This is a genomic window from Salinisphaera sp. G21_0 (genome assembly GCF_017744115.1).
GTDB lineage: Bacteria > Pseudomonadota > Gammaproteobacteria > Pseudomonadales > Endozoicomonadaceae > Endozoicomonas.
In genome coordinates this window covers 1-57,671 of the sequence record NZ_JAGHQW010000018.1, presented here as the reverse complement: position 1 = coordinate 57,671, position 57,671 = coordinate 1, and the positions used below count along the sequence as shown (strand labels likewise).

Below are 57,671 nucleotides of genomic sequence, written 5' to 3'. Positions count from 1 at the left end.
TCATGCAGAGACAGTACGGTATTCTGTGCAGCGAGAATACTGTCGGCTTCTACCTTCATTTCAGACCATGAAGAATCCAGGGCTTCAATCTGTTGGGCGGTAGCGCTATCGGACGTGTCAATAAAGGGGATAACAGAAAGGCTGCCACGGTTCAACTCATCAATATACTGGCCAAACATCGCTGTTGCTTCTTTCAGCAGGGGAAAGGCTTCTTCTTTACCGGAGGCCGCTTCGGAGGCGTTTTTGGCAATCTGTTGGGAAAGAACCCGAAGCTCACTGGCATTGGTTTCATGGGTGTGTAGCAGCTGGGACTGCTGGTTGTTGTAGATAAATGCACCTGTCATCACTGACAGGGACAGCACCAGCATGGTGATCGAAGCGATCGTGGCTCTGTTTGCCTTGCTTCCCTGTCCCATATTCGCTTGATTGCCTTTCATGGTTTATTCCCCGATTTCTGATGTGAAATCAAAATCCTGTTTATTCACTGGCGGCCTTTAGAAAACGCTCGTTGGTCACGAGTCCCTCAACACTGAATACGACATAGTGTTGATCTTTGACATAGGAGCCCTGGGTAAATGGATGAATATTTTTCGGAACGGATTCCGGTATCTCATCTGCGTGGCTGCTGGCGGTAAACTGCTGCATACCTTTTACTTCATCAACGATAAGGCCAACGGAAATGTCTTTCTTCTCGATAACAAGTATCCGGTTGTTGTGATTGGGTTGACTGGAAACATAACTGGCCTGGTTACTTTTCAGAAAGTCACCCAGGCTGACGACGGGTATCAGACGTCCCCGGACATTCGCTAATCCCCTGACCCATCGTTGCACACCGGGCAATGGCGTTGTCTGGGGAACGGGAAGAATCTCAGATATTGAACCAACCTGAACCATATAATACTGACCATCCAGCAAAAAGCTGACACCCTGCCAATAGCTCAGATCAGTTTGCTCTACCGGGATTTGAGCACTGTACAGGGAAGCACTTTGCTCAAGTGTCTCCAGATAGTCGAACGGATGACTGGAGTTGCTCATAGTACTCCTTTCCTTCATTGTTCCCTTGACAATTGACCGTGACGAATGCGGGATAGCCCTCTTGTCCGAAAGGGTTTTTCGGAGTAGCCAGGCCTGATTCAGGCCGCAGCATCACTCAGGACTTCGTTCAGCGTTTCCAGCAGCAGGGTTTCCTTAATGGGCTTGGTCAGATAGTTTCTGGCTCCCTGCCGCATGCCCCAGACGCGATCCGTTTCCTGGTCTTTGGTGGTGACAATAATGACCGGAATGTGTCCAGTGCTGCCATCTTTAGAGAGCTGCCGGGTGGCTTGAAAGCCGTTCAGGCCGGGCATGACGATATCCATTAATACCGCATCAGGCTGCTCTTCCCGGCAGAGGGCGACACCATCGGCACCATTGTCAGCCGTCATTACGGTATGACCATGTTTCTCGAGCATTGCGCTTAGCTGGTACAGTTCGGTTGGTGAGTCGTCAACAATTAATACCTTAGCCATAAATCCCCCGGGTGTTTTGGCCTGAATAAGGGCCGCACCAAACTTGGTTACTTGCTTTTATTTATTTTCTGAACCCCTTCCGGGTCTCATTGGCAGAGACGTCGTCAGGGGCTTTCCATTCACGTACGTTTAAACGGCCAGAGCATAGTCAGGGCAGTGTTCCCGAATCGTTGTGAACAGTTCATCACGACTGAATGGCTTGGTCAGATAGTAATCTGAACCGGCAATTCGTCCTCTGGCACGATCGAAGAGACCGTCCTTACTGGAGAGCATGATGACGGGAATCTGTTTAAAAGCGTTGTTATTTTTAATCAGCGCACAGGTTTGATAGCCGTCAAGACGAGGCATCATGATATCGACAAAGATGATGTCCGGTTCGGACTCGGCGATTTTTGCCAATGCGTCAAAGCCATCGGTGGCGGTAACCACCTGGCAGCCCGCCTTTGTCAGAAGTGTTTCAGCTGTACGACGAATCGTCTTGCTGTCATCGATGATCATGACCTTGAGGTCTGTTCCGCTACCTTGCATGTTTTACCCCTGAAAATCCGCAGAAGAAGCGACAATGGTTCGCTGCCATTCCTTTCTTGTTGGTCCGTTCCCAATGGCTTAATTCTGTTTTAACCGGATATCTGGACCGTTTATTATCCTTTTTTATCATAAGTTGGTCATTGCTGACCAGAAACGTAATGGTTCCTGGTCACGATTTTTCCAACCCACTGTAAAGTCCCGACTGTTCATGGCGATGTATCTAGATAATAAATCTCCGTACGAAAGAGACAGGGACCTCCATGAACCGTTTTCAATTTCTGCTGATCAGCGTGTTTTCAGGCCTGCTTGGATGGAATGCTGACGTCTCAGCTGAATCTCTGGAAGAAGCTTTGGGTCAGGCTCTGCGTTCAAACCCTGAGGCAAAAGTTGCTCTTAGTCGTCTAAAGGCTGAGAGAAAAAATATCGATGCAGTCGCTGCCGATTTCTGGCCAACGATTGATCTTGCGGCCGGTATCGGCAGACAGCAAAAGGATACCAGTCCAGATACCGATGGGGACAAGCTCACCCGCAAGGAAGCCTCATTTTCTCTGAAGCAGAACCTTTTTGCGGGTTTTAATACCTGGTACAACGTGAAGGGCGCCCGTAAAGGCGCTGAGGCTGAGCATTGGCGGCTCTACTCTACTCTGGAAGATCTGGCGCTGCAGGTTATCAATGTTTATCTCAAAGTGCTTGAGCGTCGTGATCTGGTTGAACTGGCAGAAGAAAACCTGGGCATTCATCACGAAATTTTTGATCAGATTGAGCGTCGTGCCCGTCAGGGGGTTGCCCGAAGCTCTGATTTGATCCAGGTAGAGGGGCGGCGGGCAAGAGCAAATGCCAATCTCATCAGTGCCAGAAATAATCTGATGGATGCTGAAAGTGAGTACCGTGCGTTGGTTGGGCATAGTCCCGGTGATTTGGAGTTCCCTGGTTTTGCACATCTTGATTTGCCAGAAGATTTGCACAGTGCCATTAAAAATAGCAAGCAGGATCACCCCAGTGTCAAAGCTGCTGAAATGGATGTTGAATCCTCGGAATACGCTTATTCTTCCCGAAAAAGCAGTTATCTGCCATCACTGGATGCTGAGTTAGACCAAAGCTGGAGGCGCAATGCCGATGGCCAACTGGGTGATTATGGTGATACGGTCGCCATGGTCCGTCTTCGCTACAACTTGTTCCGCGGCGGCGGTGATCAGGCTCGCTTGCTGGAGAGTGCCCATCAGGCAGAAGAGCGGCGCTCCGAGAAAGCCAGAGTCATGAGAGATGTCGAAGAAAGAATGCGTGTCAGCTGGGCGGCTCTGCAGTTTATTGGCGCACAACGAGAGTATTTATTGCTTCATGAAGATGCCAGCCGGGATACGGTTGCGGCATACCGGGAGCAATTTAATATTGGTAAGCGGACACTGCTGGACTTACTGGACAGCGAGAATGAATTGTTTCAGTCCAGCAATAGCTTAACCTCCGCCATCTATCAGGAAACCTATGCCCGTTACCGTGTTCTGGCGGCGGTGGGCAGGCTACTGGAAAATGTGGAATTTTCTATCCCGAAAAGCTGGCATCTGGATGGTTAGAAAACGTCGTATTTTTAAATCGGTCAGCCTCCCGGAGGAGCGTCATCCCGAGTGTCAGCACCTGTAGCTGTCAGGCTGGATTAGTTAATACTTCATCTGCAGCCGGAGAGGTTGTGGTATGGGGGAATGTAGACACTGTTTTATGAACACCTGACTTTTCTGATATGTCCTTTCTCTGGTCAAGCTGGCATCCTTCGATTATACCCAAACAACGATTTAGAAAGAGAAGCTATAAACAGGGCGAAGTGTTTTTGTCTGGATCGTAATATAATACGCCGCTTCCAATTTTATGTGTCTTTGTAAATCAGTGGCTTGCCTGTATTTGGTCGGTAGCTGTCATGCTGTCGTCAGTTTTCTGATAAGCCCGGAACGGAATGTTGCTCATGAGCAGAACTGATAACGCAGTACAACGCTTTATCTTTGAAAATACCGATATTCGCGGTGAAATCGTTTCCCTTAACCACAGTTATGTTGATGCCCTGGCTGCCCATAATTATCCCGAGGTGGTCAGACGCCTGCTGGGGGAGTTGGTGGCCTCTGCTCTTTTGTTGAGCACAACACTGAAGTTCGAGGGGCTGCTTACCCTTCAGGCCAGGGGGGACGGGCCATTAACTTTGCTTATGGTGGAATGTACCGACCAGCGGACGTTCAGAGCGGTTGCGCAATTCAGGGATGATCTTTCTGAGGGAACGCTTCAGGAGCTTCTGGGCAAGGCAAGTCTGTTGATTACCGTGGACCCGGTCAAAGGCAAGCGTTACCAGGGCATTGTTCCCCTGGAAAAGGAAACGCTGTCAGCCAGTCTTGAAGACTATTTTTCGCAATCTGTGCAGTTGCAGACCCGCCTGTGGCTGGCCTGTGATGGCCAGACCTGTGGCGGTTTTCTGTTGCAGGCTCTGCCTGCCAGTGTCGAACTTTCCGAGGACGTTCGCGCTGAATCCTGGAAGCGTATGACGGCTCTTGCTGAAACTACTCAAGATGCTGAGCTGCTGGAGCTGGATCATGAAACACTGCTGGTTAGACTGTTTCATGAAGAAACTGTCCGTATTTTTGACAAGGAGCCGGTTCGTTTCGTCTGCACCTGTTCCCAGGAAAGAAGTGCAAAAATCATCAGCACTCTGGATCGCAAAGAAATTGAGTCAATTATTGAAGAAGAAGGTCAGGTGGCGATGGACTGCCAGTTCTGCAATCACCAATATGTTTTTGGTAAAGCTGACATCGATGCAATCTTTAACGAAAAACCACAACTTCACTGAAGTTTTCTGATTTCTCTCCTTCCGATCCGGTCAGGAATTCCATTGAATTTCTGACCAATCAGACGAAAATGCGACAGTGATCGTCTGTGTTCTCTTCCGGTAACTGATGATAAATTTGACCCGGGGCAATACTTTTAAGCCGACAAAGGTTTAACGTTTTTACCAGACTCAATTAACAAGAGGCGTTATGAGGGGTCTATAACCTGTAATTCCAGAGTTATATTTCAATAATAGATCCAATACCCTATCATAGCACGCCACAAGAATTACCATAATCTAACAACACAAAACGTTAAGTTGAGCGTATTGCCGCAGGAGAACTTTGCATGGCCCATGTAAACGTAAAGGAAGCTCTGGCTGCTGTCGGAATCAAGGATGTCCTTGATGTGGTCTACAACCCCTCCTATGAAACGCTGTTTGAGGAGGAGACCCGTCCGGAGCTGGAAGGCTATGAACAAGGGGTAGTTACTGAAATGGGGGCAGTGTCGGTGGATACCGGTATCTTCACCGGCCGTTCTCCGAAGGACAAATACATCGTCAAAGACGATACAACCCGGGATACCATCTGGTGGTCAGACCAGGGTAAAAATGATAACAAGGCAATCACTGAAGAAGTCTGGGCAGATCTTAAATCACTGGTAACCAATCAACTGTCCGGCAAGCGTCTGTTCATTATTGACGGTTTCTGTGGCGCTAATCCTGAAACACGCCTGAGTGTGCGCTTTGTGACCGAAGTGGCATGGCAGGCTCACTTCGTCAAGAACATGTTTATCCGGCCCGGCGAAGATGAGTTGAAGGACTTTGAACCGGACTTTATTGTCATGAACGGTGCCAAATGCACCAACCCGAAATGGCAGGAGCACGGTCTCAACTCGGAAAACTTTGTGGCATTCAACCTGACGGAGCGGATTCAGGTGATTGGTGGTACCTGGTATGGCGGTGAAATGAAGAAAGGTATGTTCTCCATTATGAACTACCTTCTGCCGCTCAGGGGCATAGCGTCCATGCACTGTTCTGCCAATGTGGGTGAGCAGGGTGATACTGCCATTTTCTTTGGCCTGTCCGGAACCGGGAAAACCACACTCTCTGCCGATCCCAAGCGTGCCTTGATTGGTGATGATGAGCACGGTTGGGATGATGACGGCGTGTTCAACTTTGAAGGCGGCTGTTATGCCAAGACCATTAACCTGAGAGAAGAAAATGAGCCTGAGATTTTCCACGCCATTCGTCGTGATGCGTTGCTGGAAAACGTAAGCGTTGATGCCCGGGGTAACATTGACTTTGATGATGGCTCGAAAACCGAGAATACCCGGGTTTCTTATCCGCTGTATCATATCGATAACATTGTTAAGCCGGTTTCCAAGGCTGGTCACGCCAAAAAAGTGATCTTCCTGACTGCCGATGCTTTTGGTGTTTTACCGCCGGTCTCCCGTCTGACCCCTGAGCAGACCAAGTACCACTTCCTCTCCGGTTTTACCGCGAAACTGGCGGGCACTGAGCGTGGTATCACGGAACCAACACCGACGTTCTCCTCTTGCTTCGGTGCTGCGTTCCTGTCACTACACCCAACCAGGTATGCCGAAGAGCTGGTTAAGAAGATGGAAGCCCATGGTGCTACCGCTTACCTGGTAAATACAGGATGGAATGGTTCTGGTAAACGCATCTCCATCAAGGCAACCCGGGCGATCATTGACGCCATTCTGGATGGCTCTATCGATAAGGCCGAAACCAAAACGTTGCCTTTCTTCGGATTGCATGTACCGCAAAGTGTTGCTGGCGTTGATGGCAATATTCTGAACCCTCAGGACACCTATGAGGACCCGGCAGAATGGGAGCGTAAGGCACACGACCTGGCGGATCGCTTTATCACCAACTTTGTTAAGTTTACCGATAACGAAGAAGGTAAGGCGCTGTTGGCTGCCGGTCCGTCACTGGGCTGATTCGTTTCCAGGGTGTAATCAGAAAACAGTAGTTCTGTGGTAAGGACGGGGCTGGGAGTCTATTCTCGGATAGCCTTCTAGCCCCCCTGTCTTGGCCGATAGGCCCAGTGATACTTCCACCTTCAGGGCTGTTTAAGATTGTTTCTCTATGGCAGGAATCTTCCAGATCAGCGCAGTAGATCCTTTTGGTATGGCGCACGTTAGATCATTGGCGCAGTGAATTATTAAATAATCACTATCGGGGCTAAATTTGGCCCGTCTAACGCGATGATCCAGGGTTATCAGTTCTTCATCTATCCATTTACCATCATCACCCCTGCCCCAGAGTTGCACAAAACCCGGCTTGTGATGATCCTTCTGAATGTCTTTGCTGCCATAGGTCAGAAAGCGGTTATCTGCCCCATTAAATTCGGCACCTCTGAGGCCATAGCCATCAGGGATGGTTACAGCATGTTTGGTCCACTTGCCATCGTCATCGCGCCAAAGGATGTAGGATTCAGTGTTTGTGATAAAGCTAAGGGCACAGGCCATACGCCCTGAGAGTGAAAACCGGCTGTCATCGACTCTGCGTTTAAGTTGAACCTCCAGCTGTTCCTGCCATTGGCCCTGGCTGTCGAGGCTCTGGATTTTCACTGTGTTATCATTAAGACTGCTGGTCAGTACACTGTCCTCCTGATCGTTGAAGGCAGCGTTGTTAATGGCTCCTTGATGACGTATCCATGCCTTGTTAATCAGATTACCTTCCCCGTCATCACCCCAAATGCAAACGTCGCTCGTTTGATTGCCATAGCTCAGGAGAAAATTCTCGGAGGGGCTGAAGATGGCTGTGTCACTGCCGATGTGCCTGAAGAACTGATCTTTATCCAAAGTGTCATCATTACTGTTGCAATTACAGAGTTTAAAGGCACCACGACCGAGATAGGCCAGTAATTTACGCCCGGAGGGGCTGAAGGCGGCATAATTGCAATCCGAAATCGTTTTTTTTCCTACCCAGTCACCGTTGTTGTCATAACCAAAAATTTTAACGTTTTTATCTATATCTCTGATCAGTGCATGCCGCTCATCATTACTCAGGTGGGCATCTTCAATTTCCCCGTTGCTATGCATGACCTCTTTCTCCACAAGACAATTGCTCTCATCACTACAGTCCCAGATGGTTGCTGATCTGTCTTTGCAGGTCAGTAAATAATTGTTCGTGATCTTGAAAGGCGATTTCTTTTCCAGGGATCGGAAAGAGTAACTGATCTCTTCTGGCTGGTGTAGCGGGGTCCACCGGCCGTTGCTATCCAGACGCAATATGTTGGTTTTGAGATTCCTTGGGTCGAAGGACACAATCTTATCCTGCAACGGGCTGAAATTTGCTGTCAACGGCGGATAGCCTTTTTCAAGGGGTGTGTGCGCAAGCGCCACCACCTCCTCCCAACAGCCATCATTATTCAGCGTACTTACTTTGACATTGCCATCGTCGCAGAGGCTCAGAAGCTTATCTTCTGCTCGGTTGAGCTGACAGAAAATTTTTTGGGAACCCCCGATACTCCCATTCTGCGACCAGTTGCCATTTGCATCTTGTCGCCAGGTTCTCAGGATATGATCTCTTAAGGTGTCGCAACCACTGATTAAGAGGTTCTTACTCGTTCGGCTTAAACTGGCATCCAGAATAAAACAACCGAAATTGGCCTTAAGTTTGAATTCAAGGCAGTTTGACCGACATTGAAAAATTTCACTCTTCGCGAAGTCAATAGAGCCTGGTTCAATAGGACTATCGCACGGTATCATCTCAATATCAGGTTGTTCATGGGGTTGTGATGCATCGGCCTGCCTGGTGTATGGCGTTTCATGATTTGTGGAAAAATTCAGTCCGACAATTTTCGGCTTACGATCACTGATATCTGTGGTGGCCATCCATCCGGGTGGTAAATCCAGTTTCAACCGTTTGAACGGTTGAGTCTGATCCGGTGCAGAGACTTCTAAAATACTGTTGTTAAATTTAGCCACTAACCCGGCTATTGGCTCCAGACCATTATTTAAGGCCTGTTGGTGTTTTTCCAGATTCCTTTTGGCTGCATTGCCCGACGAACCGCTGAAGTAACTCTGTGCTGATGGTTCCATAATAACTCCAGTCATACTGCCGCAAAGTGAATTTACAGGACCGTTGATCAGTAGCATCCTATGGGTATTTGACTCGTTCTGTTGCTGCTTTTCTGAGCAATCAGTACCTGAGCAGTAGATCAGTAGATCGGGTAAAAGTTCCTGCCACAGGGATTTTTCCAGTTTAGTGATTCTTCCCCGGATCGGGCATTTTCCGGTACTGTGAAGGTTTGTTTTATACAAACGGTTCAGTTTCGCTATAATGCCCGGTTTTCTCTGGTCATTAGCGTGTCTTATGGCTTGAGTTTTCAGGCCGGAATAGGCATTAATTACCGGCTGGATGCAGAAATGTTGCTGTTTCTGAGCATTATCTGGAAACTGTCCTATTGTTTTGATTCCCATGATGAGTGTGTTTTATGCAGAGTATCTCCCAGCGTATAGCTGAAGAGTTGGGTGCCAGACCTGAACAGGTCGCCAGTGCTGTACAGCTGCTTGATGATGGATCCACGGTTCCTTTCATTGCCCGTTATCGAAAAGAGGTCACCGGAGGTCTGGACGATACTCAGCTGAGAACGCTGGAAGATCGTCTCCGCTACCTGCGAGAGCTGGAAGAGCGCCGTGAAGCCATTCTGAAGAGCATTACCGAACAGGATAAGCTGACGCCTGAACTGGAAAAAGATATCCGCTCTGCAGATACCAAAACCCGCCTGGAAGACCTTTACCTTCCCTATAAGCCCAAACGTCGTACCAAGGCTCAGATTGCCCGTGAGGCGGGTCTGGAGCCTCTGGCCGATCTGCTGTTCGATACGCCGGAAAAAGAGCCTGACGTGGAAGCAGCGGCTTTTGTTGACGCAGATAAGGGAGTTGAGGATACCAAGGCGGCTCTGGAAGGTGCCCGCTATATCCTGATGGAGCGTTTCAGCGAGGATGCCGAGCTGCTGGGTCAGTTGCGTGAGCTGCTCTGGAATGAAGGCATCCTGAGCAGTCGTGGCGTTGAGGGTAAAGAAGAGGAAGGTGCCAAGTTCAGGGATTACTTTGAACACGATGAGCCACTGAAAAGTGCACCGTCCCATCGGGCGCTGGCCATTTTCCGTGGACGAAATGAAGGGGTATTGCAGGCTAACATCCGCCTCGCCAATGAGCCGGAAGACCGTCGTGAAACCCATCCCTGTGAAAAGCTGGTGGCTGACTTCTGGAAGCTTGAGCATAAAGGCCGGGCAGCGGATGACTGGTTGAAGGATGTGGTGCGCTGGACCTGGCGGGTTAAGCTGCTGTCTCAGTTGGAAACCGAGTTAATGACTCGCATCCGCGAAAACTCTGAAGATGAAGCCATCAAGGTGTTTGCCAAGAATCTGAAAGACTTGCTGCTGGCGGCACCTGCTGGCCTCAGGCCAACCCTGGGTCTGGATCCGGGCTTGAGAACCGGTGTGAAGGTAGCCGTGGTGGATGGTACGGGTAAATTGGTCGAGCATACGACGATTTATCCCCATGCTCCCCAGAAGAAATGGAAGGAAGCTCTTGGTACTCTGGCCACCCTCTGTCTGACTCATCAGGTTGAGCTGGTCAGTATCGGTAACGGCACGGCATCGCGAGAAACGGACCGCCTGGCTGCTGAACTGATGCGCAGCTATCCAAAACTGGGCCTGACCAAAATTGTGGTCAGCGAAGCCGGTGCGTCCGTGTACTCTGCATCTGAACTGGCTGCCCGTGAATTCCCGGATCTGGATGTTTCTATCCGTGGTGCCGTATCCATCGCCCGTCGTTTACAGGACCCTCTGGCCGAACTGGTGAAGATTGAGCCGAAATCCATCGGGGTGGGCCAGTATCAGCATGATGTCAGCCAGATCAATCTGTCCCGCTCTCTGGAAGCGGTGGTTGAGGACTGTGTAAACGCGGTAGGTGTTGATCTTAATACCGCCTCCAGCGCCCTGCTGGCACGCGTATCGGGCCTTAACCGTACCCTGGCCGACAACATCGTTGCCTATCGCAATGAAAATGGTGCCTTCAGAAGTCGTAAGGACCTGCAGAAGGTGGCCCGTTTTGGTGCTAAAACCTTCGAGCAGGCCGCAGGCTTCCTGAGAGTAATGAATGGTGATAACCCTCTGGACAGTTCTGCCGTGCACCCTGAGGCGTATCCGGTGGTAGAGAAGATTGCCAACCAGTCAAGCCGGGATGTGCGAGCCCTGATCGGGGACTCGGCTTTCTTAAAGGGCCTGAATGCGGCGGACTTTACCGATGAAACCTTTGGTCTGCCCACCGTTACCGACATCATCAGTGAGCTGGATAAGCCCGGTCGTGACCCGCGCCCGGATTTCAAAGCCGCCGAATTCAAGGATGGCATTGAAGATATCCGCGATCTGAAGCTGAATATGGAACTGGAAGGCGTGGTCACCAACGTGACAAACTTTGGTGCGTTTGTGGATGTTGGCGTCCATCAGGATGGTCTGGTGCATATCTCCGCGTTGTCTGAAAACTTCGTTAAAGATCCCCGCGAAGTGGTAAAAGCCGGCGATATCGTTAAGGTCAAAGTCATGGAAGTGGACGTTGCACGCAAGCGTATCGGACTTTCCATGCGGATGTCGGATAAGGCCGAAGAGCGTGCTGAAGCTCGCCAGCAACCACGGCAAGCCAGAACCGAAAAGCCTGCTGCTCGCAGCAAGCCACAGAAAGCCGGTCAGTCCGGAAATCGTGGTAAAAAGCAGGATTCAGGTGGTACTTTTGCCGACTTGTTTGCCAATGCAAAACAACTTCGCAAGTAAACAGACTCGGAGAAAAAGCCGGTTTTGACAGTTCCCGTAAAGACACTGTTAACGGCGATGTTTGCCTGCCAACGAAAAAGCCAGACAAGCCTTTGTCTGGCTTTTTTTAGGGGATTTAGACAATTCAGGCTGGTATTATATGGACGACAGGACGAGGCTGTCGCACAAGCACAGGCTCCTGGACCAAAACGTAATATTCCAGGAATGATTACCCTTCGCAGTTTCGGAAAATGCTGTCGATCTGTCTTTTGCGGCAACCTCAGGAGGTGGTCAGCTGCTAAGCTGATTGCTATTTTATCAGGCTCATTCAGGTTGTCTTGCCCAGTTTGAAGCTGAGTACTAATGAGAGTTCGTTCATGGTGTCGTGGTCGCGGGTATCCGTGTTGCCAATAAGAATCATCTCTTTGAACGAATGTTATAGATAATTATTATTGGATCTGTACCTTGGCTACTGAGTATCAGGATCGTCTGGAGCTTTTCCAGTCCCGTGCTAACCATTCAGTTCTTCATGGCATCTGCCATGGTATTGAGCGTGAAAGTCTCAGGGTTACCTCAGATGCCCGTCTTTCCCGGAAAAGTCATCCTGAGAAACTGGGGCGCGCATTAACCCACCCTTATATCACCACTGACTATTCTGAAGCACTGCTTGAATTCATAACGCCGGTGCACAGCCGTATTAGCGATACGCTCTCCTTTCTTGAGCAACTGCACCAGTATACCTGCCAGAATATGGCAACAGAGTTCCTTTGGGCCGGCAGTATGCCGCCGCTGCTGGAAGGGGATGACAGTATTCCTATCGCGCAGTATGGGAGTTCCAATATCGGGGTAATGAAAAGTGTTTATCGTGAAGGGCTCTGGCATCGCTATGGCAAGCCAATGCAAACCATTGCCGGTATTCACTATAACTTCTCTATGCCAGAAGAGTTCTGGGCGCTGTTACAGCAGTCCTCCGGACAAGAGGAAATCAGCGCTCAGGACTTCAGGTCAGCGGGTTATTTTTCCCTGATCCGGAATTTTCTGCGTTACTCGTGGCTGCTGATGTACCTGTTTGGGGCCTCTCCGGCCGTTAGCCGAAGTTTTTTTGCCGATGGCGGCGTTCAGTCAGGCCTTCAGGTGCTGGATAAGGACTCTCTTTTTCTTCCTTATGCGACGTCGTTACGTATGAGTGATATGGGGTACAGCAATCACGCCCAGTCTTCCCTGAATATTTGCTACAACACACTGGAAGAATACGTAGATAGCCTCTCCAGTGCCATTCGTACGCCATACCCTCCCTATGAAGCCATCGGTCTGAAACAAGACGGTAAATACCTGCAACTGAATACCAACCTGTTGCAGATAGAGAATGAATATTACAGCACCATTCGCCCAAAGCGTATTGCCCGTTCCGGTGAAAAACCAGTGACCGCCCTGCGCAACGAAGGCGTTGAATATGTTGAGGTACGTTGCCTTGATATCAACCCCTTTGAACCAATGGGACTGAGTGAGCAGGATGCCCATTTTCTGGATGTTTTCCTGGTCTACTGTTCGTTGCAGAACAGCAATCCTATTCATGCCGATGAGTGTGATGAGGTCAGCAGTAATTTCAAAACAGCGGTGACGGAAGGCCGCCGCCCGGGTGTCGAGTTGAGACAGCAAGGGCAACCTGTCCTGCTCCAGAGCTGGGGGTTTCAGCTGCTGGATGAAATGTCTCCCATTGCTGAGATTCTTGACCAGGCCAATGAATCATCAACGTTTGTTGAGAGCCTGTGTGCGCAAAGAGAAAAGCTGAAAGATGCCGCTTTAACCCCTTCTGCGCAGGTGCTTAATACCCTTGAAACCGGAGATTCCGGTTATCTTGAGTTGATGATGTCTTTATCGGAAAAGCACTCCAAACGCTTCTCTGAGCATGATCTGAGCGATGAACGTATAGCCTACTTTGAACAGCTTGCCCAGCGCTCTATTGCTGATCAGCTGGCAACAGAAAACAATGATAGCCGTGACTTTGATACATTCCTGCAGGAATATAAGGCGGCAGAATAGTTCCTGAACCATTGCCTTTAGTCAGTCGCCGGTAGAAAGGACTCTCTGGCGAGAATGTCTGAGAATAGAGCTCGGCAGTGAGGGTGGCAGAAATTAATAGAAAGTACCTGATTCCATCATTAAATCAGACTTTGGTAAAGTTGCTTTTATCGGGATGAAATCAGGATGCTGCCAGCAGTATCTGAACTAGTATCAGAATCGGGTAATTAAAATAATTTTTTTTAATTAAATGATTTTTTTTTAGTTGAAAAAGTTGTTGGACTATCATGAAAACTCCCTGAAACCATTGGATTCATAACGTTCCTGCAAAACTTGCAATTTAAATTGTGTTGTGTTTTGAAAAATAAACGCTTGCCGCAAAAAATTCACTGTCATAACCTAGCATCTGAGCTGCCTGACAAAGGCGCTTACGAGGTCCCCATTCACGCAGAAGAGATCTAATTGTTAAAGAGGAACTGTCTATCATGCTGGAGGGTTGCCAAACGGCTAAAGAACGTTGGGGAGGTGTATCAGAAATTATTGATCGCTGGCTCAACGAGCGTCAGGAGCTGATCGTCCTTTACTGCTCCATCAATGGAATGGATCAATTTGATGATGACAAGCGTCCGGTAGTCAGTAAATTAAAGGAACTGTGCCAGATTCTGGTGGATTATGCGTCAGCTGGTCACTTTGAGGTTTACGAACAGTTGATTCAGGAAGCCCGGGAATTTAATGATGGGGGCGTTGAACTGGCTCATACGGTGCTGCCAAAGCTTGAAGAGAATACCTCAAGATGTTTGAAATTTAATGACAGTTGTGAATCAATCAGCTCTTTGCAGAAACTTCAGGGCGCTGTATCGGAATTAGGTGAAACGCTGGCAGAGCGGTTCAGTCTTGAAGATAAAATGATAGAAACTCTGCATGAATCCCACCGGGAAAGGCTCACGGGATCATGATGTTCAGGTCAGGTGAGGACAAACTGTATTCAGACCATACAGTCGTTTTGTCCTCATTTCATTTTTAACTGCTTTTGTTCACATCCCTGAGTTCTACCTTGAAAATAATTGCTTCATTAGGTCCGATGATTCCGGGAATACCACTGGAGCCGTAGGCCAGAGTCGAGGGAATAAAAAACTCCCAGGTGGAACCTTCAGGCATTTTCTGTATTCCTTCTGTCCAGCCCGCGATAACCCGGTTTAACTGGAAAGTGGCGGGTTGGTTTCGAGTGTATGAGCTTTCGAAAAGGGTTCCGTCTATCCGGCGGCCTTCATAGTGAACGGTTACATGATCAGTAAGGGATGGCTTGATGCCAGTACCTTTTGTCAGTACCCGGTACTGCAAACCGCTCTCCAGCACAACAATGCCTGGTTTTTTGCTGTTTTCTGTCATAAAAAGCTGGCTTTTTTCCAGGCTCTCCTGCGCTGCTGCCTGGTACTGAAGCTGTTCAAGGTTTCTCTTTTGCACCTGCGCTAAATCTATAAAATAGGTGACTTCATCCTGTGACAGCTGTAAAACCTGGTTGCCAAGATTATCCTCTACCCCCTGGATAACGGCGTTAACATTGATCCCATCAAATTGTTTCAGTTGCTCTGCCATGGATACTCCGAGGCTATAGCTTAATTTGTCATTGTCTGTTTCCAGAGCGGCAAATGAACACAGTGAGTAAGAGAACAGGGTAACGCTGGCAAGCGTTTTGAAGATCATATTTACACTCTTTCTGATAGATTTGTATCCTGCGTTTTGGCACAGTCTTTCCAGTACAGGTAACTCTGAGCCCTATCATTTAGTAAATTGGTTTTTTTGGCAACCCCGGACGAGGGTTGTGTAATGAAAAAGTGCCTTATTTAAAGTGTTTTTCGAGATAATGAATATGAAAAATAAACGTCCTCTTCTATCTATCTGTTGTAGGAGAATGTGATTTAATTAGCAAAAAAACAGAGAGAAAGCTAAAAAAAAATTTGCAGATGACGAATAAGCACTCTATGTTGGAATTAAAACTGGATATAAATTATTCAGTTTTTATTACGATGTACTAACTACTAGTAGATTGGTTAAATTAAAAAGAGGGACGACCCAATGCCTGCAACAAGGAAGACTGCAGCTAAAAAAAGCACTGTCAAGAAGGCTGCTGCTAAAAAAGCTCCTGCTAAAAAAACCACTGCCAGCAAGACTGTTAAAAAGGTCGACATGGTGAAAAAGTGGGAAAAAGAAATCGACGCACTGAAGAAAAAGCTGGAAAAAGCCAAAGAAGCCTTGAAAAAGGCCAAGGCCAGTGCCAAGAAAGCCACTGCTAAAAAAAGCACTGCTAAAAAAGCCACTGCCAAGAAAAAGGTAGCGGTAAAGAAGAAAACTACTGAGAAGAAAGCCACCGTCAAAAAGGCGGCAGCCAAGAAAAAGACAGTAGCCAAGAAAAAAGTGGCTGTTAAGAAGAAACCAGCGGCCAAGAAGAAAGTAGTAGCTAAGAAGAAACCTGCCACTAAAAAGAAAGTAGCTGCCAAGAAAAAGCCAGCAGCCAAAAAGGCAGTTGTGGCTAAGAAGAAGCCTGTAGCTAAAAAGAAAGTAGTAGCCAAGAAAAAGCCAGCAGCCAAAAAAGTAGCTGCCAAGCGAAAGGCTCCAGTCAGAAAAGTAGCTGCAAAAAAGTCCCCTGCTAAGAAGAAGTAATATAACTGATAACTCTAAGCCTTAAAGGGGGAATTATATTCCCCCTTATTATTTTTGTATCTTCACTCTTTTCTCCTCTCTAGATATTCGATTCCTCTGAGTTTACTGTCCATATTGAAAGGCAGTTGTCTTTTAATCTTCTCAAACCCGATACCTCAGTGAAAGCAGTGATCAGGAAAGAACGCAAAAACTGCGGCTGGGACAAGGGCTGCATGATGAAAGTACCCGGGTTGATAGGTTTTGGATCTTTGCTCTGATTTGAAATGAGTCTGAACGATAGCTATTACGGTAACAGCATTCATACACGCTATTTTCTTGAATTAAGTATCGGGAACTAAAAGCTGCAAATACAGTCTGAACAGAATAAAACAAAAGGGTCTGAACATGATTGATGGGATCAACCCTTTCAAGGTCCAAACAAACAGCCCGGAAGCAGAAAAATGTTCTGTCTGCCTGATGGCCTTCGGCAGAGATGTGGCTACTCTTATCACTAGTGTATGTAGACACACCTTTCACTCTGATTGCCTTAAAAATTCCCTCATTGCACAAAAACAATTCGCAAATAGGACTACCTGTCCACTGTGCAGAACTGATTTGTCGAGTTTGGCAAAAGCATTAGTCAGTTCGGCTACCCCGGGTCAAGGGGGGCATGGGCAAGGCAGGCCTGACTCCTTACCCCAGCGGGATATCAACCAGAATGCTCTTGTTTATGCAGATCGCCAAAGGGAGCACCAAAGGGAACGCGCAAGGGAGCGCTACCAACATGACCCTGCTTATGCACAGTACCAGAGGAGTCGACAAAGTACATATCAAACGGCGCGTTACCAAAGAGATTCTGTTTACGCCGAGCGTCAAAGGGCACGCAAAAGGGAGCGGCAAAGGGCACGTTATCGGAATGATCCCGCTTACGCAGAGCGCCAAAGGGAACGTCAACGGGAATATAGGCAGCGCCAAAGGGAGCGTTACCAGAATGACCCTGTTTACGCAGAGCGCCAAAGGGAACGTCAAAGGGAGTACAGGCAGCGCCAAAGGGAGCGTTACCATAATGATCCTGCTTACGCAGAGCACATGAGGGAGTATCAAAGGGAACGTCAAAGGGCGCGCAGGGAGACAAACCAGAGAGTCAATCAATTGCAATCGGTTGAAACGGTAAATCCTATAGCAACAAGGGTGCTGAACACGAATCAAACGAACGAAAGCACTAATTAATCCTTTCCTACCGGTCATCGACTCTTGGGAGTTACTATAGATAAATTGAACAAGGTGTTTAAGATTCGGCTTTTGTTCAAAGAATTTTTTGCCTTCTCTGAGCTGGCGGTTTATACCGTCACCCAGTCTTTGCTGCTTCGATGATATCCTCTTGCAGGTAGCAGTATGTTTTTTCCGGCGTCACGATAGGCCTCTCCTTTATTATTGGTCTGATCGGTCGTCCACAATTAGACCATGTCAATGATCACATTGAATTCCATCAGCCTTTTAAGGTCTGGCAAGCTCCTTCTGGAGAATGCATCAACAATCATCCATTCCGGTCAGCACGTTGGCCTTGTGGGTGCTAATGGGTGCGGCAAATCAAGCCTGCTTGCGTTGCTTACCGGAGATTTGCAACCTGATAAAGGTGAACTCGCGTTTGATAAGGGCCGTGGACTGGCACATATGGCTCAGGAAATTGATGTCCTGGACCGTAATGCCGTGGGCTATGTATTGGATGGTGATATTGAGCTGCGCCGGATAGAGCAGGCGATTGCTGAGGCAGAAGCCGCAGGAAAGCACGAAAAACTGGCCGATCTCCATGAGCAACTGCTGAGTGCCGATGGTTATACAGCCCGTTCCCGGGCAGAACAGTTGTTGCATGGACTGGGCTTTAATCACCAGGTACTGAAAAAAAATGTCCGCGACTTTTCCGGTGGATGGCGGATGCGCCTGAATCTGGCCAAGACCTTGATGTGTCCATCAGACATTATGTTACTGGATGAACCCACCAACCATTTGGATCTTGATGCCATTGTCTGGCTGGAAAACTTTCTCAAACGATACCCGGGAACATTGCTGGTTATTTCCCATGACCGGGATTTCCTCGATGCCATTACGGATCACACACTCCATATAGAACATCAGACACTGTTCCAGTACCGTGGCAACTATTCAGCTTTTGAGCACCTGCGCGCACAGCGACTGCAACAGCAACAGGCTGCCTTTGAGAAGCAGCAGAAACTGCGGGCTCATATGGAAAAATTTGTTGAACGTTTCAGGGCCAAGGCGACCAAGGCCAAGCAGGCTCAAAGTCGCCTGAAGGCGCTGGCAAGGCTGGAAGATATTTCAGCGGCCCATGTGGATTCACCTTTCTCTTTTGCCTTTCCGGAAGCCGATAAGATGTCTGCGCCGTTACTGGTACTGGATACGGCTGAACTTGGTTATGGTGATAAGCCGTTATTAAAACTCAGCATCAATATTCAGCCTGGCAGCCGTATCGGGCTGCTTGGGGCGAATGGTGCTGGTAAGTCAACCCTGATCAGAACACTTGCCGGGGAATTGCCACTGATTTCGGGCAAGGTCCATCTGGGAGAGCACTTAAGCATTGGCTACTTCGCACAGCACCAGTTGGAGAGTCTGGATTTCAATGCCAGCCCTCTGCTTCATCTGCAAAGGCTCTCGCCGGAGGCCAAAGAGCAGACGTTGAGAAACTTTCTTGGCGGGTTTGGTTTTCATGGGGATAAGGCCCTGGAGTCGATTCAGGGGTTTTCCGGTGGTGAGAAAGCGAGGCTGGCCCTGGCAATCATTGGCTGGCAGAAGCCAAACCTGTTGCTGCTTGATGAGCCAACCAACCATCTTGATCTCGATATGCGTCTGGCCCTGACCATGGCCTTACAGTCATTTGAGGGGGCAGTGATTCTGGTTTCCCACGACCGTAACCTGATTCGCAGCACCACCGATGAGCTTTATCTGGTTCATGATGGCCGGATGGAAGAGTATTCAGGTGATCTTGATGACTACAGCCAATGGCTGGTTCATCTTCGCTCTAAGGAACGTAATGAATCCCGCAGCGCCAGAAGCGAAGAGAGTGGCGGGGAACTGGTCGGCTCTTCACAACAAAACGCACAACAGAAGAAAGACATACGACGCCATGAGGCTGAAAGGCGAAAAGCACTAAGGCCGTTGAAGCAAAAAGCGGAGCAACTGGAAAGTCAGCTGGAGGACCTGCAATCGTCCCTTGAACAGGTTGAAGAACGGCTCTCTGACCCTTTGATATACGAAGAAACCGCCAAAGAAAAACTGAAAGAGCTACTAAGCCGACAAACCGCACTTAAACAGCAGGCCCTGGAAACAGAAGAAGCATGGATGGAAGCCCTGGAAGCCATCGAAAACGCCGAAACCAACGGATAAAATTGTGGGGCATGAATGCCCCATAATTTTACGCGACAGCTTCCTGCTCGCTGGCTTCTTCCTCTGTTACGATATCCAGCTTACCCAAAAGAGCGCTCACACGGTCACCCCATGCGCTGAGTTCCTGCTTTAGCTGGATATTTTCTTCTTCAAGGCGGGTATTAGCAGACCTGAGGTCTTCTACTTCCATTCTTGACAGTTCCAGTTTGTCAATCAGGTTCTGGAGTCTTGATTCAAGCTGGCCTAGGGATTCAATAGACATAACGACATTTGCACCGAGAGGTCTGTGAAAAGTATTTAATAGTTTGCACTATTGCGGAAAGTTACGATAGCACGTTTTTATCGGTTTTGATCACAAGAGTTTACCGCTATTAAGAATACTTCAGTAAAGCCTGACTATACTAGGTTTAATTCAAGATAATCGTTGAATTTACCGGTAGTTGAATTTATCGGTATCAGAACCATGCATTTTAAAGCAGAGCAATCTGTTGCCTTGTGGGCCCATTCCGAATGAAGTTTCATTGCAGGATAGTCCTTCATAGGAAGACAAGTACCCAGAAGCCTGTCGCTTCGGGAGTTCCAAATGAGCAAGACTTCTCAGCCCTGTGCCAGAATTATTTCAGCCTTGAATGTTGAAGATGAGGCGATTCGGGCCTTCTATATTTCCCTGATCAACAACCAAAGTGTTGATGAATACATTAATGAACGACACCTGCACTTTTGCTCACGACAGGTTGAAGGTTACTTTTTGAGCCATGTCCTGGCGTTGACCGAACTGGCTTTGGAGTTGCCTGTCGTCAGGACCTGATGGCCCACCGTTCACCTGGCAATGGTCAGACATCAATCCCGGATAAGCTGACAAAAAAAAATGAAGACGATAAACTGCCTGCAATTTCTGCTGCTCTCGTCGTGTGAGAGCGCTCTTTAATGAATGAATAATAAGCCTGAAGCGCCATAGTGAACAACCTTAAGTAAAGTTAAGCGGATTGGGAATTTGCTATGGCCAGGAAAGGGATACAGGAAGTTTATGCCTGAGTTGATTCCTGCCGATTCGGTTGGTCTCGTAGTGCCCATTGCGATACCGTTTGATCAGCCCCTGTCGTTGAACTGTGGCGAACAGCTGGAAAAGTTTCAGCTAATGGTTGAAACCTATGGTGAGCTGAATCAGTCCCGCTCCAATGGGGTACTGATCTGTCACGCTCTCAGTGGTCACCATCATGCGGCAGGCTATCACAGCATGGCAGATCGCAAGCCCGGCTGGTGGGATAACTTTATAGGCCCGGGAAAGCCAATCGATACCCGCCGGTTCTTTGTTGTCGCTCTCAATAACCTGGGGGGGTGCCATGGCAGTACGGGCCCAACCAGTATTAACCCCAAAACCGGCAAACCTTATGGGCCAGACTTTCCGGTGGTCACTGTCGCAGACTGGGTTAACAGCCAGGTCATGCTGGCTGACTATCTGGGTATTTCCCAATGGGCTGCGGTGATCGGTGGGAGCCTGGGCGGGATGCAGGCACTGCAATGGAGCATTGCCTATCCCGAAAGACTTCGCCATGCCGTTATCATTGCTTCTGCGGCCAGACTGTCGGCCCAGAATATTGCCTTTAATGAAGTAGCCCGGCAGGCCATCATGTCCGATGATCAGTTTGCCGGTGGTCGTTACCTCGAAGCGAACAACATCCCCCGCAAGGGGTTGGGGCTTGCCCGCATGGTGGGGCATATCACTTATCTGTCTGATGATGCCATGGGGGCCAAGTTTGGTCGTGAGCTGAAAAATGACGGCTTCAGTTACGATTACAATGTTGAGTTCCAGATAGAAAGTTATCTTCGTTATCAGGGTGAGAGTTTTTCCGGCAGCTTTGATGCCAACACCTATCTGTTAATGACCCGGGCACTGGATTACTTTGATCCGGCCAGTGACTATGACAACAGCCTGCCAGATGCGCTCAGCAGGGCAACCGCCAGATTTTTTCTTGCTTCATTCTCAACCGACTGGCGTTTCTCGCCCGAGCGTTCAAGAGAGATGGTCGATGCACTGATGAAGGTGGATAAGGATGTGACGTATCTTGAAGTGGATGCTCCCCAGGGGCACGATGCTTTTCTGATGGATATTCCCCGCTACGTGCGAGGTTTGTCGGCCTATTTGCATCGGGTAGCGGAGGAGTGCTTATGAGCCGGGGGGATTTTGAGATTATCAGGAACTGGGTTGCCCCGGGCAGCCGGATTCTCGACCTGGCCTGTGGTGATGGACAGCTGTTGCACGAGCTTCAACGAGAGAAGCAGGTCAGTGGCTATGGTCTGGAAATTAATGCCCAGGATATTGAAGCCTGCATTGAGCGGGGGGTAAACGTTATTGAACAGAACCTGGATCGCGGGCTGGGTAACTTCAGGGATGGTAGCTTCGATACCGTGATTATGACCCAGGCACTTCAGGTGATGCACTTCCCACACCTTGTGCTGGAGGAGATGCTCAGGGTTGGACGGGAATGCATTGTCACTTTTCCTAACTTCGGCCACTGGCGCTGCCGCCTCTATCTTGCCGCCTATGGTCGCATGCCGGTCTCGAAGTTTATGCCTTATACCTGGTATGACACCCCCAATATTCACTTTTGTACCTTCAGGGACTTTGAGGCGCTGTGCCGGGAGAAAAATTACCGGGTGTTGAACCGAATGGTGGTGGATCAATCGTATAAAAGCGGCCTGGCGGGATGTGTCTGGCCAAATCTGATGGGTGAAGTGGCTATTTATCACTTGGGAACGATCCTGAAATAACTTCACATTTCTATAGGCGCTGCCCGCCTACCCGAAAAGCCGAAATTGCTTGTGCTTTTGCGGGCAGCGGGTGGCGGGAAGCGGGCGGCGACCTTTTCCAAGACTGTGTAAAATGATGAAGTTATTCTGGAACAAATCAAAAAACCGGAGAATTGCATAATGGCGATGCTGCACAGTATTACGTCAATGATTCAGCGTTGGATGGCATGCCAGGCCCTGTTGGTGTTGGCCGCTGTCGGAATGGTTAATCCGGTGATGGCTGAAAGCCAGATTCCAGAAGCCCGGGTGATGAATCAGGAACCCATTGAGATGGGCAACTACCGGATTTATTTCAGTGCCTTCAACAGTACATTTGTGCCGCCCGGTATTGCAGAGCAATATAGTCTCCGTCGAGGTAGCCGGTACGGTATTGTCAACATTGCCATTCGTGATGTTTCATCCGATGAACTGGGAACCGCAGTCACCGGCAGGGTCAGTGGCCATACCATGAACCTGCTGACTCAGAAAAGCAGTCTGAAGTTTTCTGAGGTCAAAGAAGGCAGTGCGATTTACTATCTGGCCGATTTTAAGTTTTCAGATGAAGAGCTGCTAAAATTTGCCATAGATGTTAAGCCTCAGGGCAGCTCGCGAAGCGAGACACTTCGCTTTGAACAGATTTTTTACCATTAAAATGTCGTCTGTTAGTTCTGTTTGTGTTGCTGGTCAGACATTTTAATCAGGGGTCATGTGTTGAATTGTGAGAAACAGTATGAATGAGGGGATTCGCAAGGTGGTGCTTGCCAGTGGTAATCAGGGCAAGCTGGCGGAGTTTCAAAAGATGTTCGAGCCTCTGGGGATTGTGATGCAGCCCCAGAGTGAGTTTGGTATCGGTTCAACCTGGCCGGAAGCGGAAGAGACGGGCCTGACCTTTATTGAAAATGCCATTATCAAGGCCCGCTATGCTGCCGGAATATCAGGCCTTCCGGTTATTGCCGATGATTCGGGCCTTGAGGTTGATTACCTCAATGGTGAGCCGGGCATCTACTCTGCCCGTTACGCAGGACCCGATGCTTCCGCTGCTGATAATAACCAGAAGCTGTTGCATCGATTAAAGGGGCTTAAGTCGGCCGAGCGAACCGCACGATTTCACTGTGTACTGGTTTACCTGCGTCATGAACATGACCCTACCCCGGTCATTGCCCATGGCCAGTGGGAAGGGTATATCATTGAAGAAGCTCTGGGAGAACACGGGTTTGGCTATGATCCCCTGTTTCTGGTGCCCGCAGAGCACTGTACGGCGGCGGAACTGCCTTCAGAGTTAAAGAATCAACTGAGCCACCGGGCCCAGGCATTGCAGCTGTTGGTTGCCCGCCTCAAGGAGAGAAAACACTGAAGTCTGCTTCAGTGCTGTTAACATGCTTAAGCTTCCTCCCCTTAGTCTTTATATTCATGTGCCATGGTGCGTGAAAAAGTGCCCTTATTGTGATTTCAACTCGCACAGGATCACCGGCGATATTCCTGAAGATGCCTACATCAAAGCGTTGCTGCATGATATCGACAACGAATTGGACAGCGTCCAGGGGCGCTCGATCCATTCCATTTTTATTGGCGGTGGCACTCCCAGCCTGCTGACGGCAAACGCTTATCAGCAGCTGTTTAACGGCCTTCAGTCGCGGGTAAGGTTCTCGGATGATATTGAGATCACCATGGAAGCCAACCCCGGTACCTATGAGCACGATCGCTTTCAGGCTTATCTGGAGGTGGGTGTGAACCGGCTCTCATTAGGTGTGCAAAGCTTTCAGGATGAGAAGCTGGCCGCCCTCGGGCGTATTCATTGTGCCGATGAAGCGCGACAGGCCATTGCCGCAATCACCAGCCATGGCTTCAGCAATATCAATATTGATCTGATGCATGGTTTACCGGGTCAATCTCCGGAGGATGCCCTTTACGATCTGAAGCAGGCCATTGACCTTAAGCCAGCGCATATCTCCTGGTATCAGCTGACCATTGAGCCCAATACGGTTTTCTATGCCAAAACACCGGTATTGCCGCCGGATGATACGCTCTGGGATATTCAGGAAGCCGGGCAGGCCATGTTGGCATCAGCGGGGTTTCAACAGTATGAGATTTCTGCCTACAGTCAGCCCGGGCGTCGCTCAAAACATAACCTGAACTACTGGCAGTTTGGTGACTATATCGGTATCGGCGCTGGTGCCCATGGAAAGTTAACCCATGCATCTACCGGGCTGATTTACCGTAACTGGAAAACCCGCATGCCGGCAGATTACCTGGCTGCTGACAGCTATATTTCCCATGCCTTTGAGGCTGGGCGACGAGAGCTGGAAGCCGATGAGCTGCCCATCGAATTTATGATGAATGTACTGCGACTGCATGAAGGCGTCGATGTACAGCTTTATGGTGAGCGAACGGGACAGACATTAAGCAGTATCCACCAGCAACTGAAACTTGCCCGGCAAAAAGCGTTGCTGGAACCTTTAGAGTCGAGGCTCAAGCCTACTCCGACCGGTCGGCTTTTTCTGAATGATTTGCTGGAATTGTTTGCCTGAAATATCCGGGCTAGGAGGCTGTCCGAGAATAGCGCCCGTAGCGAGGATGGCAGAAAATTGAGGATAAAAATTCCGTTTTGTGAGGTGAATAGCGGGGCTATTTGCCGAACAAAACGGAATTTTTAGACCAATTTGCTGCCACCGCAGTAGGGCAGTCTATTCTCGGTCAGCCTCCTAGTATTCAGGCATGGTCAGGTATTGCCGGTTCTGTCGGGCTCGTCTGCCGAAGACATGGAGATATTTATGGTTAAGGTGACGAGCTTTCCGCGATCCGATTTTATCTCTTTTGTCGCCTCTATAAACTTCTTAACACACTTTTGTACATCATCTCTGAATTTACCAATATCCGCAGGGGGCAGGCTGCCAATATTTTTTGTTTGGTATTGACCGGCCAACATATCCAGGCTGCCTTGACTGCTATTAAAGGCCATAGCAGCGTTCCATGTTGAAGTTGCTTTCCAGGAGAGTTGTTTATACACATCCAGTAAAGCCTTGCGAAGAGATTGAAGACTTTTGCCAACGTTGATTGTCGCGCACTTAATATGTTCCTCCACTGCTAATTCTATGGTTGGTGCAATATTTTCAGGTGTGTGCAGCACCTTATGGGTTGATTGAATAGTTATTACCGGAGCGTTCGGGCAGTTCGCAGGGAGTTGCCTTTCACAGCTGAGCACAGGAGGTTGAGTCAACGTTGTAGCAGAGGATCTCTGCCAAAAAGGCTCGAGATTTTTTTTAAATGGCTGGTCAATGGCTAAAACAAATTCTGTATGGCCAGCTCCTTCTTTTATCTTAAATTCAGCTTTTCTTGGGCAAATCCTTTGCTCCATCTCCTGCAACTTATTCTCAAAACCACCGGGCTCCGAAGGCCTGAATCGGTTTGGTAGCTCGCGGCTGCTTATCCTTGCTTTTTGGAAAATGGTTCTGGTGGGGGTTGTTTGGCCTGATGCGGCCGCACGGTTACTGGTATTGGATTCTGCCCTGCCTGATAAGGAATGACTGTCCCGTTGTGAGTTTACCGATAGTTGTCGGGGCTCATAACCGGAATGTGCAGAGATTGAAACTGACGGGGGGGGAAATAGATTGTTTACTGTGGCTACAGACGTTGCCTTGCTGCCATTATTCAAAAGATTTGGCCGGATCCGTGCCGGTTGCGATGACGGTCTGGCCGACTGTTGATCATGCATTGTCTTGCCATGGCTTTTGTAATGGTCGGAGTGAGTCTTGGTTTTTTCCGTCGTTATACTATATGCCGTAAAATCTCTCGGATTTTTCGTTGCGGACTCGTGGTGCCGGGGAGTTGCTGGTAGTTGTTTATCTGCCTGAACCTCACTGCATTTTGGCGGTTGATTTGGGCGTCGCTGCCCTGACATTTCCGTGGCAGAAAAATTCTGCATGGGTCGAAACGGGTTTGGACGAAGCGGATCTGCCATTTTATACACCCATTATGTGAATTAATGGGTGTATAGATGTTTATTCCATAAGATAGTTTTAGATCGAGTGGAACCTTCTCCTCAACCTGAAATTGAGAACCGCTATAATTTGTTCGCAGGGTTATATATTGTCATCGACGTTTACCTGTTAACGTTACAGGGCACTATGGGGCAGGTTCCACAGGGCCATCTACCGGATGCGCTTGAATAGCAAGTCCCAAACCCCGTGTCCTAATCGATGGCCACGCTTTTCAAACTTGGTGAGCGGACGAAAATCCGGTCTTGGCGAATAACCGTTTTCTGCGGCCATGTTCTCGAAGCCTTCTGCTGAGTTCATCACTGCCAGCATCTGTTCGGCATAATTTTCCCAGTCAGTGGCCAGGTGAATAATGCCACCAATGTCCAGCTTGGGACGAATAGACTCAATAAAAGCGGGTTGAATCAGGCGGCGTTTATGGTGGCGTTTCTTGTGCCAAGGGTCCGGGAAGTAAATCTGTACCCGTGACAGGCTCCCATCGGGTACGCACTGCTTCAGTACTTCAACCGCATCGTCGCAATAGGTTCTCAGGTTGTGGATGCCTGCCAGACGGGCTTCGTTAAGCAGGCTACCGACACCCGGGCGGTGTACTTCAATACCAATGAACTGCTTATCGCTCTCCTGTGTCGCCATGGTGACCAGGGAATGTCCCATGCCATAGCCAATTTCCAGAACCCGGGGTGCTGCATCCGTAAAGGCATTCAGGAAACCCTCTGTGCCTTGCTCCAGAGTCAGTCCCCAGTCTGGCCAGCACTCATCCCAGCCTCTTTGCTGGCCCGTGGTCATCCGGCCCGCACGGAGCACAAAGCTCTTGATTTGACGCTTGTGGAGCGTTTCCTGTTGTGGGCCATCAGCCTCTTCGGCCGGTTTCACATTATCGTTCATGGACATCTGAGTTGGTAGAAAATGATCGGCGTAAGATACTGCTCAGGGCGTAAAATGCAAATTTCAGATGCGGGAATAATTTTTGGCGGCAAAAAAGGCCAATAGCAACCAGCGGCGCAACCCCAGCCAGCGAACACCACTCACACTTCCTCAACAGGCTGATAATGGTTTCTGACCGATGCAATTCCCCCCTATCAACAACCGGGTCGTCATAGCTGAAAACAATAAGCATAAGCTCAAAGGACGGTTCAGATAGACCGGGTGTTAACACACGAATCTTACTCACCTTCTTCGTGATCCTGCTGCCTGTTATGGCCATCAAGCTGGGAGGCTGTCCGAGAAAATCAGGGTCAGAGGATTACACACGAACAGCCTTGATTTGTTGGCTTTTCATTTTCAGGCTGATTGCTGCGTTGTGAACTCGCGGTTTCAGCTCCAACGTCTTTGCGCCCGGCTGCAACTTGAATATCCGGATCAGATCTCAGTCTGTCGCTGAGATATTCATAGATGGAGGGCTCTCGTGAGAGCAGTGGCAGGACAAAGTCCTTGTCATTTTTCAGGGACTTAGTAGCAAATTGCATGACCTCAGGATTTACCTCAATGATTTTTCGCAAGAGGGTTTCATTGTTTTTTACTGTCTTCCCAGCGTGATAATAAGCAAAATAGTTCGTTCTGGTAGCCTCCATAACCACGACAGGGTCATTTTTGAGATCTGTACTGGCATATGCGAGTGAATAGCCATCAATTTTAATGGCAAACATTACCAGTGATTTATCATTTCTGAGACGGTCGCTGGCATATTTTAAAAAACTTGCATACTGTCTTATTGCAGACTTGGCTATGTCAATATCATCCTTAAAATCGTTGGAGATATACTTGAATATGTCCACGTTTTGTTGCACGAGGAAAAGCACCAGCTCCCTGTCGTGATCTAAATCAAAGTCCTCACGCAAAAGTCGAATAACAATTTCTGGAAAGTTTTTTTCAATGGCCATGTGAGCTAGCAGTTCCTTTATTATTCTTGCAGCATCATTCGGCTCAAGGTGTTTGGTAGCAGCGCTCAAGATTTGGCGAAGTATTGCCTTTTCATTCTTACTTTCAGTTGACTCAAGATACTCAAGAGGATGATGAACTTTTTTGGCCACTTCAAATAAGTGCCAGTATTGGTCATCCAGATAATCAAGGAACTCACAATCATAATAGCGACTTTTCAACATCAAATGGCGGCCTTCGATTGCATCCAATATCAGGCAATGTTTGAATACCCAGTTATCTATGGAGTCACTCAACCCTTTTTGGCACTTTTTAGCCAGTGTTTCAAAATACCACTTATTTGTATTTTTACCGCGATTAAATTTGTTGATTGTTATATCCATGGAGGTCAGTCCTGACAGAACGGTCACCAATTTCACAAAGGCCGTCTGTAATTCTGATGGGGAATCAACCTGAGTGCACTCTATGGTCATTTTTCCTGCGTTTTGATTGAAGCTGATCGCCATTGGCCGTGATTTTCTATCAATCGATGCGCAACGCAGTGTCTGGACCAAAAACCAGAAACGTTTCAATTTACCCTGAAGGTGTATGTTTTCCGGGTGCTGGGAAAAATTATCAGAGATGTCCAGGCGGAGTGTACGGCCCTTGCCTCCCTCAGCCTGTTCCAGCATTGTTATGGTGCACACGTGCACTCCAATTTTTGCATTAACAAAAGCGGCATCCACCATATTAAGTATGCGTAGCGTTTTTACGCCAAGTTTTCTCAGTACCGAGATGCAATGGTGGTTTAATAGTCCGGAAACGCCCTGAGGAAGAATTTCAATCAGCACCATATTTTGGTCAGTTTCATCGAAAATATCTTCGTCAATAAAGGCAATTTTGTTAATTTTTCCCATTCCGGATGCTTCAGCCACCGGGGCGAGTGCCCTAACGAATCGTTGATGAAGCCAGTAAATCAGGTCGTGAACAGAATGGATAGCTTTCATTTTTTTGGGCTGGGTCAGTTTTTGCAATTTATCCCGCAAGGTCTGGCAATCCTTCAGCCATTGTCTGAAATCCCCGGACTCAGTGGTTAATTCCCGGTCGGTGGTCAGCGGCGTGACCACTTTTGAATACAGGTTATCAATGGCATTTTTCAGGCCTGTCCGTTGTTTTTTAAGCAGTGGCAGATCATTGATAAAGGATTGGACTTCAAATGGTGTTGCATCCGATTCAGACGTTTTGGCCAGACCCAAAAAGTGCTTATAACCGGATGCAAACAGTTGCAAATCCTCCTGTAGCAGCTGAATCTCCATGCCAAGCTGTTGTAACAGATCCGATCGCTTTGCTGACATGCTGACTGCCTTACTCCGCCCCGGGCCAAGGCAGCGGCTCAGTATCCGGTCAGGGTGAAAATAGTCCAGTAACCGGTTATTCTGGCGATTCAGCCAGGCAAAACCTTCGTCGACCCGGGTAAAGTTCGGTGGTTCTGCAGCACTGGTTGCGGGTGAGCTGATGGTATCCTGTCCGGAACTGGTGCTGTTGGCCTCCCAGTAGGCAGACTGGTCGCCGGTCTGCAAATAGGCTCCGGGGCTGCCGGAAAAACTGCCGACCACCAGTGTTACCTGTTGTCCGCTGGCTTGTGTTAATGCCTCAGAATATTGAGAACCCGCCACCAGACAGGGTATACCCGCCTGACACAGGGTGATGGCAACATGATCGGTGGTTCCCCCTTGGCTGAACACACAGCCGCCTAAACGTTGTAAAATCTCCGGTGCCAGCATCCAGTCACTGGCGTGAACGGCAAACAGAATAGCACCGAACGGAAACTGTTCCGCGCTGACCGGTTCGGTGACCTCCAAAGCCACGCCACTGCGGTAACCTTCACTGACCATGATGCCTTCAGCCAGTGGCAGGGAAGGAGCGGCTGCGCAGAAACGGGTACTGCCCGGCAGCTGGGTTACTGGTCGGCACTGGAACACGAAGAAATTCCCCCAGACATCCACACCGAACTCTATATCCACCGGGCAATAGAAAATATTTTCCAGCTGTACTGTGTATTCCTGCAGTTTTTGCAATATCTCGTCAGTAAGCCTGATGTCTTTTGCATCGGTGGTTGTCGTAATGCTCTGTTCAGCATACCCCTCTTCGCCGTTGATTTTTTTCAGGGCAAACTGTGTGGTAACGTCTCCCGGGGTAAATTCACGATCCGGTTTACTGTTTTCGTCATCGCCGCGCCTGATCCTATAGCGATGGGGGCGGATGCCTGTATTTCCGGAGACGGCCCCCCGCGGTTGCCCCGGTGCAAATTCCACCTGGATGGTATCATCGTCGTCCTTCAACGTTGAGTGGCTGAACACGACGCCCCCCAGATGGCAACGGATGCACTGCTGCAGGACCAGCGCCATGGGTTTTACCTCCCCGCCGGGGCAGACTTCAGGCCGGTAAGCGGATGACAGGACTTGCAGGCAGGTTGTCAGGATATCGCCGCCGCCATGAACCAGGGAATCGAATCGACCGGCCTGGGCATTGCCGAAGCGGTCTTCATCCACGCCGGAACTTCGAACGATACAGGCCCCGTTGGAGGGTTGCCGGAGTGTGAGGTAGCGATCACGAATCTCCCTGGCAACACTGCTATCTTTGACTTGTTGATAAAAATCCTCACTGGCAATAAATCCGGATAACCCCTTTAGCCATTCTGATTGTTGCTGAGCGGGGAGTTCGGTAATGATCGCGCGCAATTGTTCCAGGCTGCATGATTCAAGGCCCCGCTTGTTAATACCCGGCAGAAAAGACAAAAGGCATTTTGCGGGAAAAGGCTCTTGCTCGAGCCTGGCGATGAGTTCTGTGTCAACCACAGTGAAGGGTGGAACCGGGATGTTGGCCTGTTGCATAAGGTGCAAAAACAGTCCCTTGCCGCCTATAGAGGACCGGTTTTTGCTGTCTGTGATGAGAGTAGAGATGGCAGGTGGCAAGTCATGGCTGGCAGGCCGACTATTTTTCGTATCCGACAGTTCGATACCATGGGCGGATAGTGTAGGAAAAGAGCGGTCGGTTGAGTTATCCCCGTCTATCCGCAACCGCTTACACGAATTCTCAGGAGTGACAGAACGGGTGAATGCGGACGATGCGGGACGACCCGGTAGCTGGCCAACTTTGTCCTCAATCAGGCCAAGTGCAGTTTGGGCCACAGCCGGACCTGATCTTGTTGGTTGAATACTATCTTTAGCTTTGATTTCCCGGATTACCATGATTTTTATTATCCTGATTTTGAGAAAAATTTTGGACAAGTACTTATGAAAAAAAGTTTCAACAAATAAACATCAGGATAAAAATCTAAAGTCATCTATAACTATTGTATCTGATTAGTTGAAGGAGAGTGATAGTCTTGCAGGGCAGTTCAGAGACTGTTGTAAAAGTTACTGACCATTATTCACTAAAAATTTCCGACTTTTTATCCTCAATTTTCTGCCATCCTCGCTACGGGGTCGCCTAGACGGGCGCTATTCTCGGTCAGCCTCCTGGCTTCGGTCGCTAATGGTGTTTTAAAGTACACCGACAGCCCCAGTAAGGTACGTAAGGCCGACGTTCAGGATTTGTCCCAGAATAACTTCATCATTTTACTCAGTCTGGGAAAAGGTCGCCGCCCGCTTCCCGCAAAAGCACAAGCGGTTCCGGCTTTTCGGATAGCGGGAGGCGGGTAGCGGCTGTAGAAATGTGGAAGTTATTTCAGGAAAGTTCCTTAATTAGTGGGTCTAAAGGAATTTTTTCACAAAACTACTGGATTCATTTCCTGTTCGTCATATACGAAAAGAGCCCCTAAAGTCCCGCCCATAACCCCGAGCCCCCCCCGATAGTAGCCCCGAGAAAACCCACGGCAGCAGGCGCGACAACCCCGGCAGCAGCCGCGACATCAAACCCGCCAATCCCGACAGCAGCGCCGACAGCAGTCCCGACACCCCTGTCAACCTCGGCAATAGCTGCGACAGCCCCAGCAGCAGCCCCGGCAGTAATCAAGGCTGTCGTGGCAGTAATCACGACAACCCCGGCACTAGCCCCGGCAACAGCCCCGGCACTAGCCCCGACAATAGCCCCGAAAAAAGCAGCCCCGGCAGCAAACCCGGGGACGTAGTCCAAAATAGCTCGGCCAATAAGTATAATCGGTTTTTCCAAAATAATGATCACACGCTCCTGCAATGGGATATTTTTTATCTCCTTTATCTCGTTATCAGTTAATTGATTATTACAGAAAAGGCATTTTCTTTGGTTAGTACTTTCCACCCATTTCCGCATGCATGATTTACCGAAAATATGTCCACATGTTAGCTTGATGCTTTTGTCTTTTGTTGAGTCATAACATATAGAGTCATAACATATTGCACATTTAAGACCGTTAGCACTATTCACATCAAAACCTAACCATGAAATGACTTTTTTCAATAGAACATCGGATAGAGGATAGATAATATTTGGTTTTGGTTCCCTATGAATATTTAGACTTCAAGGGAAAATGGTCAGTTCATTCCCAGAGAAGAGAGATGGCTATGGAACTGCATATTCCGGCCAGCGTTGCCAAAGACCGTTTAAATTCGCGGCCTCACAGGTGGTCAGCCAGCAGTAAAGCTGAGCACCTCACAACACCGAATTTTTATCTACAATCGATCTATTTCTGAGTTGGTAGAAAATGATCGGCGTAAGATACTGCTCAGGGCGTAAAATGCAAATTTCAGGTACGGGAATAGTCTCTGGCGGCAAAAAAGGCCAATATCAACCAGCCAAGAATGAAGGAAACACCCCCGAACGGTGTAACCATTCCCAGCCAGCGGATACCGCTCAAACTCAGTAGATAGAGGCTTCCTGAAAATAGGACAATGCCCAGAGCAAAGAGGCCAGCGCTCCACTTCAGCTTTGTTGCGTTCGGGTAATTTGCTCCCAGTAAAGCCACAAGCACCAGTGCCAGGCTGTGGTAGAACTGATAGTCTGCGGCGGTCTGGAAAGTCTCCATCGCCCGCTCAGAGAGAACGCCCTCCAGCGCATGAGCGCCAAAGGCGCTCAGTGCCACGGCAGTCATACCGCTGATGGCACCAACCAACAGGGCATTCATGGCTTGTGCAGCTCCGGCAGATTGGTGGCACTGTCAGCCGCTAACAACAGGCCTTCCTGGAAATAGCGGGAGCTGGTTTCAAACTCATCAAGATGTGCCAGCAGATGACCCAGTTCGTTATACACATCAACACTTTTCCGGAGCCTGAGGCTGGCTTCAAGATACTCCCGGGCTTTACCCCAGAGTTCATTGCGCAGTGCCAGGCGACCAAGCGCCAGTAACAGTTCAGGGTCATTGGTCCGCTGGTTGAGCAGCGATTCCGCAAACAGCAATTGCTTTTTCAGGTCTCTGCCCGGCGTTTTGCCATAAAGGCGAATCAATGGCTCGCTGAAGCAGTGATGAAGATTTTCTCGCAGTAGCAGCTCGGTTTTTTCCCCGGCACCCAGTCGTACCAGACAGTCACAGTAGCGATAGAGGATAGCCGGATCCTTCCTCTGACTGTGGCTCAGGCCGGACCAGATATCATCCGCCGGTTTGGTTTTCTCTTCGCTGGAGACACGGTTTCGGCCGTAGTTATAAGCCTGTTCGAACAGCGCTTTGAATGCCTGTTGTTCCAGCTGGTGATATTCGTCGTCCTTAATCACTTTTTGCTTGCGCAGCCTGGGCAGCAGTTTTTCCAGTGATTGCCAGTCATTCAGACGGATATAGACCTGCTTGAGCATTTTCAGAATATAGCCATGACGTGGATACTTCTTGTGCAGATGGGTCAATGTCGCCAGCGCCTGTTCCAGGTGGTTACTGGCCAGCTGCAGCTGTGCCTGGGTGATACCAATCGCCATTTCTGCGCCCGGTGCCTTGCTGTCCGCCTGTCTTAACCAGTTAGCACTGGCTTCATGATTTCCTGCTTCATGGGCCGCCCTGGCGGCGGCCAGATAGTTGATTAACGGTGATTCACTGTTTTTCGCCGCCTGGCCAAGGAGCCGCTCCGCCTTTCGCCAGTGCCCTTTGGTAAACTCAGCCAGACCCCGATCAAACAGTTTTCTGGCCCTGGCTTTGCGGGCACCCGTTGACAGTGGGTAGATAACACTGAATGTACCCAGCAGTAACCGACCCATAATCACCGCCAGCCAGACCAGGCCAAGGGAAACGACAACCAGCAGCAGCAAACCCCAGAGACTGCTTTCAAAGGTCATCTCATCGTAAGCAATCAGCACATAACCATGGTCATTGACCATGATATTGGCCAGTAAGAAACAGGCAGAAACAATGGTCAGGAACAGTGCAAACCCTTTCATGAAATTTGCACTCCCTGTTCAGCAGGCTGATCCGGCTCTATCAATGGGGGACTGCTTTTCCCATCATCGCCATCGGGTGATGCTGGTGTCGCCTGGTTTTCTTCCGGCTCAATGGTTGAGTCGCTCTCTGCTGGTGCAGGAGCGAGAGTTGAGCTGGACTGGTGCTCTTTCAGAGCCTCCAGAGAACGATGAATAGTGGGCATGTCGGGGATTATGGAGAGCCCTTCCAGTTCAGTAAGCTCGGTAGCCAGCTGATTACTGACATCACCACCGAGCATAAAATAGCGACTCAGCCAGTCACTGGTTTGTTTGAGACTGCTCTGATAAATCGTCTGCTGTCCGGTTATCAGCGCGAGTTTACTCTGTTCGATCAGCATCAGCATCTTCTGACGGATTAACTGCTCCTGTTCCGGTGTCAGCAATACTTCAATGGGGTGCTCTCGCTGGGTGTTAATACGGAACAGTCTGGTGAAACGGTGCCAGGTGTCCAGCACTATGGCCTTGATGGTTTTCTGCCAGGTTCTGTCCGCTGGCGGGCTGGGTTCATCAGTGACCATTGATCCGGGTTCCGGGGCACTGGCCACATCGGCAATATGGCCATCATCCAGGATCACAAGACCGGGGATCAAATCCGCAATGGCTTGCAGTCGCAGCCAGATACCTTCCTGATTCAGCAGGGAGGTGGCTTTCAGAACCGCTATATCTTCTGCCAGGGCCTCTCTGACCGGAAAGAGAGTGTAGTCATCCAGTTGCCCCAGTATCTGCCCGGCACTGGCCATCAGTTCGAGGGCACCGGTAACATCATTGACCGTCAGCAGTCGCTGATTGGCAAGGCGCAGCAGGTATTCGACTTCGGCAATACGCCATTGGTTGCGTGTGGAACCTTCAAGCTCCCGAACTTTGCTGGAAAGGGTATCAACCCGGGATAAAAGTCTGTCTTCCCGCTGTTGCAGGGCTTGCAACTGTTCTTCGTGTCTTTCTATATCGGTGGCGGTGTTTTGTGCCACCGTGGTCAGCCTGGCCTGTTGTCGTGCAATCTGTGTCTGTAGCTGGTCCATGCCCTCAAGCAGAACCGGCTGGTTCTGTTCCAGTGGCATGGCCCGCCAGCCGATGTAGCCACTGAGGCCAAGGGCACAGGCGGACAGTAACAGGGCAAAGCCTGCCAGACCTTTACCTGAACCTTTGCTTTGGTGTTTTTTGGCGGCTGGCTGTTCTGAATGGGACTCTTTCGCTGAATGGATGTCGGTTTTCTGCTGAACATCTTCAGGGGTGTTGTCTGGTAAACGGTCTGTGTTCTGGTCTGTATCGCTCACGCTTGGGCCTTCCGATTGTCTAGGAGGCTGTCCGAGAATAGACTGCCCTACTGCGGTGGCAGCAAATTGGTCTAAAAATTTTCTGCCATCCTCGCTACGGGCGCTATTCTCGGACAGCCTCCCAGAGGATAGTCTGAGAGAGTGCCTCCCTTGTTTTTCTATCTCTTGCCAGGGCACTTCTTTCAAGGTTCCCGCTCATTTTTCACAAGAGGCAGATTTGGGCCAATGCTTGCAACATCATCTCGTTGCTGGCACCACCGGTATTGGTTACGTGCTGGAAACCCAGGCTATGGGCCTGTCTGGCAACCCGTTCACTGGGAACAAGCAGCCGGTAGTCAGCTCGATAGGGCATGGGTAAGTAGTACCCAAGGTTTGTCAGGGTTTCGCCACTACCACAGAGAATGACATTGATTGAATGGCTTTCCAACTTTTTTACCACTGCATTGCGTTCATAGGTGGGGCAGGAACGCTGGTAAACCTCCAATGTGTGGACTGCGGCACCGGCATTACTGAGCTGCTCTTTAAGCACCTCCCGTCCTCCCACTCCTTTGATAATCAGGACCTTCTTATTCTGCATATGGTTAAATGCATCCAGGGTAAGAAGGGCCTCACTGTCTACGCCGGTGTCTGAATAGTCAGCCCTGATCGCAAACTGCTCAAGCTCAACCGCTGTGCTGCTGCCAATGGCAAACCACTGGCAGTGAATTGGTAGCTGTGGCCAGTACCGTTCGATCAGCTCTACGCCCAAGCGGGCGGCCGGACGGCTGGTGACAATAATATGGTCAAACTGGTCGAGTATCAGCAGGCAGTCTTTCATTGCCTGTGTTTCTGCCAGCGCATCAATAGCAAGCATGGGCACGGGCCAAGCCTGGCCACCAGTTTTCTTGATGGCATCTGCCAAAGCCTGTGCCTGAGGCTCAGGGCGGGTTACCAATGCGCGAATATGAGACAGTTTCATTATGCAGTTGAACTAATTCTTTATCCAATAAGTCAGAGTTGGGGCTGTGTTCCGTCAGGGCAGCCAGCATCTCAATTAAGTAGCTGGCCATATGGAATCGAATATTTCTGGCTACTTGGGCTGGTACTATGCGAGGCACAACGGAGGGAGCATAGCCGTAGCTATGTGACCGGAGTTGTAACGAAGCAGAGTGCCGGCACAAGGAGTCAGAAATATATGATTTCATAGGGTTAGCTACTTATACAAGGCATGATATTCGAGCTACTCAGACGTTAAGTGCAATCAACCAGACAGAGAATATTATTCATGGAAACAAATGTACAAGTAACGAATAAAACCACTCGAGTCGAATCGAATTTTACACCAACATCCAACACTGAAATAGTTTTATTAAACGGGCATAGACTGAGACACACGGATACAGTTAAAAGTCGAATGTCTGATAATTGTCCAATCTGTCAAGAAGCACTATTCTCGGAAGAAAAAGGCATTATAGAAAGACCTTGCCATCATTTTGAACACCAGGAATGTATTATCAGGAAAATGACCGCCGACAATCAAGCTACAGCTATAACAATATGTGCTACCTGCAGAAGTCAAAAACCGCACGATAAAGAAAATATCTTTTATAACAGCGGTACTGAATGGTTGAAGAAAGCTGAGCAAAAATGCGGGAGAAAAGATTGCTTATATGTCCACAAAGGAAATGACAAAGCAGTGGTGCCTGATTGTCCATATCCATATTCAATGTTCCCGGACCATGGAAGTGCGAGGGGCTTCCTTCATCAATACGGCAAATTAGTTGACGAACTTATTGTAACGCAACTGGGCCACTCCGGTATTAAAGCGGCTGGATTACGTGTGGAGAATATAACTGAGGAACAAAAGAGTGAAATGGAAAGAAAGTATGGCAAAGAAAATGATTTGAAAAACCTGGTTGAACAATTTGATGAAAACCACTGGAGAGCAGAAGAGTGTATAACCACACTGGAAAGAACATTTAATCAGGATTTTGAGCATACCCCGGATAACACAAAGTCTGTCAGACGTAAAATAGGCTCAGAAAATAGGACGGATGAAAGTGAAAATACTATTAGAGATAGAATCCAGGACGCTAAACAAGCCTTATCAAATAGGGCGGTCAGTAAATCCCTTATTGATTTGCGAGCTGCGCTTGAGAATGACAGAGAGCAGTCCGGGGGGTGGGGGGCACCTGAAGTCACATCAATGATTTCACTGTCAAATCCAAATCCTCATGAGCTGATTCCTGGTTTGGCAGAGTCAACGGATATGGATTTCTCCCTGGTCAGAAACTTTTTTATAGATGGAGTGAATCATCCATTCGAAGTTCGATTGGATTCAAAGATCATAAATGAATCCAAATCAGTGAACGAGGCTGTTTCAAATGTTATTAACTGTGTTCGGTGTGAGCTTGTGATGAGTAAACTCATGAAGAACTATCCGGCCTATTTTGATGATAAAACCAAAGTGTATTTAAAAACGCCATTTGATTACTGGGGTGATAAAATTGAGATTGTTTACAGGCATAGTAAAGAACAGGCTCATGCCATCAAGTTGAGTGAAGTATTTGATTTTGAAAAAAAGGTATTTAACTTCACAGTATTCCTGAATGCCGTGGATAAATTCAAGAGTTATGGTATTAATCGCCATGATCTCAGGAATGGTCCAAAGCTTCCGGTAAGCCACAGGCAAATGGGTCGGTGCGGTATGGAACGTTCAAACCGTCAGAGTGGACTCTTTGGTCGCGATTCTGGAGGTTTGGCATCTGCAGAAAGCCCGCCCGTATCCAGGTGTTTCTTTGATGCACCCAGAGGGGTTGGGAATGTTGGATTTGCGGTACGATCAGCGCCCCCGTCAGGACCAATGGGCTTATTTGGTACACTCGGTGGGTCGGCGTTTGGTCCACCCGGCGGGTCGAAAAATGTTGGGTTTGGATCAGAGTCCTCGTCAGGATCCACGAGCTTGTTTGGTACTCTCGGCGGGTCAAAAAATGTTGGGTTTGGATCAGTGCCCTCGTCAGGATCCACGAGCTTTTTTGGTACACCCGTTGGGTCGAAAAATGTTGGATCTGCGGCACAACAATCAGAGCCCCCATCAGGATCCACGGGCTTATTTGGCGCACCCGGTAGGTCAGAAAATGTTGGATCTGCGTCACAACAATCAGAGCCCCCGTCAGGATCCACGGGCTTATTTGGTGCACCCGGTGGGTCGAAAAATGTTGGATCTTCGGCACAATTAGTGCCCCCGTCAGGATTCATGGGCTTATTTGGTACACCTGGTGGGTCGGAAAATGTTGGATCTGCGGCGCAACAATCAGAGCCCTCGTCAGGATCCACTAGCTTATTTGGCGCACCCGGTGGGGCGGTAAATTTTGGATTGATGGAGGCACCACAAGTGCCATCCAGTACCGGATTTGTACAAATACCCGTTGTTGGTGAGCCCGGATTTACTGGCTCGGATCCTGCAACAGCATTGACATTTCTTTCTTCTCAGGAAGAAGAATTTATTGATTTTGACGATATCCTTTAGGTTTTAGGTTACAAACTCTGAGAAACGTAAAGGCTGCATTCAGCAAGTCGAAGGAGTGCAGGCGCAGTAGTTTACATCACACCAGATCAACATCAACGCCGTCGGAAGGCGGCTTTACCTGCTACCCGAAAGGCTCAATCCAGCAAGGATTTTATCCGCCCCCTGTTTCAGCAGTGATTCAGCCACCTGAATACCCGCAGATTCATACTCTTCAGCGGCACAGGTCACTTCACTGCGATAAATGGTCTGGCCATCAGGGCTGCCGACCAGGCCTCTGAGAAATAGCCGGTCTCCGTCCAGTTCTGCAAATCCGCCAATCGGGACCTGACAACCACCATTCAGTCGTCTGTTCATGGCCCGTTCAGCACCCACCCGGATTGCCGTGTGCTCGTCGTGCAAAGGGGCAATCAGTTGTCTGGTTTGCTCGTCAGCCAGACGCAACTCAATACCGACGGCACCCTGTCCAGCAGCTGGCAGGCTCACAGTGGTATCCAGGTAACTGCGAATGCGATCAGCCATCTCCAGTCGAATCAATCCTGCAGCTGCCAGGATGATAGCGTCATATTGGCCGTCATCCAGTTTGGTCAGACGGGTATTCACATTACCCCGCAGAAACTGAATGGTCAGATCAGGACGGGCGGCCAGTATCTGACACTGGCGGCGCAGGCTTGATGTGCCAACAACAGCACCCTGTGGGAGTTCATCCAGCGCGGAGTAGTGATTGGAGACAAAGGCATCCCGAGGGTCTTCCCGCGGGCAGATAACCCCAAGTCCAAGCCCTTCGGGAAACTCCATGGGGACATCCTTCATGGAATGCACCGCAATATCGGCGCGACCTTCCAACAGCGCATTTTCCAGCTCTTTGACAAACAGCCCCTTGCCACCAATTTTCGCCAGTGGAGCGTCCAGAATGCGGTCGCCCTGGCTGGTCATTTTGACCAGTTCGACCCGGATATCCGGATGATGGTGTTCCAGCTGCTGTTTGACATATTCCGCCTGCCACAGGGCAAGGGCGCTTTTACGGGTAGCGATACGAACGGTTTTCACAGGATTGATGGCTTCTATTGTTCAAATTAAGTGCCAGCTACAGGCAAACACACTGCTGGCAAAACAGTTGTGAGGGATAATACGACAGACCGGCTTTAAGAGACAGCGTCAGGCTCTGTTGGCATCAGCAGAGCCCGGAAGGGAGGTCAGACTTTATAGGGACTGCATGATTTTTTTGATCAACGGCACATGACGTCGGCTGATGGACAGTGGTTGTGGCACTTCCCTGAGATGGATAAAACAGTGCCCCTTATCATCCCGGGACAGACTTTCAATGGCATCACGGCGCACCAGCGCATTTCGGTGAATTCTGACAAAGTGCTGGCTATGGTCTTCTTCCAGGGTTTTGAGCGAATCATCAATCAGCACTTCACCCTGGCGATGATAGACCGTCACATATTTATTATCCGCCATAAAGTAGAGCACATCATTGAGGGGAACCAACTCGATACCGCGCAGGGTTTTGGCGGCGATATGGCCCTGCTCCTGATGCTCTGGCAGATGGTCGTTCAGCCAGGCCAGTTGCAGACGATTCACTTTGCTGGCACGTTGTAATGCCTGGTTCAAGTGGTCCTGGCGAATCGGTTTCAGCAGATAACCCACCGCCTGGGCATCAAACGCTTCCAGGGCATGATTGTCATAGGCGGTGCAAAAAACCACGGCCGGTGGCTTGTCCATGGCGCTGATATACCTGGCAGCCTCCAGACCACCCATTACGGGCATACGAATGTCCATCAACACGATATCGGGGTGGTACTGGCTGCACAGATCGATGGCATCCCGTCCATTGCTGGCCTCATGTTCAAGCACCATAAAGTTATCAATCCGGCCAATCAGGTGTCTCAGCCGTTCCCGGGCCAGTGGCTCATCATCAACAATCAGGACATTCATTGTTCGGTGATCGGTTCCCGTCAGTAATTTATCAATGTTCTTATCAAATTTGTAAATCAACAGCGTTGTCCCATTGGCAGGGATAGTACACCTGCGCCGTGTACCATTTGACACCGGAATGCTCCCGGATATCCGTGGTCAGGCTGGCTTTGCTGCCATAGAGCATCGCCAGGCGGGAACGGATATTGTTCAGGGCAATCTGATTGCCCTTGGAAATGGTCTCAGTATATGGCATCGGATTTTCTACAGAAATCTGAACCATTTGCTGATCAATGTTGATGCTGATGGTAATGCAGCCACCGGCCTCCAGCGGCTGAATGCCATGGTAAACGGCGTTCTCCACCAAAGGCTGCAAGGTAAAGGGAGGAATAGACAGCCTGTGCGGAAGTTCACCAACCAGCCACTTGACCTCAAGGCGGTCACCCAGCCTTTGCTGCTCGATTCTCAGGTAACTCTCGCTGATCTGTATCTCTTTCTGGATGGGGACGACAGCACTCTTATTCTGACCGGAGTTTTGCAGGCTGGCCCTGAACAGGTCTGACAGGTCTTCCACCGCCTGCTCTGCTTTTTCAGGGTTGACCTGAATCAGGCTGGCAATAATGTTCATGGAATTAAACAGGAAATGCGGGCGCATCGTCGCCTGCAATGAGTCGAGGCGGGCATTGTGGATAACCTGTTGCTGCAAATTGACTTCATACTGAATGTAAAAATAGCGCAGCAGCATGGCCGAGATAATCAGTGCCGCCAGCAGATTGCGGTTGACCTGTTGCCAGTCAGGTGCAAAGTGAACAGGCGACAGTAAGGCCTGAGATAGCAAAGTAAGCAGCAGCGTAATGATCTGCACGCCCAACAGAGAAATTATTACCGACTGCCAGGTGGGAAGCCCCTTCAGGAAAGGCCTGGCCAGATAGAGAAAGGCGCTGCTGGAGAGCACAATCCACTGAACAAACAGTGACAGCATGGCCAGTCGTGTCCAGCTGAAGTCGATCTCGCCGGGCAGGGCAAGCACCTGAACCAGGACAAACAACTCAGAAATCAGCACCAGCATAAACACCGACTGACCTGACCCAAGGTCTGGGAGAAAAAAATCATCTTTGTTGTGCTGGGTCTGGATCATCATGGGGCGGCTCTTGTTCTCAACGCTATTGTGAGAACCCGTTCTTATCAGGGGCTGTTTATCTCAGGCTGCCTCTCAAAAGTAAGAGGAACTTCATTATTGTTATCGGAAGTATGTCTATTCTCTTGCCCGGAAGGAGGCTGTGAGCGATGCAATCAAGCCGTGACACCGATATAATGCCTCCGCTCACAACGCGTCAATGCCGGATCGGTATTGATTGTACGTCCGTCTTTAAAAAATGAGAACCGGGTGGGGAAGAGATTAATGTCGGCAAGCCATTCAGCAGATCAGGGTGAAAAGCGCAGTAACCACAGTTCTAATCAACAATGGGGTGGGCGTTTCAGCGAAGGCGTCGATGCCTTTGTTGCCCGTTTTACCGCTTCCATTGATTTTGACCGACGCCTTTATCGCCACGATATTCAGGGATCAATGGCCCATGCCCGGATGCTGCACCGGGCGGGTATTCTGAGCGAAGACGAACTCAATGCCATTATCTCTGGCCTTGAAGGTATTCTTGAGGATATTGAGCAGGATCGTATTGACTGGTCCATTGAGCTTGAAGACATCCACATGAATATCGAGGCTCGCCTGACGGACCGTATCGGTGCTGCTGGCAAAAAACTGCACACCGGGCGCTCCAGAAATGACCAGGTCGCTACCGACATTCGTTTATGGCTGCGTGATGAGATTGACGCCATATCAGCAGAACTCAAGCGCCTGCAGCACGGGCTATTGGAGGTTGCCGAGCGTGAAGCCGACACCGTCATGCCAGGCTTTACCCATCTGCAAACAGCACAGCCTGTGACCTTCGGTCATCATCTTATGGCCTGGTATGAGATGCTGGTGCGTGACGATGAGCGCCTGCAGGACTGCCGCAAGCGTGTTAATATCAGCCCCCTGGGCGCTGCTGCACTGGCAGGCACCACTTACCCTGTTGATCGGGAGTATACGGCTTCTGCCCTTGGTTTTGATCGCCCTTCCCGCAACTCTCTGGACTCCGTCAGTGACCGGGACTTTGCCATTGAGTTCTGTGCCGCCGGTGCCCTGATCATGACCCATTTGTCACGCATGTCTGAAGAGCTGGTGCTGTGGACTTCAGCGCAGTTTAACTTTATTGACCTGCCAGATCGCTTCTGTACCGGCTCTTCCATTATGCCGCAGAAGAAAAACCCGGATGTGCCGGAACTGGTCAGAGGCAAAACCGGCCGGGTCAATGGCCACCTGGTGTCATTGCTGACCTTGATGAAATCCCAACCGCTGGCTTACAACAAAGACAATCAGGAAGATAAGGAACCACTGTTTGATACGGTGGATACCCTCAGGGATTGCCTGCGGGCGTTTGCCGATATGGTGCCGCATATTCAGGCCCGCAAAGAGAACATGCTGGAAGCCGCTCGCCGGGGTTTCAGTACCGCTACCGATCTGGCGGATTACCTGGTGCGCCGTGGCATGCCCTTCAGGAATGCCCATGAAGTGGTGGGTAAGGCCGTGGCCTTTGGTATTCAGGAAGGCCGGGATCTGTCTGAGATGACGCTGGCGGAGCTTCAGGTTTTCTCTGACACGATCGAGCAGGATGTATTTGATGTCCTGACGCTGGAAGGCTCGGTAAGCGCCCGTAATCATCTCGGTGGTACAGCGCCAGAGCAGGTCCGGCAGGCTGTGCTGAATGCCCGTAAAACACTTTAAAGTGTGGCGGTGGCCTTCTATTCCCATGAAAACCCATGGGAATAGATCAACCGCCATGGTTGATATACTTTTGAGCCGTTGTTAAACCCATGAGCTTGTTGCTACACCAGATTGTTCTGCGCCAGGCAGAACGTTCGCCTTCCTCGAAAGCCCTGGGCTGCAAAGACCAGTGGTTTGATTACCAGACCGTTTCCCGACAGATTCGTTCGGTGGCCGCCGGGTTGCAAAAGCTGGGTCTGATGCAACATGAACGGGTGGCAATCTACCTGCCTAAAACGCCGGAAGCGGTCTTCAGCTACTTTGGTGCAACGGCCGCCGGTGGCGTCATGGTGCCCGTCAATCCGGTGCTGAAACCGCCCCAGGTCTTTCATATTCTCAAAGACTGCAATGTTCGTGTGCTGATGACTAACAAAGCCCGCTATCAGCAGCTGGAAGCTGAAATTCACCAGTGCCATGACCTTATGCAAGTGATTCTGGTTGATGGTGGCCTTGCTGATGAGGACCCGGTCAATAATCCCTTGTCTGATAGCGCTTTCATTCATCGACAATCCGCCAGCCCAATGAACTGGGCAAATTTCCTCAAGCCCTGTGCCTGGTGGGAACCGGTGTCGTCCATTGATGCGGATATGGCGGCGATTCTTTATACCTCCGGCAGCACAGGAAAGCCCAAAGGCGTTGTGCTGTCACACCGTAATATGGTGACGGGGGCCAGCAGTGTTGCCCAGTATCTGGGCAATACACCGGAAGATCGCCTGCTCTGTGTTTTGCCCTTCAGTTTTGATTACGGTTTCAGCCAGCTGACAACGGCATTTCTGGTGGGTGCCAGTTGTTATCTACTGGAATACCTTCTCCCAAGGGATGTCATTAAAACGGTGGAGAAGCAGCAGATCACCGGGCTTGGCCTGGTTCCGCCACTCTGGGTTCAGATAGCCGATCTGCCCTGGCCACAAGGGGCTGGTGACAGTCTGCGCTACTTTACCAATACCGGTGGTGCCATGCCGACGGCCACCCTGGCAGTACTGCGACAGCGTTTTCGCTATGCCAAACCTTACTTGATGTATGGTTTGACCGAGGCATTCCGCTCCTGCTTTCTTCCTCCTGAACAGATTGATTTACGACCCGGGTCTATGGGTAAAGCCATTCCCAATGCGGATGTGATGGTGATCAATGAGCTGGGTGAGATCTGTGGATCCCATGAACCCGGCGAGCTGGTACACCGTGGTGCCCTGGTCAGCATGGGGTACTGGAATGATCCTGAGCGAACCGCTGAACGCTTCAGGCCTGCACCCTGTGCCATACCGGGAATTCCGGGCAAAGAGCTGGCCGTCTGGTCCGGTGATATTGTTCGTAAAGACGACGATGGATATATTTATTTTGTCGGTCGTCGCGACGATATGATCAAAACATCCGGTTATCGGGTCAGCCCAACGGAAGTGGAAGAGGTGGTTTATTCATCCGGGCTGGTGGCAGAAGTGGCGGCTATTGGTGTCCCGCACTTCCGTTTGGGGCAGGCCATCGTTCTGGTCGTAGTGAGCAGCGACAGCAGTGAAATCGATGAACCCTCATTGATCCGCCACTGCCAGCAATGCCTGCCCGCTTATATGGTCCCCATCCGTGTTATCCAGCAAACGACACTTGCCAGAAATCCCAATGGTAAAATTGATCGCAAGCCATTACTGGAGGCCTACCGGAGGCTGTTTCAGGACGAGGAGGCATCTGTTTTGTGAATGATCTTGTGCAAGAGAAAATGCAAGAGAAAATGACTAAAGGACATCACCGACTGGCCAGTCTTCAGTCCAGGGATAATCAATTACTGATTGCCGGGTATACCGCTGCTGATCTGGTGACTATTGCCGGCTCTTCACCCTGCTACATCTATGACCGGCAGGCCCTGACCCAAAGAGTCGCCCAGTTTCGTCAGCAGATGCCAGCAGAACTGAAGCTTCACTACGCCATAAAAGCCAATCCGATGCCCGCCGTCGTGGGCCATATGGCACAGTGTGTGGATGGGCTGGATGTTGCTTCCCACCGGGAAATGCTGGTTGCCCTGGGTACCGGTATGGCGGCGGCCAATATCAGTTTTGCCGGGCCGGCCAAGGGAGAACATGAACTGAGAGCCGCCGTTGCGGCGGGTATTACCATCAATATCGAGTCCCCCCTGGAGTTGCAAAGGCTGTACCTTTGTCATCAGCAGCTGGGTATTCGTCCCCGTATCGCATTTCGGGTGAATCCGGACTTTGAGTTAAAAACCTCCGGCATGAAAATGGCCGGCGGCCCCAAACAGTTTGGTATAGATGCTGAACAAATGCCGTCTATTCTGGCGGAACTGGATTTGGATAAACTGGACTTCCAGGGTTTCCATATTTTTTCTGGCTCGCAGAATCTCAAAGCAGAGTCTCTGATTGAGTGCCATCAGCAAACCTTTGAGCTGGCCGCCAGGCTGGCCGGTCTGGTTGAAGCCCCGGTCAGGCATATCAATATCGGTGGCGGCCTGGGCATTCCCTACTTCCCTGGAGAACAGACGCTGGCCATGGAAGGTATTGCCGACAACCTGCAGTACCTTCTGGATCATCGTCCGGAGTCGCTCAAGTCATCAGAGGTTGTTATGGAGCTTGGGCGCTGGCTGGTGGGGGAGGCGGGGTATTATATTTGTCAGGTGACGGATAAAAAAGAATCCCGTGGACAGGTTTTCCTGATGACCAATGGCGGACTGCACCATCACCTGTCCAACTCAGGTAACTTTGGCCAGGTCATCCGGAAAAATTACCCGGTAGTTCTGGCCCATTGCCTTGACAGTGGAGAACAGGAAGTGGTCGAGATTGTCGGACCGCTCTGTACGCCTCTGGATGTTGTCGGGGCAAAACTGGCATTGCCAAAAGCGGAGGTAGGAGACTTTATTGTGGTTTTGCAGTCTGGCGCTTATGGCGCAACAGCCAGCCCCCAGAAGTTTCTCGGACATCCCGAAGTGGTGGAGTTGTTATTGTGAGAAGAGCCAGGCCGGAATTATTCTGGCCTGGAAATAATCATCAGGCACTCGCCCCAACTGCGTCCACATAGGAAAGAACAGAGCCAACGGTTTCGAACAGTTCCGCGTCCAGATCATCATCATTGACGGCAATGCCAAAGGTTTCTTCCATTGCCGTAATCAACCCAACCACGGCCATGGAGTCGAACTCCGGAAGGGCCCCCAGCAGTTCAGTCTGTTCATTGAACTCACTGGTATCCAGCTTGAGAAGATCTGCCAAAATGGCGTTCATTTGTTCCAGCTTGGTCATTTATCATCCCGAGGGGTAAAAATCGGCCACTTTAGGCATTTTCCGTCTATGGCGCAACTGTGGTCGTCAGCATGGAATAAACGGAAACTTCTATGTTGTGATGGATTAACGTTCGATCTGTGACTCAAGTGCCCGCCAGACAACATTCGGTGTCATCGGTGCAAAAATTCCAGGATTGGTGGCAGGGAACTCGCCGGTTGGACAGTGTTCAAGGGTCAGGTGCTTCTGTCCCGTGCCATAAGCACCGACTTTTACCGGGCTGGTGGGTCCATAGAGCGAGACCGCCGGTGTTTCCAGTGCTGCTGTTAAATGTCCCAGGCCGGTATCAACGGCAACGGCTGCCTGAGCTTCGCAAATCACGCCAGCAACATCAGCCAGAGACAGCTTCGGCAGCACGGTGGCCCGGCTGCTGGTATTGGCAATGCGCTCTGCCCTGGCCTTTTCATGGTCATTACCCCAGGGCAATACGACCTGAAGACCGGCCTGATTCACTTTCTGCGCCAACTCACACCAGTAGTTTTCAGGCCAGTGTTTGGTTGGCCAGGTGGTTCCGTGAACAAACACCACATAATGCTTATCCTTAATCAGCCCTTTGGGGAATTTGTCTTTATTCAGCAGAAACTGACCCGGTGTTTTCGGTAATACATAGGCCAGCGATTTGGCAAAGAGCTGGCGAACACGCTCAACGGCATGCTGTTCCAATGGGACCGATTGTGGGAACTGGTAAAAACGGCTGGCAATCGGCTCACGGGCAGACTGTTTATCCAGCCCAAAGCGAGGACCTTTGGCTTTTCTGGCAATGAAAGCGCTTTTTAACAGCCCCTGGGCGTCAATCACGGCATCGTAGTTACTGGCACCCAAGGTTTTTTTGAACTGCTGCCACTCCCCGGATTTCCAGGTTTGCAGCAACGACTTGCGCCAGCGGCGCACAGCGACAGGAATCACCCGGTCAACCGCGGGATGCCAGGCTGGAATCTCGGCAAAACTCTCTTCCACCACCCAGTCAAAACGAAGACCGGGTATGGCTGATGCCGCATCGGTCAGTGCCGGAAGGGTGTGGATGATATCCCCCATAGAGGAAGTTTTAACCACCAGAACATGCCTTGGTTGAGTCAACGGGCGTTACCTCCTTCTTCGACCAGCGTTATTTCAGGATGCTTTTCACGGTTACCGTCCCGGTCGGTCGTCAGATGAGCGATGGCAGCCAGAACCCTGTCTGGAGATAGCTGTTTCATGCAGTTCATATGCCCGAGCGGGCACTCCCTTTTGAAGCAGGGGCTGCAATCCAGCTTCATAGACAGTGTTGCACTGTTTTTGTTCATTGGCGGCGTATGATCGGGCGACGTTGACCCGTAAACCGCCACCAGGGGCCGATTCAGGGCCGCCGCTATATGCATCAGGCCAGAGTCATTACTGACCACAGCGCTGGCGAAGGAGAGCAGGTCGATGGCATCCGCCAGCGATGTTTCACCGGCCATATTATGGCAGTGGTGCTGCAATGCATCAGGCAGGCAGCTTTTTATTTCAGCGGTGACCGCTTGATCTTTGGCTGAGCCAAACAGCCAAACCTGCCATCCCTGTTCAGAAAGGGAGCGTGCCACTTCGGCGTAGTAATCGGTTGGCCACTGCTTGGAGGGGCCAAACTCAGCACCCGGGCACAGTGCCAGAATAGGCCTGTCGGTGTGCAGGTGGTAGCGGCCAAGGACTTTGCTGGTGGTATTACTGTTTACCTGAAGTGCCGGAATCGGCAGAGGCTTAGGTAGTGCAGCACCCTCTGGATAGGCCAGGGCGACAAACCGTTCCACCATCAGTGGGTATTGACTTTTATCCAGCCGGCGAATGTCGTTCAGTAGCCCGTAGCGCATTTCGCCGCGCCAGCCAATACGGTGCCTGATGTTGGCCCAGAGGGGCACCAGTGCTGATTTGAACGAGTTGGGTAAGGCGATGGCGTGTGTGTAGCCTTCCGCCCTCAGGCTTTTGCCCAGCTGGTAGCGGGCTTTAAGCCCCAGTTTGCCATGACCCAGAGGCATATCAATACCCTTGCGAACTTCAGGCATGCGCTCAATGATCGGCAGGCTCCAGGCGGGAGCGAGTACATCGATGATGGCATCAGGGTGTTGTTGTTTCAGGGCAATGAACAGCGTTTGTGCCATTACCATGTCCCCTACCCATGAGGGACCGACGATCAGATATTTCATCCCGTCTGGAATTCCTTATAGTGAATGGGAGGGAATTATAAGCGCTGTTTGCGCAGGTAAAAAGTGACCGGTTAATGAGTAAATTTAACCCATGTTACGCACTTAAAGAAATCTGCCATGCTGTAATGCATGAAAAATGAGCTACTTGAACTGAAAACCAAACAGGCCAAGCGAAAAGCTGAGAAAATCAAGAACGAATATTGATTCCATTTGGTTAACTACTTACGTACGAACACTGGGGACAAAAGCAGGCTGATCTTTACATTGATGGACTGCACCAATATTTAACCAAAGTTCCTGAAAGTACTTGCGCAGAACATCATCAGTGAAGCCAGTTTTTTGCATTAAGAAAGAAACATAACCAGGGAACTTTTACATCACTGGATGGATCAATGACACCAAGTGATTTTTGTACACATTTCCAATGTACTTTTATGCAACATCATCGAGGCCTGTTTATGATTCAGCAACCTATTCAGCAACCTATTCAGCAACCAATTTATGACAGCGCTTCCCAACGTTCAGGGAATGGCGTCGAACATTCCTGGCTTGGCCATGGCGTTGCTGTTGCTAAAGCATTTGCGAAATCATTGATTCCAACGGAAGATCCTTGCCTCAGTTTCAATTCCCTCAAAGCAGGGGAAGATCTTGTGCGACTGGCCACAGCAATTATCCTGCCGACGAGTCCCATCCTTTTCATAGCGAAAGATATCGCCGATGCCTGGTTCGGTAGCCGTGTGCCCGGGCCAGATGTCAAACCGGAATTACTACAGACATCAAAAGCAACCGGGGAAGAGGCTCAGGAAAAACAACCCGGCTCGAAAGATGTACCCCTTCAACAGCCATCCGCAGCCCGCTATCAACGGAGTCAGGGAACCAGAGGACTGCTTGCACTTGGTACGCTGGCCAGCTCTTTTCACTATGCCAATTCGGATGCCATTGCCAATAGTTCACAAGCCATAAAGATTAACGATACCCAAACCCTGGGCAAGATTGGTCGGGATCTCGGCTATCCACTGAACGGTACATACCAACAGACGGCGGATATTGTTGTCACTCAAGACTATCAATCCATTGGCAATGATACCCACCCATTCACCGGGGAATACGATGGGCAGTGCCGTACCATCAGAGACCTGTCTAACTGTCTTGTTGGCACTCTGAAAGGCCGCATCAGTGACCTTCACTTGACTGGTGCCAATATAATAAATTCCACGGAGGTGACTGGGTTAGCAGCCTGTGTTGTTGATGTTAATGGCACAGTCATTGGTGTCCGGGTCGAAAATGCTCGTATTTCCACTTGGGGTTACAGAGCTTACGCGGGCATTGGGGGAGGGGAGGTTAGAGGAACGGTTGCCAACACCACGGCGGTGAACAGCACGGTTGAAACCTCGGGTGAACGTGCATACGCTGGCATTGGAGGGGGGCGGGTTTCCGGAATGGTTGCCAACACCACGGCGGTGAACAGCACGGTCAAAACCAACAAGGGGGAATCTGCACACGCCGGTATCGGGGGGGGGCTGATTGAATTTAAGGGAACGGTTGCCAACACCAAGGCAGTGAACGGCAGGGTCGAAACCTCGGGTAAATTTGCACACGCCGGCATCGGGGGGGGAGGGGGTTACGATCAAGGAACGATTGTCAACACCACTGCAGTGAACAGCACGGTCAAAACCTCGGGTGAATATACATACGCCGGCATCGGGGGAGGGCAGCTAACCGAAAATGCAAGGATTGCCAACACCACGGCGGTGGACAGTACGGTCGAAACCTCGGGTAAAAATGCATGTGCAGGCATCGGGGGGGGGGCGGTTTTCGATCAAGGAACGGTTGCCTGCACCACGGCGGTGAACAGCACGGTCAAAACCTCGGGTGAATATGCATACACCGGCATCGGGGTAGGGCAGGTTTCCGGAGAAGCAACGGTTGCCAACACTACTGCGGTGAACGGCACGGTCGAAACCTCGGGTAAATTTGCACACGCCGGCATCGGGGGGGGGGCGGTTTTCGATCAAGGAACGGTTGCCAACACCACGGCGGTGAACAGCACGGTTGAAACCTCGGGTGAATATGCATACACCGGCATCGGGGTAGGGCAGGTTTATCATAGAACAAAGGTTGCCAACACCACGGCGGTGAACAGCACGGTCGAAACCTCGGGTAATTTTGCATACGCCGGCATCGGGGGAGGGCTGGTTAAGGAAGGAGGAACGGTTGCCAACACCACGGCGGTGAACAGCACGGTCGAAACCTCGGGTAATTCTGCACACGCCGGCATCGGGGGAGGGCTGGTTAACATAAGAGGAATGGTTGCCAACACCACGGCGGTGAACAGCACGGTCGAAACCTCGGGTAATTCTGCACACGCCGACATCGGGGGAGGGCTGGTTAACAAAGGAGGAACGGTTGCCAACACCACGGCGGTGAATAGCTATGTCATCATGAAAAAGGGTTTTGGACCTGAATCCAATGAGCAGCTTCTTTGCCAAAAAGCTGACCCACGTGTGTTAACAGCCAATTGCGCTTCGGGAACTGAATTTCTGGATGATGCGTTGGATTTTTCGTACGGTGATGTTTGCCCGGTGGATGCCGCTACAGTGTCAACAGACGCTACAGCATCAACAGCCGCTACAGCATCAACAGCCGCTACAGCGATCATTACCACAGGTACCCTTGTGGCAGCGGGCGGATTGGGGATTGTCGGCTATACAACCTATCAATGGATTACCGGTTACCGGGGTGGGTTGCGTGGTAAGGAGCTGGCGAAGAAACCCCTGACTCGTGGTAAAGAACTGGCTAGCGCTGCGGTCAACTCGGTATCACAGTGTATTCAGGGAACCAGAGAACGAATGAACAGGCAGAGTGTTCCTGCGCAGGAACCAGCCCATGAAATGAGCCAGGTAATGACTGACAGAGTAACTGAGCTGGACAAACGTTTGTAACTTATTTATTCAGACACTCTCCTGTAATGGAGCATTTAAAAAGGCGACCGTCACCGAACAATCACCTTTTCATAGCACCAGAATGTCAGAACGATCAGGTTGCTGCTGATGCTTCCTGTTTTCCCTCTACAGAGTTCGAAGCATAAGGGGGATGCCACAGGGATCGGTGATATCGCCGCTATTATCAAATATTTATTAGTCGAAGCAGTGGAAACTTCAACATTGTCAGACGAACCAGCAAAGAGCGAATGCGAGCGACATTGAGCAAGATCAAAGACTATCTCAACACTGTGTTGCCTAAAGTAAAAGTTCTTCATCCATGGCCGGAGCAACGGTTTGACGTTAAATACTCGAGGTAGGAGCCGTATGCGCTAGCAGTGCAAGTACGGATCTGCGCAGGGGGTGGCGGGTGACCGCCATTCCTACTGTGACCGACGAATTTTATAGATCAAATTCGCAGTTCTCTAGTTGTATGTGCTTCCTTTGGTTTTGTGTGCCGAAGCCCTGAAACTTTCTCCGATCATTATCCCCATTATGAGTTCTTACTGGCTTCTTTTCTCTTCCTTTTTCTCTTTTTTGGTTTATCTGTTTGCTCTTCTACATGTTCTTCGGCGGTAAAGTAACAGTCATCTGAGAATTGCCCTCCTTCATCGGCAGTAACGTATGCCTCATCTGCTGACACCTCGCCGCTGTTAAGTGACACAGAGCCATGGGCCTCTGGCGGGACGGCTAACCTTGTTTTTATTTGATCAATCACTATTTTCATTGAATTGTGGTTATCAAGCTTGTTCACCGGGATTTCAATGACCTCAAATCCTAATTTTTGCAGCAGGGCGATTTTCAATAAAGTCGAACCATTCCTGGTTTTGAAATCACCATCCACGTAATGAGAAGGTCCCTGAACGTCGATAACCATGCTGTAATCTGGCAGAAGCAGGTCAACCGGAGGTAATGAGTTCAGACTTTTTTCTTCTTCAATCTTCAAAGACGGAAGGCTTGATTGGAGTTGATTGTGGAAGGTGGATTGAGATTGAGAAATGGTTGTCCGGTAATGGGGGGTAACTGGACACGATCTCCCAAGCCAATTTGCGGCCATGGCAATGACGGTTCGACCCTCTGTATTGCCCGGGGATGTAATTTCCAGGCGAGAAAATAGTTCACCTATGTGCTTTTCAAGCGGGTTTTTATCATTGCTACCTGAGTCCAGATAAAATCTGGCACAGAATACCATGACTCCCCAGAGAGACATCGATATCTCTTGCTCAGAGAGTTGAGGGTTTTCACTGATTCTGTCCACAAGAGCATCGAACGTAGATTGAACCAGGTGCAGCTCAATGGCCTCACCCAGTTTCGCCACGGCCCACAGCAGGTTGGCGATATGCTGAGGTATAAAGAGGTCTTTCTTTTCTTTTGATTCGGCTTTGGCTGTCACATGGTACAACAGCGCGGCCAGGGCTTCTTTGAGCTTTGCTGTTTTCTCCAGCTCCAGCCCGTTGTCCACCAGTGTCACCACGGCCCACAGCAGGTTGACGGTAGCTTGAGTGTTGAAGTGGTCTTTCTCTTCTTTTGATCCGGCTTTGGCTTTCACAAGGGGCAACAGCGCGGCCACAGCCTCTTTGAGCTTCGGTGTTTTATCCAGCGCCAGCCCGTTGTCCACCAGTTTCGCCACCGCCCACAGCAGGTTGGCGATATTCTGAGGATTCAAGTGGTCCTTCTCTTTTTTTGATTCGGCTTTGGTTTTCACATGGGGCAACAGCGCAGCCACGGCGTCTCTGAGCTTCGGTGTCTTCTTCAGAGCCAGCCCATTGTCCACCAGTTTCGCCACCGCCCACAGCAGGTTGGCGATATGCTGAGAAATAAAGTGGTCTTTCTCTTCTTTTGATTCGGCTTTGGTTTTCACATGGTACAACAGCACGGCCACGGCCTCTTTGAGCTTCGGTGTCTTCTCCAGCGCCAGCCCGTTGTCCACCAGTGTCGCCAAGGCCCACAGCAGGTTGGCAGTACCTTGAGTATTGAAGTGGTCTTGCTCTTCTTTTGATTTGGCTTTGGTTGTCACATGGCACAACAACGCGGCCATGGCCGCTTTGAGCTTCGGTGTCTTCTCCAGCGCCAGCCCGTTGTCCACCAGTTTCGCCACGGCCCACAGCAGGTTAGCGGTACCTTGAGTGTTGAAGTGGTCTTGCTCTTCTTTTGATTCGGCTTTGGTTTTCACATGGGGCAACAGCGCAGCCACGGCCTCTTTGAGCTTCGGTGTCTTCTCCAGCGCCAGCCCGTTGTCCACCAGTTTCGCCACAGCCCACAGCAGGTTGGCGATATGCTGAGGATTAAAGTGGTCCTTCTCTTCTTTTGATTCGGCTTTGGTTTTCACATGGCGCAAAAGTGCGGCCACGGCTTCTATAAGCTTCGGTGTCTTCTCCAGCGCCAGCCCGTTGTCCACCAGTTTCGTCACGGCCCACAGCAGGTTGGCGACTTCCTGTGGCTTGAAATGGTCTTTCTCTTCTTTTGATTCGGCTTTGGTTTTTACATGGGGCAACAGCGCGGCAACGGCTGCTTTTAGCCTCGGTGTCTTCTCCAGCGCCAGCCCGTTGTCCACCAGTTTCGCTACGGCCCACAGCAGGTTGGTGATACCTTGTACATCAATATCCCTGGCTTCGGTTTTTTTGTTGCACTTTAGTATTACTTTATCAAGCAAAGTTGACAGTAAAGCCGCTTGAGTTTCCTTATCCCCCTCATTCATGTATTTATGAGGGGTAAAAACACCCGCTGAAGTAAATGAATGAAGCGTTGTCGTCAGGCTTTGCCAAGTCCACCCGGGTGTCGCTTTAAAATCATGCAACAATGGTATCAGTTGGCGTTGTTCACTATGATGTAAAGGGCGTTTTGACGCTGATGTGTATTGTTTAATTGAACTGGCAAATTGACCATGTTTTTTACCATCATACCGATCACCATAACGAGCAGATATCCTTACCAGCCAATCCATTTTTTCTTGTGTGATAAGAGCATTAAAATCATAAACAGGTTTTACTGAATGTTTTGGTGGATAGTGAGCAGAACATGCGTCAGAAGTATGATAAAATTCATTACGCATTGGGATAGAGGAGAGTGGAGTATTTGCCTGCCTGACTGTGCCATGCCTGTATCGCCCACTCCTTGCAGTATCGGCATGATTATCCGGTTGTTTATAATTATTACCTGATGTCGTGTATTTCCAACTTATACCAGCAGTGTCTCTATCCATAATTATATTTCATTAATTCATAAAAAATATAAAAAGTAGACTACTGTACTGTTTATAGTTCATCTTGCTGAAATGTCTATAAACTCTGGTTTGATTAGCGCTTAGCGTGCCGAGATAAATCGGCAAGATGTTAAGGGTGAAAGCCCCTGGAAAATCGGGGTCATATATGGTCCGCCCCGCATTGCGAGCATTCTTATTGGCAACTGCCACCGCTGATTTATTCTTGCCCCTGCGCTGGTCAAGCTCTTTAATCCAGTTATTACGTCGATCGTCGTGTTTATCGGCTACCCTGACAACGGTTCTGCCACCGGTTAGCAAAAGTTTGCAAGCTTCATTAGTTTTGGTTGGTACAAAACGCATGCTGGGGCGCTGCATTGCTTCACAGATAGCTTCAGCATCAGCAGCATCATTCTTGTTTGACTTTACGTATGGTTTTACGAACTGGGGAGTGATTATGCGAACGTTATGCCCAAGCTCAGTAAACGAAAAAAATAAGATGGAGTGGTCAAAACGCCTTTTGTCGTTAATGTTCATTGGTCATACAACCATTCAACTATAAAAATATCACGACACCTTCAACATAGGCATCGCGTACTCTTAAAAAAACATAACCCGGGAACCTTTACGTCACTGCATGGACGAATAAGGGAGTAGAAATGTTTTATGCACTTTCTATCGTACTGTTATGCATTACAACATCAAGAGTCCTGTTATGATTCAGCAAGCCATCCAGCAACCCACTCAGAAACCCATTCAGCAATCAGTTTGTGACAGCGCTTCACAATGTTCAGGGAATGGCGTCGAACATTCCTGGCTCGGCCATGGCGTTGCTGTTGCTAAAGCATTTGCGAAATCATTGATTCCGATGGAAGATCCTCACTTCAGTATTGATCCCGATAAAGCACTGGAAGGTATTGGGCGACTGGCCACGGCAACTATCGTTCCGTTGAGTCCCATCCTTTTCATAGCGAAAGATATTGCCGATGCGTGGTTCGCTAGCTGTGTGCCCGGGCCAGATGTCAAACCGGAATTACCGCAGACATCAAAAGCAACCGGGGAAGAGGCGCAGGAAAAAGAACCCGGCTCGAAAGACGCACCCCTTCAACAGCCATCCCCAGCCCGCTATCAAGGGAGTCAGGGAACCAGAGGACTGCTTGCACTTGGTACGCTGGCCAGCTCTTTTCAGTATGCCAATTCGGATGTCATTGCCGAGGGTTCACAAGCCATAAAGATTAACGATACCCAAACCCTGGGCAAGATTGGTCGGGATCCCGGCTATCCACTGAACGGTACATACCAACAGACGGCGGATATTGTTGCCACTCAAGACTATCAATCCATTGGCAATGATACCCACCCATTCACCGGGAAGTACGATGGGCAGTGCCGTACCATCAGAGACCTGCCTGACTGCTTTGTTGGCACTCTGAAAGGCAGCATCAGTGACCTTCACTTGACTGGTGCCAATATAATAAATTCCACGAAGGTGACTGGGGTAGCAGCCTGTGTTGTTGATGTTAATGGCACAGTTATTGGTGTCCGGGTCGAAAATGCTCGTATTTCCACCTGGGGTAACAAAGCTTACGCGGGCATTGGGGGAGGGGAGGTTAGAGGAACGGTTGCCAACACCACGGCGGTGAACAGCACGGTTGAAACCTCGGGTGAAAGTGCACACGCCGGCATCGGGGGGGGGGTGGTTACAGGAGCGGTTGCCAACACCACGGCGGTGGACAGCACGGTCGAAACCAAGGGTAAATATGCACAGGCCGGCATCGGGGGGGG

The 57,671-nt window shown here is 49.9% G+C and carries 43 protein-coding genes and 2 pseudogenes (1 of these 45 running past the window's edge); 22 read left to right on the top strand and 23 right to left on the bottom strand.

The window, feature by feature from the left end:
• The 4 genes from J7439_RS10300 to pilG all read right to left on the bottom strand — a co-directional run.
• Positions 1 to 437, bottom strand: the 5' end (the start) of a protein-coding gene (locus J7439_RS10300; RefSeq protein WP_209201728.1) for a methyl-accepting chemotaxis protein. 1,633 nt of this gene lie to the left of the window's left edge; only the first 437 of its 2,070 coding nucleotides appear in the window; its start codon is at positions 435 to 437; its stop codon lies beyond the left edge, outside the window.
• Between the two features lie 40 nt (positions 438 to 477).
• Positions 478 to 1,035 (bottom strand): chemotaxis protein CheW, encoded by a 558-nt coding sequence (locus tag J7439_RS10295; RefSeq protein ID WP_209201727.1) that lies wholly within the window; start codon positions 1,033 to 1,035, stop codon positions 478 to 480.
• Between the two features lie 98 nt (positions 1,036 to 1,133).
• Positions 1,134 to 1,508: a response regulator gene (pilH, locus tag J7439_RS10290; protein WP_209201726.1), complete on the bottom strand. Its 375-nt coding sequence runs from the start codon at positions 1,506 to 1,508 to the stop codon at positions 1,134 to 1,136.
• A 129-nt stretch (positions 1,509 to 1,637) separates the two neighbouring features.
• On the bottom strand, positions 1,638 to 2,036 hold the full coding sequence (gene pilG, locus J7439_RS10285) for a twitching motility response regulator PilG (RefSeq protein ID WP_101745268.1): 399 nt from the start codon (positions 2,034 to 2,036) through the stop codon (positions 1,638 to 1,640).
• Between the two features lie 260 nt (positions 2,037 to 2,296).
• On the opposite strand from pilG, the gene J7439_RS10280 reads away from it, so the two are divergent.
• From J7439_RS10280 to pckA, 3 genes are all read left to right on the top strand, one after another.
• Positions 2,297 to 3,607, top strand: coding sequence for a TolC family outer membrane protein (locus J7439_RS10280; protein WP_209201725.1), 1,311 nt, complete (start codon positions 2,297 to 2,299; stop codon positions 3,605 to 3,607).
• 383 nt (positions 3,608 to 3,990) lie between these two features.
• A complete protein-coding gene (hslO, locus tag J7439_RS10275) occupies positions 3,991 to 4,860 on the top strand; it encodes an Hsp33 family molecular chaperone HslO (protein ID WP_209201724.1) in 870 nt (289 codons plus the stop codon).
• Between the two features lie 326 nt (positions 4,861 to 5,186).
• Positions 5,187 to 6,800, top strand: coding sequence for a phosphoenolpyruvate carboxykinase (ATP) (gene pckA, locus J7439_RS10270; RefSeq protein ID WP_209201723.1), 1,614 nt, complete (start codon positions 5,187 to 5,189; stop codon positions 6,798 to 6,800).
• Positions 6,801 to 6,932: 132 nt separating this feature from the next.
• Here the strand turns inward: pckA and J7439_RS10265 are convergent, their stop codons facing one another.
• Complete coding sequence (locus J7439_RS10265) at positions 6,933 to 9,290, bottom strand: WD40 repeat domain-containing protein (protein ID WP_209201722.1); 2,358 nt, start codon at positions 9,288 to 9,290, stop codon at positions 6,933 to 6,935.
• 14 nt (positions 9,291 to 9,304) lie between these two features.
• Between J7439_RS10265 and J7439_RS10260 the strand changes: the two genes are divergently transcribed.
• The 3 genes from J7439_RS10260 to rsd all read left to right on the top strand — a co-directional run bounded on the left by J7439_RS10260 (position 9,305) and on the right by rsd (position 14,604).
• Complete coding sequence (locus J7439_RS10260) at positions 9,305 to 11,647, top strand: Tex family protein (protein ID WP_209201721.1); 2,343 nt, start codon at positions 9,305 to 9,307, stop codon at positions 11,645 to 11,647.
• Positions 11,648 to 12,091: 444 nt separating this feature from the next.
• The gene (gene gshA, locus J7439_RS10255) at positions 12,092 to 13,669 is read left to right on the top strand and encodes a glutamate--cysteine ligase (protein WP_209201720.1); all 1,578 of its coding nucleotides are present in this window, start codon (positions 12,092 to 12,094) and stop codon (positions 13,667 to 13,669) included.
• Between the two features lie 464 nt (positions 13,670 to 14,133).
• Positions 14,134 to 14,604 (top strand): sigma D regulator, encoded by a 471-nt coding sequence (gene rsd, locus J7439_RS10250; protein ID WP_101745275.1) that lies wholly within the window; start codon positions 14,134 to 14,136, stop codon positions 14,602 to 14,604.
• A 64-nt stretch (positions 14,605 to 14,668) separates the two neighbouring features.
• Here the strand turns inward: rsd and bamJ are convergent, their stop codons facing one another.
• Entirely contained in the window at positions 14,669 to 15,352 is a 684-nt protein-coding gene (bamJ, locus tag J7439_RS10245; RefSeq protein WP_209201719.1) for a BamJ family beta-barrel-assembly machinery protein, read from the bottom strand.
• A 372-nt stretch (positions 15,353 to 15,724) separates the two neighbouring features.
• Between bamJ and J7439_RS10240 the strand changes: the two genes are divergently transcribed.
• The 4 genes and pseudogenes from J7439_RS10240 to J7439_RS10230 all read left to right on the top strand — a co-directional run bounded on the left by J7439_RS10240 (position 15,725) and on the right by J7439_RS10230 (position 19,690).
• Positions 15,725 to 16,309 (top strand): hypothetical protein, encoded by a 585-nt coding sequence (locus J7439_RS10240; RefSeq protein WP_209201718.1) that lies wholly within the window; start codon positions 15,725 to 15,727, stop codon positions 16,307 to 16,309.
• Between the two features lie 384 nt (positions 16,310 to 16,693).
• Positions 16,694 to 16,885: pseudogene (locus tag J7439_RS27075) on the top strand (RING finger domain-containing protein); the annotation flags it as partial.
• Positions 16,886 to 16,912: 27 nt separating this feature from the next.
• Positions 16,913 to 17,518, top strand: a complete 606-nt coding sequence (locus J7439_RS10235; protein ID WP_286198285.1) for a hypothetical protein — start codon at positions 16,913 to 16,915, stop codon at positions 17,516 to 17,518.
• Between the two features lie 240 nt (positions 17,519 to 17,758).
• Positions 17,759 to 19,690, top strand: a complete 1,932-nt coding sequence (locus tag J7439_RS10230) for an ATP-binding cassette domain-containing protein (RefSeq protein ID WP_209201716.1) — start codon at positions 17,759 to 17,761, stop codon at positions 19,688 to 19,690.
• 28 nt (positions 19,691 to 19,718) lie between these two features.
• On the opposite strand, the gene J7439_RS10225 is transcribed toward J7439_RS10230, so the two are convergent.
• Positions 19,719 to 19,952, bottom strand: coding sequence for a cell division protein ZapB (locus tag J7439_RS10225; protein ID WP_101745279.1), 234 nt, complete (start codon positions 19,950 to 19,952; stop codon positions 19,719 to 19,721).
• Positions 19,953 to 20,273: 321 nt separating this feature from the next.
• Between J7439_RS10225 and J7439_RS10220 the strand changes: the two genes are divergently transcribed.
• The 6 genes from J7439_RS10220 (at position 20,274) to hemW (ending at position 25,008) form a co-directional block, all read left to right on the top strand.
• On the top strand, positions 20,274 to 20,498 hold the full coding sequence (locus tag J7439_RS10220; RefSeq protein WP_101745280.1) for a hypothetical protein: 225 nt from the start codon (positions 20,274 to 20,276) through the stop codon (positions 20,496 to 20,498).
• Positions 20,499 to 20,717: 219 nt separating this feature from the next.
• The gene (gene metX / locus J7439_RS10215) at positions 20,718 to 21,863 is read left to right on the top strand and encodes a homoserine O-succinyltransferase MetX (RefSeq protein WP_209201715.1); all 1,146 of its coding nucleotides are present in this window, start codon (positions 20,718 to 20,720) and stop codon (positions 21,861 to 21,863) included.
• Positions 21,860 to 22,462, top strand: coding sequence for a methionine biosynthesis protein MetW (gene metW, locus J7439_RS10210; protein WP_209201714.1), 603 nt, complete (start codon positions 21,860 to 21,862; stop codon positions 22,460 to 22,462). The genes metX and metW overlap by 4 nt, the downstream gene beginning before the upstream one ends.
• Positions 22,463 to 22,648: 186 nt before the next feature.
• The gene (locus J7439_RS10205) at positions 22,649 to 23,131 is read left to right on the top strand and encodes a DUF4426 domain-containing protein (RefSeq protein WP_209201713.1); all 483 of its coding nucleotides are present in this window, start codon (positions 22,649 to 22,651) and stop codon (positions 23,129 to 23,131) included.
• Positions 23,132 to 23,210: 79 nt separating this feature from the next.
• A complete protein-coding gene (rdgB, locus tag J7439_RS10200; protein WP_209201764.1) occupies positions 23,211 to 23,834 on the top strand; it encodes an RdgB/HAM1 family non-canonical purine NTP pyrophosphatase in 624 nt (207 codons plus the stop codon).
• A gap of 22 nt (positions 23,835 to 23,856) precedes the next feature.
• On the top strand, positions 23,857 to 25,008 hold the full coding sequence (gene hemW, locus J7439_RS10195; RefSeq protein ID WP_209201712.1) for a radical SAM family heme chaperone HemW: 1,152 nt from the start codon (positions 23,857 to 23,859) through the stop codon (positions 25,006 to 25,008).
• Between the two features lie 191 nt (positions 25,009 to 25,199).
• On the opposite strand, the gene J7439_RS10190 is transcribed toward hemW, so the two are convergent.
• The 8 genes from J7439_RS10190 to J7439_RS10155 all read right to left on the bottom strand — a co-directional run bounded on the left by J7439_RS10190 (position 25,200) and on the right by J7439_RS10155 (position 36,942).
• Positions 25,200 to 25,835, bottom strand: coding sequence for a hypothetical protein (locus tag J7439_RS10190; RefSeq protein WP_209201711.1), 636 nt, complete (start codon positions 25,833 to 25,835; stop codon positions 25,200 to 25,202).
• 793 nt (positions 25,836 to 26,628) lie between these two features.
• Entirely contained in the window at positions 26,629 to 27,360 is a 732-nt protein-coding gene (gene trmB, locus J7439_RS10185) for a tRNA (guanosine(46)-N7)-methyltransferase TrmB (RefSeq protein WP_209201710.1), read from the bottom strand.
• Positions 27,361 to 27,710: 350 nt separating this feature from the next.
• A complete protein-coding gene (locus J7439_RS10180; protein WP_209201709.1) occupies positions 27,711 to 31,523 on the bottom strand; it encodes a DUF4116 domain-containing protein in 3,813 nt (1,270 codons plus the stop codon).
• Positions 31,524 to 32,151: 628 nt separating this feature from the next.
• Positions 32,152 to 32,739, bottom strand: a complete 588-nt coding sequence (locus J7439_RS27480) for an RING finger domain-containing protein (protein ID WP_209201708.1) — start codon at positions 32,737 to 32,739, stop codon at positions 32,152 to 32,154.
• Between the two features lie 319 nt (positions 32,740 to 33,058).
• Positions 33,059 to 33,436, bottom strand: a complete 378-nt coding sequence (locus J7439_RS10170; RefSeq protein ID WP_286198282.1) for a DUF423 domain-containing protein — start codon at positions 33,434 to 33,436, stop codon at positions 33,059 to 33,061.
• Positions 33,433 to 34,671 (bottom strand): heme biosynthesis protein HemY, encoded by a 1,239-nt coding sequence (locus tag J7439_RS10165; protein WP_209201707.1) that lies wholly within the window; start codon positions 34,669 to 34,671, stop codon positions 33,433 to 33,435. Before J7439_RS10165 ends, J7439_RS10170 begins: the two co-directional genes overlap by 4 nt.
• Entirely contained in the window at positions 34,668 to 35,984 is a 1,317-nt protein-coding gene (locus J7439_RS10160) for a uroporphyrinogen-III C-methyltransferase (RefSeq protein WP_209201706.1), read from the bottom strand. The genes J7439_RS10165 and J7439_RS10160 overlap by 4 nt, the downstream gene beginning before the upstream one ends.
• 202 nt (positions 35,985 to 36,186) lie before the next feature.
• A complete protein-coding gene (locus J7439_RS10155) occupies positions 36,187 to 36,942 on the bottom strand; it encodes a uroporphyrinogen-III synthase (protein WP_209201705.1) in 756 nt (251 codons plus the stop codon).
• 306 nt (positions 36,943 to 37,248) lie between these two features.
• Between J7439_RS10155 and J7439_RS10150 the strand changes: the two genes are divergently transcribed.
• Positions 37,249 to 39,492, top strand: coding sequence for a hypothetical protein (locus J7439_RS10150; protein WP_209201704.1), 2,244 nt, complete (start codon positions 37,249 to 37,251; stop codon positions 39,490 to 39,492).
• A gap of 114 nt (positions 39,493 to 39,606) precedes the next feature.
• On the opposite strand, the gene hemC is transcribed toward J7439_RS10150, so the two are convergent.
• From hemC to J7439_RS10135, 3 genes are all read right to left on the bottom strand, one after another.
• The gene (gene hemC / locus J7439_RS10145; protein WP_209201703.1) at positions 39,607 to 40,539 is read right to left on the bottom strand and encodes a hydroxymethylbilane synthase; all 933 of its coding nucleotides are present in this window, start codon (positions 40,537 to 40,539) and stop codon (positions 39,607 to 39,609) included.
• 153 nt (positions 40,540 to 40,692) lie between these two features.
• The gene (locus tag J7439_RS10140) at positions 40,693 to 41,430 is read right to left on the bottom strand and encodes a LytR/AlgR family response regulator transcription factor (protein ID WP_209201762.1); all 738 of its coding nucleotides are present in this window, start codon (positions 41,428 to 41,430) and stop codon (positions 40,693 to 40,695) included.
• Positions 41,431 to 41,473: 43 nt separating this feature from the next.
• On the bottom strand, positions 41,474 to 42,550 hold the full coding sequence (locus tag J7439_RS10135) for a sensor histidine kinase (protein ID WP_209201702.1): 1,077 nt from the start codon (positions 42,548 to 42,550) through the stop codon (positions 41,474 to 41,476).
• 261 nt (positions 42,551 to 42,811) lie between these two features.
• Between J7439_RS10135 and argH the strand changes: the two genes are divergently transcribed.
• The 3 genes from argH (at position 42,812) to J7439_RS10120 (ending at position 47,219) form a co-directional block, all read left to right on the top strand.
• Positions 42,812 to 44,233, top strand: coding sequence for an argininosuccinate lyase (gene argH, locus J7439_RS10130; RefSeq protein WP_209201701.1), 1,422 nt, complete (start codon positions 42,812 to 42,814; stop codon positions 44,231 to 44,233).
• A gap of 89 nt (positions 44,234 to 44,322) precedes the next feature.
• Entirely contained in the window at positions 44,323 to 45,960 is a 1,638-nt protein-coding gene (locus J7439_RS10125; RefSeq protein WP_209201700.1) for an acyl-CoA ligase (AMP-forming), exosortase A system-associated, read from the top strand.
• A 32-nt stretch (positions 45,961 to 45,992) separates the two neighbouring features.
• Positions 45,993 to 47,219: a pyridoxal-dependent decarboxylase, exosortase A system-associated gene (locus J7439_RS10120; protein WP_209276977.1), complete on the top strand. Its 1,227-nt coding sequence runs from the start codon at positions 45,993 to 45,995 to the stop codon at positions 47,217 to 47,219.
• Positions 47,220 to 47,259: 40 nt separating this feature from the next.
• On the opposite strand, the gene J7439_RS10115 is transcribed toward J7439_RS10120, so the two are convergent.
• The 3 genes from J7439_RS10115 to waaF form a co-directional block, all read right to left on the bottom strand.
• Positions 47,260 to 47,508 carry an acyl carrier protein gene (locus J7439_RS10115; RefSeq protein ID WP_209201698.1) on the bottom strand — a complete coding sequence of 83 codons (249 nt, stop codon included), beginning with the start codon at positions 47,506 to 47,508 and terminating at the stop codon, positions 47,260 to 47,262.
• Positions 47,509 to 47,613: 105 nt separating this feature from the next.
• Complete coding sequence (gene waaC, locus J7439_RS10110) at positions 47,614 to 48,624, bottom strand: lipopolysaccharide heptosyltransferase I (RefSeq protein ID WP_209201697.1); 1,011 nt, start codon at positions 48,622 to 48,624, stop codon at positions 47,614 to 47,616.
• Positions 48,621 to 49,706: a lipopolysaccharide heptosyltransferase II gene (gene waaF, locus J7439_RS10105; RefSeq protein WP_209201696.1), complete on the bottom strand. Its 1,086-nt coding sequence runs from the start codon at positions 49,704 to 49,706 to the stop codon at positions 48,621 to 48,623. The genes waaC and waaF overlap by 4 nt, the downstream gene beginning before the upstream one ends.
• Positions 49,707 to 50,164: 458 nt before the next feature.
• Between waaF and J7439_RS10100 the strand changes: the two genes are divergently transcribed.
• Positions 50,165 to 52,648 (top strand): autotransporter outer membrane beta-barrel domain-containing protein, encoded by a 2,484-nt coding sequence (locus J7439_RS10100; protein ID WP_209201695.1) that lies wholly within the window; start codon positions 50,165 to 50,167, stop codon positions 52,646 to 52,648.
• A 532-nt stretch (positions 52,649 to 53,180) separates the two neighbouring features.
• On the opposite strand, the gene J7439_RS10095 is transcribed toward J7439_RS10100, so the two are convergent.
• Both J7439_RS10095 and J7439_RS10090 read right to left on the bottom strand, forming a co-directional pair.
• Positions 53,181 to 55,889: an RAP domain-containing protein gene (locus J7439_RS10095; protein WP_209201694.1), complete on the bottom strand. Its 2,709-nt coding sequence runs from the start codon at positions 55,887 to 55,889 to the stop codon at positions 53,181 to 53,183.
• Between the two features lie 335 nt (positions 55,890 to 56,224).
• Positions 56,225 to 56,363, bottom strand: a pseudogene (locus tag J7439_RS10090) (IS110 family transposase); the annotation flags it as partial.
• 238 nt (positions 56,364 to 56,601) lie between these two features.
• Between J7439_RS10090 and J7439_RS10085 the strand changes: the two are divergent.
• Positions 56,602 to 57,671 (top strand): hypothetical protein (locus tag J7439_RS10085; protein WP_209201693.1); only part of this gene is annotated, 1,070 nt, incomplete at its 3' end.

Excerpts from the sequence above, each read along its gene's own strand:
- J7439_RS10295 (WP_209201727.1), bottom strand. The coding sequence starts at position 1,035 with ATGAGCAACTCCAGTCATCCGTTCGACTATCTGGAGACACTTGAGCAA.
- pilH (WP_209201726.1), bottom strand. The coding sequence starts at position 1,508 with ATGGCTAAGGTATTAATTGTTGACGACTCACCAACCGAACTGTACCAG.
- pilG (WP_101745268.1), bottom strand. The coding sequence starts at position 2,036 with ATGCAAGGTAGCGGAACAGACCTCAAGGTCATGATCATCGATGACAGC.
- J7439_RS10280 (WP_209201725.1), top strand. The coding sequence starts at position 2,297 with ATGAACCGTTTTCAATTTCTGCTGATCAGCGTGTTTTCAGGCCTGCTT.
- hslO (WP_209201724.1), top strand. The coding sequence starts at position 3,991 with ATGAGCAGAACTGATAACGCAGTACAACGCTTTATCTTTGAAAATACC.
- pckA (WP_209201723.1), top strand. The coding sequence starts at position 5,187 with ATGGCCCATGTAAACGTAAAGGAAGCTCTGGCTGCTGTCGGAATCAAG.
- J7439_RS10265 (WP_209201722.1), bottom strand. The coding sequence starts at position 9,290 with ATGGGAATCAAAACAATAGGACAGTTTCCAGATAATGCTCAGAAACAG.
- J7439_RS10260 (WP_209201721.1), top strand. The coding sequence starts at position 9,305 with ATGCAGAGTATCTCCCAGCGTATAGCTGAAGAGTTGGGTGCCAGACCT.
- rsd (WP_101745275.1), top strand. The coding sequence starts at position 14,134 with ATGCTGGAGGGTTGCCAAACGGCTAAAGAACGTTGGGGAGGTGTATCA.
- bamJ (WP_209201719.1), bottom strand. The coding sequence starts at position 15,352 with ATGATCTTCAAAACGCTTGCCAGCGTTACCCTGTTCTCTTACTCACTG.
- J7439_RS10240 (WP_209201718.1), top strand. The coding sequence starts at position 15,725 with ATGCCTGCAACAAGGAAGACTGCAGCTAAAAAAAGCACTGTCAAGAAG.
- J7439_RS10230 (WP_209201716.1), top strand. The coding sequence starts at position 17,759 with ATGATCACATTGAATTCCATCAGCCTTTTAAGGTCTGGCAAGCTCCTT.
- J7439_RS10225 (WP_101745279.1), bottom strand. The coding sequence starts at position 19,952 with ATGTCTATTGAATCCCTAGGCCAGCTTGAATCAAGACTCCAGAACCTG.
- J7439_RS10220 (WP_101745280.1), top strand. The coding sequence starts at position 20,274 with ATGAGCAAGACTTCTCAGCCCTGTGCCAGAATTATTTCAGCCTTGAAT.
- metX (WP_209201715.1), top strand. The coding sequence starts at position 20,718 with ATGCCTGAGTTGATTCCTGCCGATTCGGTTGGTCTCGTAGTGCCCATT.
- metW (WP_209201714.1), top strand. The coding sequence starts at position 21,860 with ATGAGCCGGGGGGATTTTGAGATTATCAGGAACTGGGTTGCCCCGGGC.
- J7439_RS10205 (WP_209201713.1), top strand. The coding sequence starts at position 22,649 with ATGATTCAGCGTTGGATGGCATGCCAGGCCCTGTTGGTGTTGGCCGCT.
- rdgB (WP_209201764.1), top strand. The coding sequence starts at position 23,211 with ATGAATGAGGGGATTCGCAAGGTGGTGCTTGCCAGTGGTAATCAGGGC.
- hemW (WP_209201712.1), top strand. The coding sequence starts at position 23,857 with ATGCTTAAGCTTCCTCCCCTTAGTCTTTATATTCATGTGCCATGGTGC.
- J7439_RS10190 (WP_209201711.1), bottom strand. The coding sequence starts at position 25,835 with ATGGAGCAAAGGATTTGCCCAAGAAAAGCTGAATTTAAGATAAAAGAA.
- trmB (WP_209201710.1), bottom strand. The coding sequence starts at position 27,360 with ATGAACGATAATGTGAAACCGGCCGAAGAGGCTGATGGCCCACAACAG.
- J7439_RS10170 (WP_286198282.1), bottom strand. The coding sequence starts at position 33,436 with ATGAATGCCCTGTTGGTTGGTGCCATCAGCGGTATGACTGCCGTGGCA.
- J7439_RS10165 (WP_209201707.1), bottom strand. The coding sequence starts at position 34,671 with ATGAAAGGGTTTGCACTGTTCCTGACCATTGTTTCTGCCTGTTTCTTA.
- J7439_RS10155 (WP_209201705.1), bottom strand. The coding sequence starts at position 36,942 with ATGAAACTGTCTCATATTCGCGCATTGGTAACCCGCCCTGAGCCTCAG.
- J7439_RS10150 (WP_209201704.1), top strand. The coding sequence starts at position 37,249 with ATGGAAACAAATGTACAAGTAACGAATAAAACCACTCGAGTCGAATCG.
- J7439_RS10140 (WP_209201762.1), bottom strand. The coding sequence starts at position 41,430 with ATGAATGTCCTGATTGTTGATGATGAGCCACTGGCCCGGGAACGGCTG.
- J7439_RS10135 (WP_209201702.1), bottom strand. The coding sequence starts at position 42,550 with ATGATGATCCAGACCCAGCACAACAAAGATGATTTTTTTCTCCCAGAC.
- argH (WP_209201701.1), top strand. The coding sequence starts at position 42,812 with ATGTCGGCAAGCCATTCAGCAGATCAGGGTGAAAAGCGCAGTAACCAC.
- J7439_RS10125 (WP_209201700.1), top strand. The coding sequence starts at position 44,323 with ATGAGCTTGTTGCTACACCAGATTGTTCTGCGCCAGGCAGAACGTTCG.
- J7439_RS10120 (WP_209276977.1), top strand. The coding sequence starts at position 45,993 with ATGACTAAAGGACATCACCGACTGGCCAGTCTTCAGTCCAGGGATAAT.
- J7439_RS10115 (WP_209201698.1), bottom strand. The coding sequence starts at position 47,508 with ATGACCAAGCTGGAACAAATGAACGCCATTTTGGCAGATCTTCTCAAG.
- waaF (WP_209201696.1), bottom strand. The coding sequence starts at position 49,706 with ATGAAATATCTGATCGTCGGTCCCTCATGGGTAGGGGACATGGTAATG.
- J7439_RS10100 (WP_209201695.1), top strand. The coding sequence starts at position 50,165 with ATGATTCAGCAACCTATTCAGCAACCTATTCAGCAACCAATTTATGAC.
- J7439_RS10095 (WP_209201694.1), bottom strand. The coding sequence starts at position 55,889 with ATGGATAGAGACACTGCTGGTATAAGTTGGAAATACACGACATCAGGT.